General features: G+C 47.0%; 36 protein-coding genes and 1 pseudogene. 22 read left to right on the forward strand and 15 right to left on the reverse strand.

What is annotated here, in order from left to right; translation table 11 throughout:
• Positions 1-1,013 precede the first annotated feature (1,013 nt).
• The 6 genes from QUA42_RS21405 (at position 1,014) to QUA42_RS21430 (ending at position 14,977) form a co-directional block, all read left to right on the forward strand.
• A complete protein-coding gene (locus QUA42_RS21405) occupies positions 1,014-9,251 on the forward strand; it encodes a PAS domain S-box protein (RefSeq protein ID WP_333139869.1) in 8,238 nt (2,745 codons plus the stop codon).
• A 9-nt stretch (positions 9,252-9,260) separates the two neighbouring features.
• Positions 9,261-10,337: a hybrid sensor histidine kinase/response regulator gene (locus tag QUA42_RS21410; protein ID WP_333139872.1), complete on the forward strand. Its 1,077-nt coding sequence runs from the start codon at positions 9,261-9,263 to the stop codon at positions 10,335-10,337.
• Positions 10,338-10,394: 57 nt separating this feature from the next.
• A complete protein-coding gene (locus tag QUA42_RS21415) occupies positions 10,395-11,528 on the forward strand; it encodes a hybrid sensor histidine kinase/response regulator (RefSeq protein WP_333139874.1) in 1,134 nt (377 codons plus the stop codon).
• A gap of 431 nt (positions 11,529-11,959) precedes the next feature.
• Entirely contained in the window at positions 11,960-12,124 is a 165-nt protein-coding gene (locus tag QUA42_RS21420; protein WP_333139875.1) for a hypothetical protein, read from the forward strand.
• A gap of 37 nt (positions 12,125-12,161) precedes the next feature.
• The gene (locus tag QUA42_RS21425) at positions 12,162-13,805 is read left to right on the forward strand and encodes a GTP-binding protein (RefSeq protein WP_333139877.1); all 1,644 of its coding nucleotides are present in this window, start codon (positions 12,162-12,164) and stop codon (positions 13,803-13,805) included.
• Positions 13,806-14,047: 242 nt separating this feature from the next.
• Positions 14,048-14,977: a phosphoribulokinase gene (locus tag QUA42_RS21430; protein WP_333139879.1), complete on the forward strand. Its 930-nt coding sequence runs from the start codon at positions 14,048-14,050 to the stop codon at positions 14,975-14,977.
• 89 nt (positions 14,978-15,066) lie between these two features.
• Here the strand turns inward: QUA42_RS21430 and QUA42_RS21435 are convergent, their stop codons facing one another.
• Entirely contained in the window at positions 15,067-15,255 is a 189-nt protein-coding gene (locus tag QUA42_RS21435) for a hypothetical protein (protein WP_190661348.1), read from the reverse strand.
• Between the two features lie 110 nt (positions 15,256-15,365).
• On the opposite strand from QUA42_RS21435, the gene QUA42_RS21440 reads away from it, so the two are divergent.
• Positions 15,366-16,346, forward strand: a complete 981-nt coding sequence (locus QUA42_RS21440) for an ABC transporter ATP-binding protein (protein WP_333139881.1) — start codon at positions 15,366-15,368, stop codon at positions 16,344-16,346.
• A gap of 589 nt (positions 16,347-16,935) precedes the next feature.
• Positions 16,936-20,901, forward strand: coding sequence for a S8 family serine peptidase (locus QUA42_RS21445; RefSeq protein ID WP_333139883.1), 3,966 nt, complete (start codon positions 16,936-16,938; stop codon positions 20,899-20,901).
• A gap of 117 nt (positions 20,902-21,018) precedes the next feature.
• On the opposite strand, the gene QUA42_RS21450 is transcribed toward QUA42_RS21445, so the two are convergent.
• The 3 genes from QUA42_RS21450 to QUA42_RS21460 all read right to left on the reverse strand — a co-directional run bounded on the left by QUA42_RS21450 (position 21,019) and on the right by QUA42_RS21460 (position 22,892).
• Positions 21,019-21,177, reverse strand: a complete 159-nt coding sequence (locus QUA42_RS21450) for a hypothetical protein (protein WP_333139885.1) — start codon at positions 21,175-21,177, stop codon at positions 21,019-21,021.
• Between the two features lie 129 nt (positions 21,178-21,306).
• The gene (locus QUA42_RS21455; RefSeq protein WP_333139887.1) at positions 21,307-21,453 is read right to left on the reverse strand and encodes a hypothetical protein; all 147 of its coding nucleotides are present in this window, start codon (positions 21,451-21,453) and stop codon (positions 21,307-21,309) included.
• Between the two features lie 422 nt (positions 21,454-21,875).
• A complete protein-coding gene (locus QUA42_RS21460; protein ID WP_333139889.1) occupies positions 21,876-22,892 on the reverse strand; it encodes an adenosine kinase in 1,017 nt (338 codons plus the stop codon).
• 138 nt (positions 22,893-23,030) lie between these two features.
• Here QUA42_RS21460 and QUA42_RS21465 point away from each other — a divergent pair, with 138 nt between their 5' ends.
• The 5 genes from QUA42_RS21465 to QUA42_RS21485 all read left to right on the forward strand — a co-directional run bounded on the left by QUA42_RS21465 (position 23,031) and on the right by QUA42_RS21485 (position 29,772).
• Entirely contained in the window at positions 23,031-24,596 is a 1,566-nt protein-coding gene (locus QUA42_RS21465) for an AAA family ATPase (RefSeq protein WP_333139891.1), read from the forward strand.
• Positions 24,597-24,625: 29 nt separating this feature from the next.
• Positions 24,626-25,009, forward strand: coding sequence for a hypothetical protein (locus tag QUA42_RS21470; RefSeq protein ID WP_333139892.1), 384 nt, complete (start codon positions 24,626-24,628; stop codon positions 25,007-25,009).
• A gap of 181 nt (positions 25,010-25,190) precedes the next feature.
• Positions 25,191-25,985 carry a YdcF family protein gene (locus QUA42_RS21475; protein ID WP_333139894.1) on the forward strand — a complete coding sequence of 265 codons (795 nt, stop codon included), beginning with the start codon at positions 25,191-25,193 and terminating at the stop codon, positions 25,983-25,985.
• Between the two features lie 375 nt (positions 25,986-26,360).
• Positions 26,361-29,495: a poly(A) polymerase gene (locus tag QUA42_RS21480; protein WP_333139896.1), complete on the forward strand. Its 3,135-nt coding sequence runs from the start codon at positions 26,361-26,363 to the stop codon at positions 29,493-29,495.
• A gap of 43 nt (positions 29,496-29,538) precedes the next feature.
• Entirely contained in the window at positions 29,539-29,772 is a 234-nt protein-coding gene (locus tag QUA42_RS21485) for a hypothetical protein (RefSeq protein WP_172186607.1), read from the forward strand.
• Positions 29,773-30,056: 284 nt separating this feature from the next.
• On the opposite strand, the gene QUA42_RS21490 is transcribed toward QUA42_RS21485, so the two are convergent.
• Both QUA42_RS21490 and QUA42_RS21495 read right to left on the reverse strand, forming a co-directional pair.
• The gene (locus QUA42_RS21490; RefSeq protein ID WP_333139898.1) at positions 30,057-30,290 is read right to left on the reverse strand and encodes a ferredoxin-thioredoxin reductase variable chain; all 234 of its coding nucleotides are present in this window, start codon (positions 30,288-30,290) and stop codon (positions 30,057-30,059) included.
• A gap of 272 nt (positions 30,291-30,562) precedes the next feature.
• Positions 30,563-33,334 carry a DUF3536 domain-containing protein gene (locus tag QUA42_RS21495; RefSeq protein WP_333139900.1) on the reverse strand — a complete coding sequence of 924 codons (2,772 nt, stop codon included), beginning with the start codon at positions 33,332-33,334 and terminating at the stop codon, positions 30,563-30,565.
• A gap of 1,044 nt (positions 33,335-34,378) precedes the next feature.
• On the opposite strand from QUA42_RS21495, the pseudogene QUA42_RS21500 reads away from it, so the two are divergent.
• The 3 genes and pseudogenes from QUA42_RS21500 to QUA42_RS21510 all read left to right on the forward strand — a co-directional run bounded on the left by QUA42_RS21500 (position 34,379) and on the right by QUA42_RS21510 (position 36,340).
• Positions 34,379-35,248: pseudogene (locus QUA42_RS21500) on the forward strand (PD-(D/E)XK nuclease domain-containing protein).
• A gap of 49 nt (positions 35,249-35,297) precedes the next feature.
• Positions 35,298-35,801, forward strand: a complete 504-nt coding sequence (locus QUA42_RS21505) for a DUF4365 domain-containing protein (protein WP_333139902.1) — start codon at positions 35,298-35,300, stop codon at positions 35,799-35,801.
• Complete coding sequence (locus QUA42_RS21510; protein ID WP_333139904.1) at positions 35,798-36,340, forward strand: hypothetical protein; 543 nt, start codon at positions 35,798-35,800, stop codon at positions 36,338-36,340. Before QUA42_RS21505 ends, QUA42_RS21510 begins: the two co-directional genes overlap by 4 nt.
• A gap of 27 nt (positions 36,341-36,367) precedes the next feature.
• Here QUA42_RS21510 and QUA42_RS21515 read toward each other — a convergent pair whose 3' ends face one another.
• From QUA42_RS21515 to QUA42_RS21535, 5 genes are all read right to left on the reverse strand, one after another.
• A complete protein-coding gene (locus tag QUA42_RS21515) occupies positions 36,368-37,183 on the reverse strand; it encodes an alpha/beta hydrolase (RefSeq protein ID WP_333139906.1) in 816 nt (271 codons plus the stop codon).
• 32 nt (positions 37,184-37,215) lie between these two features.
• On the reverse strand, positions 37,216-38,415 hold the full coding sequence (locus tag QUA42_RS21520) for an FAD-dependent monooxygenase (RefSeq protein WP_333139907.1): 1,200 nt from the start codon (positions 38,413-38,415) through the stop codon (positions 37,216-37,218).
• 79 nt (positions 38,416-38,494) lie between these two features.
• Positions 38,495-38,911: a VOC family protein gene (locus QUA42_RS21525; RefSeq protein WP_333139909.1), complete on the reverse strand. Its 417-nt coding sequence runs from the start codon at positions 38,909-38,911 to the stop codon at positions 38,495-38,497.
• Positions 38,912-38,975: 64 nt separating this feature from the next.
• The gene (locus tag QUA42_RS21530; protein ID WP_333139911.1) at positions 38,976-39,515 is read right to left on the reverse strand and encodes a GrpB family protein; all 540 of its coding nucleotides are present in this window, start codon (positions 39,513-39,515) and stop codon (positions 38,976-38,978) included.
• Positions 39,516-39,594: 79 nt separating this feature from the next.
• A complete protein-coding gene (locus QUA42_RS21535; protein ID WP_333139913.1) occupies positions 39,595-40,065 on the reverse strand; it encodes a GNAT family N-acetyltransferase in 471 nt (156 codons plus the stop codon).
• 77 nt (positions 40,066-40,142) lie between these two features.
• Here QUA42_RS21535 and QUA42_RS21540 point away from each other — a divergent pair, with 77 nt between their 5' ends.
• The 3 genes from QUA42_RS21540 to QUA42_RS21550 all read left to right on the forward strand — a co-directional run bounded on the left by QUA42_RS21540 (position 40,143) and on the right by QUA42_RS21550 (position 44,634).
• The gene (locus QUA42_RS21540) at positions 40,143-40,322 is read left to right on the forward strand and encodes a hypothetical protein (protein ID WP_333139915.1); all 180 of its coding nucleotides are present in this window, start codon (positions 40,143-40,145) and stop codon (positions 40,320-40,322) included.
• A complete protein-coding gene (gene cax, locus QUA42_RS21545) occupies positions 40,323-41,444 on the forward strand; it encodes a calcium/proton exchanger (protein ID WP_333139917.1) in 1,122 nt (373 codons plus the stop codon).
• 1,117 nt (positions 41,445-42,561) lie between these two features.
• Positions 42,562-44,634 (forward strand): serine/threonine-protein kinase, encoded by a 2,073-nt coding sequence (locus QUA42_RS21550; RefSeq protein ID WP_333139919.1) that lies wholly within the window; start codon positions 42,562-42,564, stop codon positions 44,632-44,634.
• 105 nt (positions 44,635-44,739) lie between these two features.
• Here QUA42_RS21550 and QUA42_RS21555 read toward each other — a convergent pair whose 3' ends face one another.
• The 3 genes from QUA42_RS21555 to QUA42_RS21565 form a co-directional block, all read right to left on the reverse strand.
• On the reverse strand, positions 44,740-45,291 hold the full coding sequence (locus QUA42_RS21555) for a GUN4 domain-containing protein (RefSeq protein WP_333139921.1): 552 nt from the start codon (positions 45,289-45,291) through the stop codon (positions 44,740-44,742).
• 53 nt (positions 45,292-45,344) lie between these two features.
• A complete protein-coding gene (locus QUA42_RS21560) occupies positions 45,345-47,009 on the reverse strand; it encodes a calcium-binding protein (protein WP_333139923.1) in 1,665 nt (554 codons plus the stop codon).
• A 71-nt stretch (positions 47,010-47,080) separates the two neighbouring features.
• The gene (locus QUA42_RS21565) at positions 47,081-47,713 is read right to left on the reverse strand and encodes a transaldolase family protein (RefSeq protein WP_333139925.1); all 633 of its coding nucleotides are present in this window, start codon (positions 47,711-47,713) and stop codon (positions 47,081-47,083) included.
• Between the two features lie 437 nt (positions 47,714-48,150).
• Between QUA42_RS21565 and QUA42_RS21570 the strand changes: the two genes are divergently transcribed.
• The gene (locus tag QUA42_RS21570) at positions 48,151-48,378 is read left to right on the forward strand and encodes a hypothetical protein (RefSeq protein ID WP_006635810.1); all 228 of its coding nucleotides are present in this window, start codon (positions 48,151-48,153) and stop codon (positions 48,376-48,378) included.
• A gap of 176 nt (positions 48,379-48,554) precedes the next feature.
• Here QUA42_RS21570 and QUA42_RS21575 read toward each other — a convergent pair whose 3' ends face one another.
• Positions 48,555-49,223, reverse strand: coding sequence for an ElyC/SanA/YdcF family protein (locus QUA42_RS21575; RefSeq protein WP_333139928.1), 669 nt, complete (start codon positions 49,221-49,223; stop codon positions 48,555-48,557).
• Positions 49,224-49,319: 96 nt separating this feature from the next.
• Between QUA42_RS21575 and QUA42_RS21580 the strand changes: the two genes are divergently transcribed.
• Both QUA42_RS21580 and QUA42_RS21585 read left to right on the forward strand, forming a co-directional pair.
• Entirely contained in the window at positions 49,320-49,991 is a 672-nt protein-coding gene (locus QUA42_RS21580; RefSeq protein WP_333139930.1) for an aminotransferase class IV, read from the forward strand.
• A gap of 117 nt (positions 49,992-50,108) precedes the next feature.
• Complete coding sequence (locus QUA42_RS21585) at positions 50,109-51,560, forward strand: anthranilate synthase component I (RefSeq protein WP_333139932.1); 1,452 nt, start codon at positions 50,109-50,111, stop codon at positions 51,558-51,560.
• Positions 51,561-51,879 lie beyond the last annotated feature (319 nt).

Raw genomic sequence — 51,879 nt, forward strand, 5'->3', positions numbered from 1 at the left:
TACGTCAATATACTTACACACAGAAAATTATTTAGGATTGTTTATAAATATAGAAAATCATTTAGGATTGCTATAGATGCTAACCTGTGAATAATTCACGCACTGACAATTCAGTCTAACTTAACTCGCGGCTGCTTTGAGAGTACCGCATTGATATTCAATGTGATAATTTTTGTAAATTACGATGCTCTTACCTTGGCTAAGAAACCCGGTTTCTCGTTTCTACTTTCGGAGCTTCTAGGAGGCACTGGTGTTAAAAAACCGGGTTTCTGTTAATATAGCGCCCATATATTGAGTTGGCTCAGTAGAAACATTCTCTGTATTCACTTGTTTTTTTAAGATAATTCGTTTTTTTCACGCCGACTTACTTAAACTCTATTTGATTGGTGAACTCGTTTTAGATAATCCGTTGTATTCCCTTTCTTTTAATCTCCTACTTTATCACTAATAACTATAAAAATTTATTGTCCTGGTAGTTCTTGTATAATAAGGTTTAATCTAGCTCTCTCAAGCCTTCTAATTTTCAAGTAATTCGCTTAGAAAATACCCGAGTTTTTGTTCATTGCTTAATCCCAATACACGAGATATTGCTGGTAGTGTTTTACGCTTCATATCAGAAAATCCCCACATGAAAGTAATTAAAAGCCTCACAAATTCTCACTTTGGGGAATAGTGTTCTGTATGCTCTGTATAATTCACAGTAATCGTCAATCGTTAACAAATTTTATCGTTACGGCGGGTTCTCCGATCTTCAACATAGTCGTAAAGGGTTTACGGCACTTTCGGTTTTTATTATCTCATGAAATTGATAAGAAATCGTTACCTTAGAGTAGCCGAATTTCCATAACTCCTTTCATGCAGAAGCGAACTGTAAGTAAATATAATATTTAGAGAATGTCGTGCAGCTAAGTAACTCTTCTCGTTACTATGGCTGACCCCAGGCTACGCTATCAGCTCATGTGTTTAAGGCGAAGTGTTTAAAAAAATAATCAGCAATAAAACCCTATAAACTCATGTTCATGCGTACTACGGCTCTCACTCCAATAGAACTCAAGACTGCGATCGTCCGGGAACCCTTGGTGGTTTCGCCCGATACAACGGTGATGGATGCGATCGCCCAAATGAGCGGCGTGCGATCGCTCTGCAACACCGCTAGAACGGCGGATGGTCAACTTGACGACCTCCACCTAGAGGCGCGATCAAGCTGCGTGTTTGTAGTGGAAAACGAGCAATTGGTCGGCGTACTGACCGAGCGAGACGTGGTGTGGCTGAGTGCCCAGCAGCGTTCCTTGGAGAATTTGGCGCTCCGGGAGGTGATGACATATCCAGTCGTCACCCTCCGCGAGTCCGCCTTCACCGATTTATTTTTTGCGATAAATCTGCTCCAGCAGCACCACATTCGCCATTTGCCCATCTTGGACGAACTCGATCGCCTAGTGGGTCTAGTGACTCACGAAAGTCTGCGCCAAACCTCTCGACCGATCGACCTGCTGCGGTTGCGTATGGTAGCAGAAGTGATGACCCGCGAAGTGATTTGTGCAGCGCCAGATTCTTCCCTACTGGCGATCGCTCAACTTATGGCAGAGCATCGCGTCAGTTCCGTGATGATCGTGCACCCAGGCGGAATCTCTACTGAACCGCTACAAATTCCAGTAGGGATTCTCACCGAGCGGGATATTGTGCAATTTCAGACATTGGGCTTGCACCTGGAAACCTGTCTGGCTGAGGCGGTAATGAGTACGCCGATTTTTGCCGTTAGACCCGACGATTCGCTCTGGACTGTGCAGGAGATCGTGGAGCAGCGATCGATCCGTCGGTTGGCGGTGACAGGGGAGCTAGGAGAACTATTAGGCATCGTCACCCAGACCAGTTTGCTGCAAGCCCTCAACCCGCTGGAGCTATACAAACTGGTCCAGAAGTGGGAAGAGAAGGTGGTGCGCCTAGAGGCGGAAAAGGTGGCGCTGCTGGCAAATCGCAACCTTGAGCTTGAGCAGCAGGTGGAAGCTCGGACAGCGGCCCTCAAAGCAAAAGCCGATCGAGAGCAACTTCTCAATACCATTGCCGAGCAGATCCGCTCGTCCCTGAATTTGTCAGATATTCTGCAGACTACGGTGCAGGAAATTCACTCGCTTCTGGGGTGTGATCGCGTCATCATTTACCAGTTTCGGCCTGACTTTAGCGGCACAGTGATTGCGGAAGCGATTAGTGACACTGGGCGATCGGTGCTCCATAGGGAAGCCCGCGATCCTTGCATGAGCCCAGAATGGCTTGAACCGTATCGCCAGGGCAGAATTCGCGTCATCAACGACATCTACGGCGAAGAAATGACCCAGTGCCATCAGGAAATGTTAGTGGGGTTTGATATTCGTGCCAAGCTGATGGTGCCGATCGTGATTGAGGAACAACTGCGCGGATTAATGATCGCCAGTTATCGAGCCACCGCGCACTCTTGGACGACTGACGAGATCGAACTCCTGCGACAAGTTTGTCTACAGGTGGCGATCGCCCTTGGGCAATCCCTGATCCAGCAAAAATTGCAGAATGAACTGGTAAAGCGACAGCGGATCGAAGCCACCCTGATCGAGAGCGAACAACGCTACGCCGCCCTTGCCGCTGCTGCTCCGGTGGGGATTTTTCGCACCGATGCTACGGGGCTATGCACCTATGTCAACGATCGCTACTTTCAGATCAGCGGACTCAGACCAGGAGCCACTATCGCACAGGGATGGCAACAAGGAGTACACGCCGACGATCGCGATTTGGTTATCGCCCAATGGGAGCAATTCATCCAAGGTAACGACTCTTTTGAACTCGAATATCGCTTTCAACGTCCCGACGGTACGGTAACGTGGGTTTATGGGCAGTGCGTCGCCGAACTCGATGCCAATGGACATCGGAGCGGCTATATAGGCACCATTACCGACATTAGCGATCGCAAACGAACTGAAGTCCGCCTGCAAGAAAGCGAAGAACGCTACGCCAGCCTAGTGGAAGCCGTACCCGTGGGGATTTTCCGCGCTGATGCTGCGGGCAAGTGCATCTATGTTAACGATTGGTGGTGTCTGATCAGCGGACTCACCCCAAAAACCGCCATCGGGAAAGGATGGCAACAAGGGCTACACCCCGACGATCGCGATTGGGTCATCGCCGAATGGAAGCAATCTCTCCAAGAAAAGGGCTCTTTCCAACTCGAATATCGCTTTCAACATCCCGACGGTGCTGTGGCTTGGGTATATGGGCAGTCCGTTCCCGAACTGGATGCAGACGGGCAAGTAGTCGGGTATGTAGGAACTACTACAGACATTAACGATTGCAAACTTGCCGAACAACAACTCCAGCAACTCAACCAACAGCTAGAAACCAAAGTAGCAGAACGCACCCAAGAGCTTTCGCAAGTCAACAGCCTGCAACGCGCCATCCTCGATGGTGCTGATTACTCCATCATCTCCACTGACCCAACTGGCATCATCCAGACCTTTAATGCTGGAGCCGAAAGGATGCTGGGTTACAGTGCTCAAGAAATCATCGGCAAAGCCTCCCCCGCACTCTTCCACGATGCAAATGAGATAATTGACCGGGCAGCATCACTATCTGCCGAACTAGGGCAAAATATTCCCCCCGGCTTTGAGGTTCTTGTTGCCAAAGCACGCCAAGGTATTGTCAGCGAAGAAGAGTGGAGCTATATCCGCAAAGATGGTTGTCGATTTCCTATGTCACTATCTGTCAGCGCGCTCAAGGATGTCAATCAGCAAATTATCGGCTTTTTAGGCATCGCCAAAGATATTAGCGATCGCAAACGTGCAGAAGTGGAACTAAAGAAAGTATCGGATCGCCTCGCTTTGTCTCTCAAATCAGGGGCGATCGGCTGTTGGGACTTCGATATTGTACAGAACACCATCTTTTGGGATGAGCGGATGTACGAACTGTACGGTGTCACAAAACAATTTGATTCCCCTCTGCCTTACGACATTTGGGCAAACCGGCTACATCCCGAAGACCGCACCGCCACCGAAACCTTGCTCCAGCAAGCCATCTTAGGACAGGCAGAATTTAATACCGAGTTTCGAGTGTTGCATCCCGATGGCAGCCTCCACTTTATTAAAACCTTTGGTATGGTCCTGCGAGATGCCCAAGGCAATCCCCAGAGCATGATTGGGGTCAACTTGGATATTAGCAGACGCAAACAGGCTGAACTCCAACGACAGCAGTTAATTCAAGAATTATCAGCCTTTAAACAGGCCTTGGATCAGTCTGCCATTGTGGTCATCACCGATCGCGAAGGGGTGATATCCTACGTCAACGATCGCTTCTGTGTAGTCTCTGGCTACTCCCACGATGAACTGATCGGACAAACCCATCGCATTGTCAACTCTGGCTATCATCCCCCTGCTTTTTTCCAAGACTTGTGGCGCACCATTAACAGCAGTCAGATTTGGCGCGGTGAAATTTGCAATCGGGCAAAAAACGGTAGGCTGTACTGGGTTGCCACCACCATCGTCCCCTTTGTGGACGAACAAGGGCGACCTTTTCAGTATCTAGCGATTCGCTTCGACATTACCGATCGCAAGTTGGCCGAAGCAACGCTTCGGCAGGAAAATACTTTCCGTCAACAAATTGTAGAAAACATGGCAGAAGGGCTGTGCGTTTTCCATCAAGTTGAGGAGTTTCCCTTTGTCCGCTTCACAGTCTGGAATCAGCAAATGCAAGTGATTACGGGTTACACCTTAGAAGAAATTAACCGTCTGGGGTGGTATCAAACCTGGTACCCGAATCTAGAAGATCCAGAACAGGCGATCGCCAACTGTAGACAGATGCACCCGATCGCCGTGGAAAGGGAAATCCAGCGTCAAGATGGACAGCGGCGCACTATCTCCCTTTCCACCTCTGTCCTATCGGGTGATGATGGACATCTCTATTCGCTGGCCCTGATCCAAGACATTACCGATCGCCAACAGACAGAGCGAGAAAATCGCCTGTTGAAAGAACGCCTAGAATTTCTTCTGGCATCCAGTCCCGCGATGATCTATAGCTCTAAGCCCTATCGCGACTATGACTCAACTTTCATCAGCAAAAATATCGAAACCATTTTGGGCTACAAGCCAAAAGAAGTTGTATCGACCCCCAGCTTCTGGACTCACCATCTTCACCCAGAAGATGCCCCTAGAGTTTTGGCTGATCTATCGGCTCTCTTTGAGTACGACACTCATCAGCATGAATATCGATTTTTGCATCGCGAGGGTTACTACGTTTGGATACGGGATGCAATGCGCCTGGTGCGAGATGAACAAGGTCGCCCAACCGAGATTGTTGGCTATTTTGCCGATATTAGCGATATCAAACAAACCGAAGAAACCCTAAAAATACAACTGGCGGCAATTGAGGCGGCGATCGACGGCATTGCGATTATGCAAGGAGATACCTACCTCTATTTGAATCAAGCCCATCTAGGATTGTTTGGCTACGAACGCCCTGAAGAAATCTTGGGCAAATCTTGGAAACTTTTGTATTCCCAACAGGAGTTAGAACGGTTTGAGCGGGAAGTCTTTCCGGTGCTGGGGCGCGACCGCGCTTGGCAGGGAGAGGCGATCGCCACCCGCAAAGATGGCTCTACTTTTGCCGAAGAGCTATCCCTGACCCTCACAGACGATGGAGTATTGATTTGTGTATGCCGCGATATCAGCGATCGCAAACAGATCGAAGCCGAATTAGCAGAGAGTGAAGCTAAATTCCGGCGGCTGGTAGAAGGGGCTAATGATTTGATCTGGTCATGTGAACCCGATGGCATACTCACTTATGTGTCACCCCAATTCAAGACCCTGTTTGGCTGGGACGAGAGTGCATGGATTGGTAAGTCGTTTATATATCTGGTGCATCCAGACGATCGCCCTTTGGTGGTTACTGGTTATCGGGAGAATATCAAATTTGGTAAAAAGTCAAGTGATTATGAGTTCCGACACCGCCACCGAGATGGCAATTATGTCTGGGTGAGAAGCAGTGCCACACCCGTTATAAATGCTGAAGGGGAATTGATTAGCATCCAGGGAATTTTATCGGATATCAGCGATCGCAAACAAGCTGAACTCGCCAGAGAAAGCAGTGAAATGCGCTTCCGCCGGGTGTTTGATTCCAGTGTGAGCGGCATGATGTTTGCCGATTTTCAGGGGAACATTACCGAGGCCAACGATCGCTTCTTACAGATGGTTGGCTACACTAGGGAGGAACTAAATGCTGGGATGATTCATTGGGATGCCATGACCCCCCCCGAATATCTCCCCGCTGATTTTTTAGCGCTCGAGCGCCTGACACAGGATGGCGAGATCGAGTCCTTGGAAAAGGAATACTACCGTAAGGATGGCAGCCGGATTTCTGTCCTGCTCGGAGCCGCACTTCTTCCAGGCTCAGAGGATCAAACTATTTGTGTATTAGTAGACATCAGCGATCGCAAACAGGCGCAGAAAGCTTTGCAGGAATCTCAGCAGTTTCTGCAAACGGTACTCGATACCATCCCGCTCGCCGTGTTTTGGAAGAATCGAGAGTCTGTTTTTTTAGGATGCAATCAGCAGTTTGCCAAAACTCTAGGCTTGCCATCTACGACCGAAAGTATAGGTAAAAGAGATTTAGATATTTGCCACGAAGAAGTCGAGGCGAACGAGTATTGTGCGATGGATCGGCGGTTAATGGAAACGGGTGAACCTATATTAGGGATCGAAGAAACGCTAACCCTACCCAATGGTAAACCCATATTTATCGAAACCCACAAGGCTCCCCTGCGAGACTGCTCAGATAATGTTATTGGTCTGGTAGGCACGTTTCAGGATATCACCGATCGCAAAGAAGCCGAACTGAGATTCCAACAACAAGCAAAACAGGAAAGTTTGCTGGGAGCGATTACTCAACGGATGCGGTCATCTCTGCATCTCGACGAGATTCTCAATAGCACTGTTGAGGAAATCCATCAGGTTTTGCAATCAGACCGAACGCTGGTTTATCGGGTTTTTCCTGAAGGCACGGGGGCGGCCATTGCTGAATCTGTTTCGCCCAATAGGCTTAAGCTCCTGGATATCCTCTTCCCAGAAGAGGTTTTCCCCGAAGAGAACTACGAGCGCTATATCCAAGGAAGAGTTTATGCCCTCAACGATACCGAAGATGAAAACGAGTCAATCTTACCCTGCTTGGTTGAATTCCTCGCAGACATCGAGGTCAGAGCCAAACTCGTAGTTCCAATTATTCAGAATCAAACCCTTTGGGGGTTGCTGATTATTCATCAATGCGATCGTCCGCGCCAATGGCAAGACTGGGAAATCAATTTACTTAAACAAATTGCTAACCAATTAGCGATCGCAATTCAGCAATCTTATCTCTACGAACAGGTACAATCAGAACTGGCTATCCGCAAGCAAACAGAAAATGCGATCGCTTTACAACTGCAACGGCAGCGAACTTTGGGAGCGATTGCCCAGCAAATTCGCGAATCGTTGGATATTAACGAAATTTTGGCGGCTGTGACACAGCAAGTCAAAGAAATCTTGCAAGGCGATCGGATCATCGTGTTCCGGTTATTTGGGGATGGCAGAAGTCAAATTGTTGAAGAAGCTGTGTCTAGCGAGTTCCCCGCGCTCAAAGAGCATCACTGGGAGGACGAACTGTGGTCGCAAGAAATCCTCAACTGGTACTGGCAGGGCAAGCCCCGCATCGTCCCCGATGTAATGACCGATATCTGGACTGATTGCTTGGTGGGATACGCAAGGGTTGGTCAAATCCAGTCCAAAATCGTTGCACCTATCCTGCAAGAAGTCCGAAGCAGCGAAAGCCATAGATGGGTTGCCCCAGGGCAAACCAAGAAGCTCTGGGGGGTTTTAGTCGTCCATGCCTGTCGAGAACAACGAGTGTGGCAAGAGTCTGAAGCGCAACTCCTGCAACAAATTGCCAACCAGTTGGCGATCGCAATTCAACAAGCTAGCCTATTTAAGCAGTTGCAGCAAGAACTCACCGAACGACAACAAGCCCAGCAGCAACTAACCGAGCGCAACCAACAACTGGGAGCCTCTAACGAAGAACTCGCCCGTGCTACCCGTCTCAAAGACGAATTCCTTGCCAACATGAGCCACGAACTCCGCACCCCCCTTAACGCCATTCTGGGCATGAGCGAGGGGCTACAAGAGCAAGTCTTTGGCACCGTCAACGAACAACAAATCAAAGCTTTACAAACCATCGAGCGCAGTAGCTCTCACTTGCTAGAGTTAATCAACGACATTTTGGATGTCGCCAAAATTGAATCGGGTCAAATGGAGCTCGATTGCACCCCAGTTTCAATCAATCATCTCTGTCAATCCAGTCTGGCATTTATCAAACAACAAGCCCTGCAAAAACGCATCCAGCTAGAGATTCAAATGCCACTCAATCTGCCCGACTTATTGATTGATGAACGGCGGATGCGCCAAGTCTTGATCAACCTGCTCAACAACGCGGTAAAATTCACTCCTAACGGAGGACGCATCACCCTAGAAGTCAGCGGTCAACTGCACCGGGCCGACCCAGATTCTGCCGATTCCCCACCCCATTTTTTGGTCAAAGAGACTCTGCGAATTGCCGTCATCGATACAGGTATTGGTATTGCCCCAAAACATATAAACAAACTGTTTCAGCCTTTTATCCAAATCGATGGCGCGCTGAATCGTCAATATACAGGCACTGGCTTGGGGCTTGCCCTGGTAAAACGCATTGTCGAACTCCACGGCGGGCAGGTGGGGCTCACCAGCACTGTGGGTGTAGGAAGTTGCTTCACGATCGACCTTCCCTGCACGGGTTGTGCGCCCTCCTCTGTTGACCTGGAATCCCAAACAGAGCCCAGCATCGAACCCAGCCAGCCCGAACAGGGAGGTTCTCCCTTAATATTGCTGGCGGAAGACAACGAAGCCAATATCAGTACGATTTCGAGCTACCTGAGAGCTAAAGGCTATCGCATTCTCTTGGCTAAGAATGGAGAGGAGGCGATCGCCCTGGCAAAATCTGAAAACCCCAATCTAATTTTGATGGATATTCAAATGCCTGGTATGGATGGTCTAGAAGCTATGCAGCGTATTCGCTGCGATCCAAACTTAGTTGATATGCCGATCGTTGCCCTAACTGCCTTAGCCATGACGGGCGATCGCGAGCGTTGCCTTGTCGCGGGAGCCAATGATTACCTCACCAAACCCGTCAAGCTGAAGCAATTGGCAAGCACTATTCAACAACTTTTAGCTTCTAAGTAAAGATAACCCGTGAACAGACCATCCGTTTTAATCATTGACGACGATCCCAATAATTTTGATGTAATTGAAACCCTCTTGACCGACCAAGACTATCAATTGCATTACGCTGCCAGCGGGCAAGAAGCGATCGCATCCCTCGACATATTTGATCCGGATCTTATTTTGCTGGATGTGATGATGCCAGGAATAGATGGCATCGAAGTTTGTCGGCAAATCAAAGCCATGCCAAAATGGCAAGCCGTTCCAATCATTATGGTGACAGCATTAAACTCAAAATCCGACCTTGCCCATTGTCTCACTGCCGGCGCTGACGACTTCATTAGTAAACCTGTAAATGCTATTGAACTCGGTGCCAGAGTTCACTGTATGCTGCGAATTAAGCACCAGTATGACGACCTGCAAAGCTTACTCAAATTGCGGGAAGATATGGTTAAAATGGTAGTTCACGATTTACGCAATCCCCTGGCTGGTATCTTGCTTGGCTTGGAACTCCTACAAAGCGTAGAGTATCCTAGAGAAAAACAACAAACACAACTGGCTCGACTTTACTCTTCAGCACAAGCGATACAGCTATTAATTGATGATTTATTGCAAATTGCTTTACTAGAATCCGGCAAAAATCGTCTCAATTACACAGAGGTTTATCTGTGCGATCTCGTAAAGTCTGCCATATCAAACTTTGAAGCTATCGCTGCTAAAAAAAATCAGTCGCTGGTCGCTCAATTACCAGAAGAAACCAGTAGGAAAGTCTCCGTTGATGCTACCATGATACATCGAACGCTGGATAATCTCCTCTCGAATGCCATTAAGTTTTCCCCACCCAATAGTCAAATCATACTGAATGTAGAATTCCCCACATCGGGCAACGCCAAAATCCAGGTTATAGACTCTGGGCCGGGTGTTCCTGATACATTGCGATACAAGATTTTTGAGAAATACGAGATTGGAAATCTGATGTCGGATGTCTCTCAAATAGGGTTGGGTTTAGCTTTCTGCAAAATGGTAGTTGAGGCACATGGAGGTGACATTTGTGTAAGAAGTAATCAACCACAAGGAGCCATTTTTGAAATCAGTTTGGCAGCCTAGCTGATGGCTATCACGTGAAGTCATAAAACTTTTTACATTGTTGAACGGGTGACAATTATGTCTCAATTCTCTATCTTAATTGTTGATGATGAGCCGGATAACTTTGATGTGATTGAAACCCTGTTATCAGAGCAGGATTATCAATTGCATTACGCTGCCAGCGGGCAAGAGGCGATCGCATCCCTCGACATATTTGATCCGGATCTTATTTTGCTGGATGTGATGATGCCGGGAATAGACGGCATCGAGATTTGTCGGCAAATCAAAGCCATGTCAAAATGGCAAGCCGTTCCCATCATTATGGTGACAGCATTAAGCTCAAAATCAGACCTTGCCAACTGTCTAACTGCCGGAGCAGACGACTTCATCAGTAAACCTGTAAATGCTATTGAACTGCGTGCTCGCGTGCATTCAATGCTCAGAATCAAGCAACAGTATGATAATATCCAGAACTTATACCACATCCAAGAAAATACCACCAATCTCTTAGAAAGCACCCTCAATGAGCTGCGTGGCAACTTAGCTTCTACTCTATCCCACGAACTGAATACGCCCCTCAATGGCATCTTAGGCACGATCGCGTGGCTCAAGGACGAGCTCGAAGACATGGAGATCGCCCAAATCCGTGAGATCTTAGGCTGGGCACATGACTCTGCCCGTCGCCTAGAAACATTAACGAAAAAATTCCTGATTTATTTAGGATTAGAACTATCCGCCAGTCAACAGCACAAGATCGAATCTGCGCGGACTGAATTTTCTGCTTCCGCCATTGAAACCGAGTTGAAATACCAGGCTCAGAAGGTCAACCGTAGCAACGATCTGTTGTTCACTCTTGAGGAAGCGGAGATCGCTCTATCAGAGCGATATCTATCAACGATGCTCCGTGAATTAATTGATAATGCACTGAAATTCTCCGCACCAGAGACAACCATTAAAGTTAGCAGTCAAGTCGTAGGGGAGATGCTGCATTTATATGTACAAGACTCGGGGCAGGGCATGACAGAAGAGCAAATTACTAAAATTGGTGCCTTCATGCAGTTTGAGCGCAAGAAGTATGAGCAACAGGGTACTGGTATCGGCTTAAAAATTGTCCAGAAAATAGTCGAACTGGCAGGAGGAGAGTTCTCAATTACCAGTATCTATCAAAAGGAAACAACGGTACATCTCACTCTGCCGATTGTCGGCAATTAGCATGAGTTTTTCTATCAAGTCTGGTGGCATCGTTATGGAGAATGAGAAGGAATAAATTTGCTTTGTATCGGAGCGGCAACCGATAAAAAAAGATGAAGTAGCAGGATAAATATTTGACTCCGAATTAGAGCTTGCTTCTGCAGTAATTCATGGGATAGAAGGTAAAGAAAAAACCGTACACAACCTTACACAACCTATTAAATTTAACTCGAATCACCCTACTTAATCTTTTGTTACCAGAAAGAATTGGTTTAAAGCCGGGACCCTGATCGGGAGAAATTAAAAGAAGACTATAAATTACTCCAATCCTCTTCCTTCCAGGTAGAGGTCGCCCCGCGTGCGGTCAACTGTCAACTGTCAACTGTCAACTGTCAACTGTCAACTGTCAACTGAAATACTGGCGAATTTTCCCACCGACTTACTAAGTTCTCGTGCAAGCTACAATTGCAGACTCCGGCGCGATCGCACTTGTCCATCTGCACCCGCTACCACTAAAACCCCGCAAATCGCGCCCGCAGTCGGACAGAATCGGGATTAGCGGGTTCGCGCAGTACGCTCGGGCGCTTCATCAGTTCGGAATTCTCAGGAGAATGTAAAAATCAAAGCATAACCCTTTTATTTGCCACTCCCCTCATGCCTTTGCCGCGCCTGTTAACCTTAATTGCTGCTTTCTGCCTCGCCCTGGGGCTGATTATTGGGCTGGTGAGTTCCTTAACAGGGCTTTACAGTCAAGTTGCGTGGTCTGCCTCTCCGCTGCTGGCTAATTTGCTGATTTTCCTGATAATTGTACTTTTGGGAACCCTAATTTTTGCGCTAGTTTACTATTTTAGGCTGCTGCAACGCCCTCAGAAAGTTAAGGGAAAACGGCCGATTACTCCGAAGGTTCCTGTTGTCAAAAGTGAAGCTGCTTCGGAAAATCTCAAAGCAATCAGGCAACAAGTCGATCGCATTCAAGATGAAGTAGCGCGGCAAGCTTTGCTGTTGAGAGCCCGCGAAATTGAAGCTAGCATGGCTAGGGGCAGCGTTCGAGTGGTTGTTTTCGGCACCGGTTCTGCAGGCAAAACTTCCGCTGTGAATGCGCTGGTGGGGCGGATGGCGGGACAGGTGGGTGCGCCGATGGGAACTACCGAAGTTGGGGAAACTTACACTCTGAAATTGAAAGGAATCGATCGAGAATTAGCAATTACTGATACCCCAGGCATCTTGGAAGCGGGAGTGGCGGGGACTTACAGAGAAGAATTGGCGAGGCAGTTGGCGGCGAGGGCAGATTTGATCTTATTTGTTTTGGACGGCGATTTGCGAAAATCCGAGTACGAACCGCTGCGGACTTTGGCGGAAATTGGCAAAAGGTCGATCGTGGTTTTTAATAAAGTTGACCTTTATCCCGACACCGACAGAGATGAAATTCTCGATCGACTGCGGCAGCGAGTCAAAGGTTTTGTAGCAGCAATGGATGTAGTAGCCATTAGCGCCAATCCGCAAAAAGTTGTACTAGAAGACGGCACAATTTTTCAGCCAGGCCGCGATATTATGCCATTAATTCGGCGCGTCGCTGCGATTTTGCGAGCTGAAGGCGAAGACTTAATTGCGGACAATATTTTGCTGCAATCTCAGCACTTGGGCGACCAAGCGCGCAAGTTAATTGATGCTCAAAGAAGGCGGCAAGCTGATAAGGCAGTAGAGCGATTTCAGTGGATCGGAGCCGGAGTAATTGCCGTAACGCCTTTGCCAGTTGTGGATTTGTTAGCGACAGCAGCAGTTAACGCTCAAATGGTAGTAGAAATTGCTAAGATTTACGGCTGCGAATTAAATATCGATCGCGCGAAAGAATTGGCATTGTCTCTAGCAAAAACCCTAGCAAGTTTGGGAATAGTTGAAGGCGTAATTCAAGTAGTATCAAGGGCGCTGCAGTTAAGCGTAGCTGGGTTTGTACTTGGCAAAGCAATTCAAGCAGTCAGTGCCGCTTATTTAACCAGAATTGCCGGTAAAAGTTTTATTGAATATTTCCGCCATGACCAAGATTGGGGCGACGGTGGCATCACCGAAGTTGTGCAAAGGCAGTTTCAGTTAAATCGGAAAGACGAGTTTGTCAAAGCATTTGTCAAAGATGCGATCGCCCGCGTTGTCGAACCTCTGAACATTTATCAGCAGGAATCGGAACCAGAATTAGAAATGTCAGCGGAATTGGAACCCGAAATAGAACCCGAACCCTTGTATCAGCCACCCCAACAAGACGATTGGGAAACTTACAGCAACAAACGAAACGATGAATGGTAATGGGGCATTGGCCAAACATGGAATTGGCCAAACAGGGAAGTGAGAATTGGGTAATTACGATCATTCAATGAGATGTTCCCTGAGTATGATTTGTTGAATTTTATTAAGAAATTTTACAATAATTTTACACATAGGGGAGACTCTGGGGGAAGCAAGTCAAACCGAGCGATCGGATCGAACACAATTTTGATAAAATTGAAGATTCACAACAACATTTGCTATTGTGCGTCCGGGTAAAAACAATGAGCGATCGACCAATTATTCTCGGTATTGTCGGAGATAGCGCAGCGGGCAAAACCACCCTGACGCGGGGAATTGCCCAAGTATTGGGGCCAGAAAATGTCACGGTGATTTGCACTGACGACTATCACCGCTACGACAGAAAGCAGCGGGCAGAAATCGGAATCACAGCATTGCATCCCGACTGCAATTACCTAGACATCATGCAGCAGCACCTCAGTCTGCTTCGTACCGGACAAGCAATTCTCAAACCCATCTACAACCACACGACAGGTACATTCGACCCACCGGAATACATCAAGCCCAGCAAATTTGTCATAGTTGAAGGTTTGCTGGGTTACGCAACTCGAACAATCCGCGATTCTTACGACGTAAAAGTGTATCTTGCTCCTCCCGAAGAGTTGCGAACTCAGTGGAAAGTTAAGCGCGATATTATGAAGCGCGGCTATACTGAAGAACAGGTGCTTGCAGAAATAAAAAAACGGGAACCGGACTCTGAAGACTTCATTCGCCCTCAGCGCAAATCGGCCGACGTTGTAGTTAGTTTTTACCCGCCAGAAGCGGACAATCAATCCGATTTGAGCGTCCGTTTAGTGCTCAGACCGACAATTCCTCACCCTGATTTTACTGAAATTTTAGGTCGAGGCAGCGAGAGTTTTCAACCTGCAATTCGCTTGGGACTCGATCGGGATATGGGCAAACCTGTTGACGTTTTGGAAGTAGACTCCCACGCTACCAGCGAGCAAGTAAACGAACTGGAAATGCTCTTGTGCAGCGAGTTGCCACACCTGCGGGGATTTTGCACCGCCCAAGGCAACCCGGAAATTGGCAAACTGATCGGCACAACTGGCGAAGTTTTGCAAAGTTACCCGCTCGCTTTGACACAGTTGCTAGTTGCATATCACATGATGAAAGCAATTCATGTTTATTAGTTAGTTGTTAGTTGTTAGTTGGCAGTTCTTGGTTGTTAATTGTTAGTTGTTATTGCAATGATTAATAACCAATAACCAATAACCAATAACTAATGTACTCGCAAAGTCGGGTTGGCAGTGCCTAATTGCTGAATTGGCATGGAGACTGGCAACTGGCTTTGAGGTGCGGGTACCATTTCGCCTCGGAAGTCGAGGAGGGTGACGAGCAGCAGGTAGGCAACTGCTAAAATTATAGAAATCACCCCAGTGATAATAGCAATAATTTTTGAACGATCCATATTCAGCAAATTTTAAGTACAGCTAATATTAGTTTAACATTAAAAACAGCAATTATTACTTAACTTATGCAATAGAATATAATCAGGTGCTAGTTATTTCTCTGACAAAAATGGAACCTCTTATAGATGCGCCAACTTCCACCGAGATGCCCGGAGCTACCCCAGTGGTGGAAACATTTAATCTGGGGAAGTTCTACCGTACCGGCTTCTGGATGAATGAAAAAATTGAATCGCTCAAAAATTGCACTCTGACTGTCTCTGAAGGGGAAACTTTCGGGTTATTAGGGCAAAATGGAGCGGGGAAAACTACGCTGCTGAAAACTTTGCTGGGTATAGTGCGCCCCACTTCTGGCAGGGCGCTGCTGTTGGGGAGGCCTTTGGGCGATCGCACCGTGAAGCAGCGAGTCGGCTACTTGCCAGAAAATCCCTATTTTTACGATTATCTCACCGGCTGGGAATTCTTGCAATTTGCGGCGGGCTTGTTTGAAATTCCCCCCTCTATTCAGCGACAGCGAATTCCGAATTTGCTAGACTTAGTTGGGCTATCTCAATCGGCGGCAATTAAAAAACAGTTGCGCCAGTATTCTAAGGGAATGCTGCAACGGATCGGCATGGCTCAAGCTTTGATTAACAATCCAGATGTGGTATTTTTGGATGAGCCGATGTCGGGTTTAGATCCGATGGGACGCTATCAGATGCGGGAGATAATTTTATCGCTGAAAAATCAAGGAAAAACAATTTTTTTTAATTCGCATATATTGTCTGATGTGGAGAAGATTTGCGATCGAGTGGCTATTTTGGCGAAGGGTGAGTTAATCTGCATTGGTGCAATCGACGAAATCCTCGGCACTACTGAAACTTACCGGGTTGAAGGTAGGGGCGGTCACTTGAATATCCTAAAAAAATGGATACCGGATATGGAAGTTGATAATGATTTGTGGTACGGTCATTTGCAGGGCGATCCGAAGGAGTTTCTTTCTAGTCTGAGCGGTACGGGAGGGCAGCTAATTGCGATGAATTTGGCTAAGCCTAGTTTGGAAGAGTTTTTTATGCAGCAACTGCAAGAAAGAGGCATTTATTCTAGTGGTTGAAGTCCCTAAAATCGGCTGCTGAAACTCAGCGGTTAAAACCCGGCAGTTGAAAGCAATACTACACAAACGAAGCCCCTCTTTAAGAGACTCAGAAAACGGGATCTTCGGCCCGTTCCACAACACATAAAGCAGGACTTACGCGCCATATCCAGATGTAGGGACTCTTCATCCGCAGGGGGATTGCCCTACAAAACCTTATATTTAGAGGCTGTGCGTAAATCCTGTCTCATTGACTGACATCTAAATTAGCCAAGCTAGTAATCGTTCAGATTGCTTGTCAATTTTGCACACATAAAGTACCCTCAACAGATAGGAGGTAGTAACGAGCTTTCTTTCAAAAAATCTTTAACCAAAACTAATACTATATTCGGCCTACAAAGTAATGTCTGGAAAGTTTGCTTGCAGCGAAAAAAGTAAGACTTAATTCCGAGAGATAGGTAGCAGCTTACAATCGTAGATTTTTGAAGGGGCGGATATCTGTGTTGTGAGGAGAGACCGGATCTGGGAAGCAGCCCAGATGTCTTGAAACTCGATCGCTCAATTATGCCGACTGATTAAAATACAAGTAAGTTTGTTGGCAGGGTGCAAAATGTCTAACATTCAACTCGGCAGTCTTAAGGATAACTATTTCAATATCGATTTCGTTGGTAAGCTCGATTCCACAGACATTTATCGTTTCAATCGTCCTGCTGCAGGCAGTTTCCAAGTCTTGGCTGAAGGTTTTAGCGGCGGTCTGAAAATGGAACTGCTCGACAGCCAAGGAAAGCCGATCGAAACTATCTCAACTAGCGGCAAAAATCCCGGAACTCTCAGTACCGAGAATTTGGGCGCAGGAGACTATACTCTCAAAGTTTCTCCCATCTCCTCCGACACAAACTATCAGATTAGTCTGGCCGTAAATGAAAAAGTTGACCCGCTCACGGGTTTGAAGGTTGACTCCGGTTTTTTTACACCCGATGGCACTGGTGAAGTAGGCTTTGATTTCCTGTATGATGGCGGCGGATTCAAAGGACAATTAGCCATATTTAGTTTGCAGGGTATGGAGAAATTTACTCCAGGCTCTGAGGAGTTTATCAAAGAAGCTGCCAGAAGGGCTCTGAGTAAATCGGTATTGGGTCACGTAGTGATTTCTGATATTACAGAAGGCACAGATCCTCAATTCAGGGGCACTTTAGGAAAGGTAAATCTGAACACCGGTTCCTACAAAGGTGTGAAGAAGTTTGCGATGAACCCAGGAGAAGCATTTGCTGTGATGCTGGTGCCAGATGGCACGGTTAAGGAAGTATTTGATAAGCCTGATATTGGCGGCAACAAAAGTCCGCTGTTTTCGCTATCTAGCAGTGACGAGGATGATGCTTGGCTGTTGGGCCAGGTGGCAGATATTACTGGCGATGGTAAGGCATTTTCGATCGAGGATCGATCGATTACTCCCCTATCAGATTACGACTACGATGATGTGATTTTCCGTGTGACGGGTGCGACTGGAAAAGCGGTGGAGGTGAAAGAACTTATCCCTCCGGCTAAGGATTGGACTAAATCTGAAGGCGGTAAGAAATTGATTGATTATGTCACCTCAAAACTGCCTGATGAGCGCAAACCGCCTGGGGATACAGAACCGCCTCCACCCGCACCAACACCTGCACCTGTACCTGCGCCAACACCTGCACCTGCGCCAACACCTGCACCTGCGCCAACACCTGCGCCAACACCTGCACCTGCGCCCACACCTGCATCAACACCGCCTGTAGCCCCACTGCCACCTGCGGAGCAGCCAACACCGCCTGTAGCCCCACTGCCACCTGTGGAGCCAACACCGCCTGTAGCCTCACCGCCACCTGCGGAGCAGCCAACACCGCCTGTAGCCTCACCGCCACCTGCAGAGCCAACACCGCCTGTAGAGCCAAAACCGCCTGTGGATCCACCGCCACCTGTAGCCCCAACGCCACCTGCGGAGCCAAAACCGCCTGTGACTCCACCGTCACCTGTAGCCCCAACGCCACCTGTAGAGCCAACACCGCCTGTAGCCCCAACGCCACCTGTAGAGCCAACACCGCCTGTAGCCCCAACGCCACCTGTAGAGCCAAAACCGCCTGTAGAGCCAACACCGCCTGTTGATGATACCCAGTTACCGACTGACACTCAACCGCCCGCTGAGCAGGAACCGCCTGTGGCACCAGAGAAGCCCAGCCTGCCTTTGATTGGGATTATCGATACTGGGTTTGCTGTCAACAATCCCGATCTCGATTATTCTAAAGCGACACTGGGGCGCGATCGCATTGACGGTGACAACAACCCTTTAGTGTCGTCTGATGCAGAAAACGAACACGGCACGGCTGTTTGGAGTTTGATTGGCGCTCGCGCAGGTAATAATATTGGCATTGACGGTATTAACGATCGCGCTCGTGTTTGGCTGGGACGCGCTAGCGGTTCCGGGCAGTGGGACTTGTCGCTGACAGATTTTGTGCATGAAGCCAAGGCACAAGGGCAGCAGAATGCTATTGTCAACCTCAGCCTAGACTTAACTCAAGTTAACGGCGAGGGCAACGTGACGACGCGCTACGAGTTGACGCCCAGAGAGCGGGCTGCTTTAGAATATGCTCGTCAGAATAGAGTGCTGCTGGTGGTTGCTGCTGGCAACGATGGCGGTGTGATGTCGGTTTTGGGTCAAGCTTCTCAAGAGTTTGACAATATTATGACTGTTGGGGCGTTTGACGGAGTGCGCCGATCGTACTATTCGAGTTACGGCTATGGTTTGGATGCTGTAGTTGCCGAGGGGGAGAACGATCTAGATGCGCTTACGGGAACTTCTTTTGCAGCAGCGAAAGCGACTGGTATGGCCTCTGTTGTGTGGGAAAGCAATCCAGAGTTGAGCGATCGCCAAGTAATTGATATTCTCAAACAAAGTGCGATCGATGTAAATTTACCCGGCTGGGATCGGAAAACAGGTTTTGGAGTGCTGGATTTAGATAAAGCCGTGCAGTTAGCGAAGGACACAGCACCGCAAGAAAGCACTCGCGCAGAATTCGCAACACCTGAAACTTGGGGTTACGAAGGGCTCGTAAAACCGATGGAACGAGCTACGGCAGATCGATTTAATGGCAAATCTTATGAGTGGCAACCTTACACGATTCAAGCCGGAGATAGTCTCAGCGAAATTGCCAGAGAAACAATGGGCAGCGCTGCTCCCGATTACTACAAATTTATTGCCAAACACAACAACATTTCCAATCCCAACGTAATTTCTGAAGGTCAAAAAATAGAGGTTCCTGTAGAATTAGCGGCATCTAATGGCGGTGATAATTCGATCGAAACGCCAGAGCAACAGTCACCTAATTCAACCTCTATCAACGGTCACAATATTGCTGGTCAATTCTATCCGGTTTACGACAAGTATCAAAGTGCGATCGGCAAACCTGTTTCAGATGTTGCCAACTATTCAGGTAATGTCAGGTATCAACTATTTGAGCGCGGTTCGATTGTCAGCAGTCCCAAAGGAACTTTTCCGATTTACGGCACTATCCGCCAAGAATACTTGAAAACAGGCGGATTGGATGGTAGGTTAGGAGTTCCCAAGAGTGGGGAGATCGATCGGGGCAACGGTAACAAGATTCAATACTTTGAAGGCGGTCACATTTACTGGAATGGCAACAAAGCAACTGCTTACCAAGAGCAGGCTAAACCTTCCGCTCCTGACACTACTCAAGGCGATACAAAACCTGAAAAACCGCGAACTATTCCCAATGGCTTCCAGCGCGAGAATGGTACAATAAGTGTTGATTTGTATAAAAAAGACTCCGACTACGTACAAATTGTAGATCTGAGCAAAGGAGCCTCTGTCAAGTTACTGCATGGAGAGATTACTAAAGAGGGAGATAGTCCTGATTTTAAAAATCAAACGATTGAAGAGGCGTGGTCTGATTTTTCAGGAAAAAATTCTCGGGGTTTCTCTGTTACAAATGGTCAGTTCTTTGGTACAGGCTCACTACCAAACAAAATAAATAATTTCGGAACAAGGCTAAATTTGTTTGGATTCCAGCCATTTGCTGCATTCAATCCAGTCTCTCACCCTCTAAAAATTGATGGAAAACTAATAAGCCAAGGCTTTAACACTCAAGAGGAGGCAGACAGTCTACTAATGTTAGAGCTGTTCGGCGATCGGGCAACTATTAAGGATTACGATCGTAACTCTTTCGATTCATCTTCAGCGAGAAATATTCTTGTCAGCTACGATCCTATTGAGTATGGAGCAGACCGCAATGAGGAACAGGGAAGAACTTTCATCGGTATTGGCGATCTTCATGGTTCTGATGGCATTAATGAGAGTGTTTTACTGTTTAGTTCTGACAAATCCACTCAAAAGAATGCTGGTGATACTCTCATAAATTTTGGAGCTAATCAGGTAATGATGCTAGATGGCTCTGGTTCGTCTCAATTAAATGTGAAAGGTAAAACTCTTTTGGAAGGAGACAGCAGAAAGATACCACAAACAATAGGTGTAGTAGGTGGGATATTCGGTCGGTATTGGCCTCCGAAACCGGGATTAATGGGTATTTGAAATTATGCCATCGCTTCTAGTCGATCGCCTCAAACTCACGTTTCGGTCGTTGATGCGTAGGGGTAAGGTTCGCACTACGCACCCTACATATAGTCTCTGCGCGTAAGTCCCGATCGCTCAATATTCTGATCGCTCTAACGGCTGGATTTCAATATCTGGAGAAATCTCAATGGCTGCAATTCTGGCATTCTCAACTATCGTATTTCCCATCATTGTATTGTGTACTGCCTCAAACTTAGATTCTGCTTCCGCAATTTCTTCGTAGTGTACAATCACATGATAATATTTATTAATTGGTTCTTCAGAATCTGAAATTTCCACGGCGAGCGAATCTATATTCTGAGACTCTTCTGCTTTCTCGCGATACTCTTCGGCTAAATGTTCTAAGGCGATCGCGATCGCGTGTTATTTCGTTTGTCCGTAAAAATTCATGCGCTCGTCGGGGCGATCGCTTAGAGACGATGAAATCTGACAAACATACTGCCCGTTTGATTGAGCGCAAACGTCGATCGCAATTGTACCAGTAGTGCGATCGGGATTTATTTGGGTCATCTCAACCTCCCTATCTGATGAAATAAGGTTTAGGAATTACGTACTAACTCTATCTGTAGAAGGCGCACGGTACACCTTACACATACTTAGGGCTTGTTTAATAAGTTGGAAAAGTAAACACTCTATGGATTGTCTGACCCACAAAAGGTTGTCAGGTGCAAAAAAAAAACAGCTAAAATAGGTCTGGCTGAATAATTTATTGGCAATCATAAGAGCAATTGATTGGTAATTCAAGCCCTCTTTACTATCTCCGTGAACGATGTAGTTGTTAGCATTTCAAGTGCGGTTAATTAAGCTTTCACTGATTTTAACACCATCGCCCTTGCTCCATCTGCGTTCATCCCCGTTCATCGGCCTTTATCTGCGGTTCAAAAAAGAGCGATCGCCCTTAATCCAAAAAGTGCGATCGCCCCTTTCAATTCCTAACCAGAAATCACCTCACTCAAAAGATGAGCCTGAGAACCCTCAAGCCGAGGCCCGTGAATCTGCACCACCCTAGAAGCCAAATAATTGCCCCAACGAGCCGCTTGTACAGAACTCAAACCGTTAGTAATTCCAAACAAAACACCGCCCGCAAAAGCATCCCCAGCACCCACAGTATCGATCGCCTTTACCGGAAATCCCGCCACATCAACAATCTGTTTGTTCTCCACCACCATGCAGCCTTTATCGCCATTAGTGATAAAAGCCAAATCCGAAATCTCGCTCATTTTCCGAGCGCACTCTTCCAAAGATTCTTCCTTAAAAAAGCTCCGAACTTCATCAGCATTGCAAAAAATTACATCGCAATATTCCGAAACCACCTTGTGAAAATCATCAGCAAATCGATCAACTAAAAAGCCATCCGAAAAAGTAAAAGCCACCTTCACACCCAGACGCTTAGACTGTTCCATCGTCTCAATGCTAGCCTTTCTCGGATCGGGAGCATCCCAAAGATAACCCTCAACATAACTGTACTTGCAGTGACTCAGGCGATCGACATCAATATCACTCGCCGCCAGAGTAGTAGAAACCCCCAGATTAGTACACATCGTGCGTTCCGCATCCGGCGTAGTCAGCACTACACAAGTACCCGTGGGTTCCTTCGACTCAGCAGCAGGATGCACGTTAAAATCAATCCCCGCCGCCAGCAAATCTTGCCGGTAAAATTCCCCGTTAGTATCCTTAGCAACCTTCCCCGAATAATACGCTTTACCGCCACTCTGAGCCAAACCAATCATCGTATTTGCCGCCGAACCGCCCGATCGCATTTGCAGCGAATTGTGTTCTAAATCGTGCAAAATCCCCCCCTGCGTTTCCGAATTCATCAGCGTCATCCCGCCGCGAGCCAGCCCGTGAGCGAGTACAAATTCATCTTCTACCAATGCTAGGATGTCTACCAGGGCATTTCCCACGCCAAACACATCCACGGAGCGGGAATCTTGATTGTTTTCTGTCATCAGTAATTTTTGGTTTACACTAATTATCAACTTTATAATAAATCGACTTCAACTCAACCTCTATTTTCTTTAAGTTATCTTTATCTAAATTTCTAAGCCCAAATCGATCTCAGCTAAAATCCAAAACCTAAAATTGATATGACTGATATTTGTCTCCCACCTCTGATTCAGCAAATGTTGCAGCCCGGGTTTTACCCACATGGGGTGACAGAACCAGTGCAGCTAATTCAGACTCATGCTTCCTTTGTTTTGCTGACAGGAGATTATACTTACAAATTAAAGAAACCAGTTAACTTTGGCTTTTTGGACTATTCAACTTTGGAGAAAAGGCAGCATTTTTGCAACGAAGAATTGCTGCTGAACCGACGCACGGCTCCGGAAATTTATCTAGAAGTTTTGCCAATTATTCAAATTGGGGATTCGTTGCAATTGGGCAGCAACTTACCAGCACTAAAATCTACAGAAAATGCTGTAGAATATGTGCTAAAAATGCGGGAGTTTCCTCAAAATACGCTATTGCTTAGTTTGTTGGAACGCGGACTGTTAACAGAGCAACTTATGGCAGACTTAGGGCGCGAAGTTGCCAACTTTCACAGCAGGGCAATTAGTAACAGCTACATTCGCACATTTGGCGAAGTCAGTCAGATTCGCACAGCAATAGATAACAATTACCGGATTTCGCAAAAATATATCGGCGGGCCGCAGAATCAGAGACAATATCAGGAAACTAAAGATTATACTGATGCGTCTTTTGTGACCAATCAAGAGTTATTTAACCTGCGGATTGCCAATAATAAAATTCGCGAGTGCCACGGAGATTTGCACTTGCGGAATATAGCATTCTGGCAAGATAAAATATTGCTGTTTGACTGCATTGAATTTAACGAGCCTTTTCGCTTTGTTGATGTCATGTACGATGTGGCTTTTACCGTAATGGATTTGGAATCGCGGGGGCGCAGAGACTTGGGCAATGCTTTTCTCAATACTTACATCGAACAAACAGGGGATTGGGAAGGACTGCAACTATTGCCTTTGTATTTGAGCCGTCAAGCTTATGTTAGAGCGAAAGTAACTTCGTTAATGTTGGACGATGCCGCTATTTCAACTGCTCAAAAAGCAGAGATTTCACAGACAGCAGCTCATTACTATAAACTGGCTTGGCAATACACGCAACCGCGCCAAGGCAAGTTAACTTTGATGTCGGGTTTGTCGGGTTCTGGCAAGAGTACAGCAGCTCGATATTTGGCTCGCCGCACGGGCGCAATTCACATTCGATCCGATGCTGTTCGCAAACATTTAGGCGAAATTCCTTTAAATGAACGCGGCGGGCAAGATTTGTACTCGGATGAAATGACGGCACAGACTTATGGTAGATTGTTAGAGTTGGGGATAGTGCTGGCTGACCGAGGTTGGAATGTGATTTTAGATGCAAAGTTCGATCGCCAAAACTGGAGAACCGATGCAATTAATCAGGCTCAATCCCACGGCTTGCCCCTGCAAATTATTTACTGCACCGCACCAATTGAAGTATTGCGAGAACGCCTGCAACAGCGCAGGGGCGATATTGCCGACGCGACAGCCGAACTATTGAGTTCGCAGCAAGCAGCTTTTGAACCTTTTACAGAATTAGAGCAAATTTCTGTAAAGATTTTAGATACCGCCCAAGACTTAGAGGTACAATTAAACTTGATTTGTGGAGAGTAGTTGCAGAGCGATCGCCCTCCCCAATTTGATTGTCTGCTAATATTGTCAATATCTTTCTGTGTTATTACAAACAAAACTTACAGCTCATGCCAAAATTTACTGGAGACTCCAAGGGGTTTAGCCCCGCGCTGATATGGTTTGTTTTGTTTACCGTTGGGTTTCGCTTAGTAGGATGTACGCTGCTCCTGAGTCTCGGCTTGGGTGTCATCGGTGGCGTGGCAGCAGGTTTAATTGTCGCCTGGTGGCACAACGAATTACTACTCAACCCGAATATAAATTCTAAGGACAAAACCTCGGATGCTATCGTCAATAAAGAAGTAGTGCAAAGGGAGGCCCATAAATATAGCAAAACCTCTAGGGGTGATGCTGCTACATTGTTTGGCTGGTTATCTGGACCAGAGGATCGTCGCTAGCACCGAAAATAGTTTTGAGTATTGAGTTGTAAGCTTTAAGTTAAAAAGTTCATAATTCACAACTCTATACTAAAAATTAACCACTCCCGCCACTTAAATTACTAATTACAGATTAGCGACTAACCCTCGTTCATTTCCAATTACCCATTACCGCTAACGAGCAATTTGAATTACTTGCTTAATGTTTGTATTTCTATCGAAACTCCTGCCGCTGTTTATTTATCCTTTGGGATTGAGTTGCCTGTTAATGATGGCGGCTTTAATCACACTTTGGAAGCGTCCGAAATGGGGGGCGGTGCCAATTGCTGCCGCTCTAATTATTTTACTGCTCGGAAGTAGCGGTTGGGTTTCGAAATCATTAGTTCGATCGCTCGAATGGCAAAATTTACCAACCGCCGAACTCCCCCAAGCTGAAGCGATTATCGTCTTGGGTGGCGGTGTGAAAGCAGCTTTACCTCCCCGTCCTTGGGTAGAATTAGCGGAAGCGGGCGATCGCATAATCTACGGTTCCCGACTTTATCGGCAAAGCAAAGCTTCTGTGCTAATTCTCAGCGGCGGTAGAGTAGATTGGAAAGGCGGCGGGGCTCCCGAATCGGCAGACATGGCAGAAATTGCCCAAACAATGGGTGTACCGGCATCAGCAATTCTGCAAGACCCCGATTCACACAACACTTATCAAAATGCCGTAAACGTGCGGAAAATTTTAGATGCTAAAGGCATAAAAGGGCCGGTTTTGCTAGTGACATCGGCGATGCACATGACTCGATCGCTCTTAATTTTTCAGCGTCAGGGAATAAAAGCAATTCCCGCACCAACAGACTTCCAGATAACGCAGCAGGATATCGCAGCATCCCAAAACAATTGGCAAGCAGTCGCCTTGGATTTATTGCCGGATACCTATCAGTTAAACCAGTCAACTAAAGCCTTAAAAGAATACATCGGTTTGTTTGTCTACCGATTGCGGGGATGGCTTTGAGAGAATTTTAGATTTTGGATTTTGGATTTTGGATTCAATCTAGGACTTATAGCCGTCGCCCGTACACAAGTTCAGGACTTATACCAATCCGGGTTAAAAAACCCTTCCCAAGCGCGAGGGGGAGAGGGGGAGATTTCAATCGCCTCCTTCATCAAGGGGATGACAAACCCGGACTTAGTATTGCCCCTCAAGACTGAGAAACCGGGTTTTTTACCAAAATAAAAGGCCTTGATGCACTATTTCTGTAAAAAAACCCGGTTTCTGCCTCCAGGACTAAAGTTGTGCCAATATTGAGCGCACCCTACACGATCGCTCTTTGTGTAGTACAATAGAGTTACGCTTGTCATACAACTGTAACTATAACAAAATAATATAATGTCAAAGCCAAAGTCTCCAAAACAAAAAATGGCGACAATCCGCGAGGTTTACGATCGCATTTTATGGGATAGTCGTTTAGACCATCGCGCCTTTAGTCTGGGTTTTAGCGATCGCATTTCTGGCAATATCCGGGAAAAACCCCTGTCAGAATGGCAAGTAGACGGAGATATTCCCTGGCATCGGATTCGTTATGTTAAATGCGGGGAAACAATTGTTTGGGATCGCGATCGGCTGCTAGACTTGTTTGCTACTGGAGAATTACCAGTCACAGCATGGGTGATGGCAGCGGGAAACGAGGAATCAGAAAACCAGAAACAGCAAATTTTTCCTCACCTGCTACCTTCGATCTCTGTTACTGACTTCCACACTACACCTATTTACCGATACGAGCGAGAAAATTGGCAAGCCATCGATTATTCCTTAGAGTCGGTAACAGTAACAACATTAAAAATTGCCAGTTTTAACGTATTATCAGATCGCTACGAATCCGAGCATACGCAGACAGCCAAGCGAATTCCCATAATTATAGAACATCTGCGTCAGTGTGATGCCGATATTATCGCCCTCCAAGAAGTAACGCCGCGCCTGTTAGAAATACTGTTAGCTGAAGATTGGGTGCACGGTTATAATATCTCCGAATCTCCCGAAGGCGAGACGCTGGAATGGCACGGTTTATTGCTGCTATCCAGATTGCGGTTTAACTTAGTAGAATATCGCTACTCGCAGCGGAAGCGGGTATTAGTAGGAAAGTGGCTGCTTAACGGAAAAACTCTAAATGTCGCCGCCGTACATTTCACCAGCGATTACAATAAAAATGCTCTCCAAGTGAGATTGAAGCAACTTAATATCTTGCTAGAATATCTGAACTCACAGCCCGGAGATGGCCTCATTGTTGGCGATTTTAATGCTAGAGGCAACGAACAAGCAGAGATATTAACCCAAAACAATTTTATCGATATTTGGCAAACACTCCATCCAGACGATCCGGGATACACTTTCAATCCCCAGGGTAATCCCTTGGCAGAATTAATGAGTCTAACTAAACTTGCGGCACGGTTAGATAGGATGGTGTTGCGGAGTCACGATCGAGATTGGATATCTCGTAAAATTGAATTATTTGCCTGCAATCCCGTACCAGATACAGAAGGAAAAATCTATCCCTCCGATCATTTTGGTATCCTTACCCAGCTAGAATCTACAGCCTTTTTGCAAACCATCCCACCTGTCTATCGAAGCGCAGTTGTCATAATTCCGCCGGATGAAATTTTACCCGCAATTCAAACAATTCGCCGCCGCTGCGATCGCCAATTTCACCGCTGGATGCCGCATATCAATCTACTCTATGGTTTTGTGCCAGAGGCATATTTTCCAGAAGCAGCAGCAGCCATCGCCCAAGCACTGAAACAACTAGAACCATTTACCATCACTCTATCAAACTTTGAAATTTTTACCCACTCTTCTAGCTGTACTGCATGGTTAAATCCTATTCCCGAACCTGCTGATTCACTAAATCGATTGCAAACCGTACTCCAACAAATATTTCCCCAATGTAACGAACAAAGTACCAGATCGGCTAACGGATTCACACCCCATTTAACCGCCGGTCAATTTGCCACAGCCCAAGCCGCCAAACCCGAACTTTCCCAATGGCATCCCGTACAATTTCAAGTAGACTCGATCGCCCTAATTAGCCGCCGGGATAACGAACCATTCCAGGTTAGATACCGCATACCTTTAAAAGCAGAAAATCCGCCAGAAATTTCCAGCGCAAAAACAGGAGAAGATGGATCTAACCTATCGCTAATAGAAATAATCAACCAACTCGATCCCAAACTAACCCAAACACAGCTACAGCATCGAGAAGCAATTCAATCGATCGTAGCCCAAGCTTGTCGAGAATGTTTAGGCTACCCACCATTGTTGCAGCAAATCGGATCGGGACGTATAGGCATACAAAGCAGCCACAGCGATTTAGACTTAATTTGTATAATTCCCGTCCCTTTAACAGGGGAAACATTTCTCAAACAGGTACAAAATAGACTAGCAGGATTGTGCGATCGCTCCCAACTGGTAAAATCCGCAAGAGTGCCAGTATTGAGAATGGAAATTGAAGGAGTCGCCGTCGATTTACTCTCTGCTACAACCCTGGGACAATCCCAGATAATTGAACCGTTATCTGAAGCGGCCAGACCCTTTTTCGCTCCCGTCAGTTGGAGTGCCGCAGTCGGTATTTTGGAAGCGGACTTAATAGTGGATACAGTCAGCCAACATCTGTCCTGGGATATATTTACAAACTTGTTAAGGGCGGTGCGAACCTGGGCGAAAGCACGTCAAATTCACGGTAATGCTTGGGGATTTCTGGGTAATTTTTCTTGGGCGTTACTGACAGCTTGGACTTCCACTCAATCTGGAGATATAACCCCCGATTCCCCTAGGCTGTTTCATTCTCAGGAAAACGATGGTTTTGTAGGGGCGGTGTCCCCGTGCCCGCCCTGCCCCAGAGACGATAAATTACTGGACATATTACTTGCCCATTTTTTCCAAAGCCTCAGCCAACACGATTGGACTCAACCAATAGCATTAACTGAAGCTGGAAAACAGTATCCTGTGCGAAAATCGCGGGAATGGTTTCCTGTAATAACATCGATCGAACCTTGTCAAAATAGTACCCGAAATGTCACGAGATCGACCGCCGAAATATTGCGCCGCGAATTGGGGCGCGGTGCAGAAATTGCCGAGGAAGTATTGGCGGGAAATACCGCTTGGACAACTCTATTTGAGCCAGCCGATTTACCAGAACAATCGAATGCGTTTTTAGTATTGACGGTAAGTAGTGCAGAAGTTGGCGAGTTAGAAAAATGCGGCGGCTGGCTTGAAGGTAACACGATCGGATTAGCGATTAATTTAGAGCAAAAACTTAATATCCATGTCAGACCGCGACCGGGAATTATCAGAAGACAAAATCTAGTTAGTGCAGTGCTAGGTACGAGCTGTAATATAGATGAAGATGCTGCTGCGATCGCACAAATTAGCAATGAGTTTATTGACCAGTTCAATACTGTTAACGATCGCAGCAATATCTTGAAGGTAGAGTTGTGCGATCGCGCCTCACTTAGAAATGTGTTAGCTTAAAGTCATTACAGCCAAGATTTGCCCCAGTCGCCCCCAAATAATCATGCTGCCCCACGAGTTGCAAAACATTGCCCCAGAACCGACTCCCGCGGCCGAAATTTTTCAGAGACACCAAATTGTCCGCGAGTTTTACGACGAAATTAAGTACCGTCAAGAACTAGAACTTCACTGCCAGTGGTATTACGCTACAGCCAAGCAGCATCAGCAGGAATTGCAGAAAATGCAGGGAGATTTGAATATCTTCGGCTGGTTCAGCCGGGGACGGTCGAAAAATTAAGGAGTGAACAAAAAAGGTGGTTTGTAGTAAGGGCTTTAGTCCCGCCCATCGACTAAAAGCTACAGAAAAAACTGAACTCCTCACTACAAACTCTACAACATTTATAGGGCCCCCGCCCAAAAACCGATAATTGCTTTCCGACAGGAGTAGTCATCAGCCCAAAATTTTAGACTATAGTTCAAGTTTCCAGATTCATCTGTGGAGTAAATCTAAAATCTAAAATCTAAAATCGACTGACCGGATTGGATATTGTCTTTGACCTCCGGCTTCTACTTTGGAGACAGCTATACTTCCGAAGATATCAATTCGACCTCATCCTCTTTCAGGTGAGCTCGAAATTTTTTGTCAAACTGAACTAGCACCGGCCAATTGGCACTGACAGGTCGGCCGTGCCATTCGTGAACGATCGCCACGACTTCTCCTTCCATACCCTTAATATCAAATGGTTTACTGCGATTTTCAGGGTGGTGGTAGACAACAACAGAGTTTTTAATGCAAACGCGATCGCCAACTTTCATAGACTTATATTTAGTGTTCTCTCTTCAAAACTCTGCAAAGCCTACGGGTGCTTAACACTTGTAGGCTTTGCCGACAGTCTTCTTATCTTCCCACAAGTAGAGCGAAAACTTAAACAAAGTTGGCGGTTCCCTGTCGCTGCTTCGATTCCCAGCCGCGATCCACGTCAGCCGAAATGTTGATGATTCTCGGTTGAACCCGCAGGCCCGATCGAGCTTTAAAGCTCGATCGGGCGGATTTTCAAGGGCGGGAATTGATTTGGCTAATCGGCAAACTATTTACTTAACTGATTTAACCAACACTCAACATCAACGGCCAAGGTTTGACCCAACTCCAGCAACTGCCGGATCGAAGACAAGTCCCAGCCGGCGCCGGAACCTGCAATCCCCAAGGCAACGGCAGCGACCACACTGTCGCCCGCCGAGACATCTTGCAGTTGCAGCCAGCCCAAACACAGAGGCACAATTTGAGTGTACAGAGAATTGAAATACAGTTCCTGCGATCGATCCAGACACAAACCCAGACTCAGCCGATCGCCCACCGCAATCAAACGCTCGATCGTGCGGATATCAGCTTCTAAGGTGACCGGCGAGCGATCCTCCATGCCCGATCCTGCTTGCAGCAGCGCCTCAAGCGATCGCCAAACCATCTTTTCCAAAATTTCCTTGACTTCGGGAACGTTCAACCGACAGCGGAGATGGCCGGCTTCAGTGGCGATCGCCTCAATTTCGGCCAGCAGCGGTTCCACATCCTCCGTTTCCACTTCCAGGGCCTTGGCCGCCGTCAAACAGCGGTGTCCCAAAGCCACCTCAGCAGCCACCTGCAACTCTACGGGCACCTGCAAATCGTCTCGGTGGAACGCCATCATCACCCCGTAATTTTCGCGGTAAACCTGAGTGTAAAGCTGATCCAACCGAGTCAAATTTTCCTGACTCAGCAACTGCACGATCCGGTGGCGTTCCTCCGCAAACAAATCCCGCAAGCTAAAGGACTGATCCCCAAACAGCCGCACCATTTCCAGAATCGCGTGGGACGCCGAAGCTTCTTGCATAACTCCAAACAACCGCTCTTTCAGCATAGTGTAAGACCGGCGGCTGCCAAAAGGCTGAATGCAGCAGTGGAAGTCCCAGCCGCCCAGGTGCAACGCAGCAAACACAAAAACCTCTGTTTCCCACGTAATTTCCGAGGTTAACTGCAATTGACCCACAGCCAGAGTCATCGAGCCCATGCGCTGAATTTGGAAATCTTGCTGCTCCGCCTGATAGCAGTAAACTCGCTCTTCGCGGGGAAATTTGGCAAACAGAGAACTGATTGCGTAGTGGGCGGCCACTTGTCTGAGACTAATTTGGGCTGTCACCACCAGTTGCCGGTAAACTTCTGCCCCTGTTTTAAAACACTCAACGTTGCTGGGTACGAGGGCTAGTTGAGCGACAAAATCCTTTTCTAGCTGCACGCCGGTAACTTCCCCCGCCAATTCCAGCGCCCGGGCCGCGTAGCGCAGAATTTGCACGCCTTCTGGCCGCGAGATTTCTTCAAAAAACCAGCCGCAGCTAGTGAACATTAACAGGGTGTGGCGCTGCATTTCCAGCAGTCGCAGGGCGTCCACCTGTTCGGCGTCGTCGAGTTGGCGCACTTGATGGCGTTGGAGGAACCTGTCCACGTTAGCGGGCGATCGATCGCGGATGACCTCAATATATTCATCTCTGGTCTTCCAGGGATCGCTCAACAGCTTGCGCCCCGCTTCTTCATAAATCGGAATCAGCCGATCGCGCAGCCAATTCAGAGTATCCCGCAGAGGGCGACGCCATTTGAGGTGCCATCCGCCGCCGCCACCGCAGCCGCAATCATCTTGCCAGCGATCGACCCCGTGAGAGCAACTCCAGGCCGTCACGGGTTTGAGTTCCACTTCCCAAGCGCTCGGATTTTGACTTAAATAATGAGCAAAATTCGTCACCGTCCAGCCTCGGCGGGGAAACTCTTCTGTGAAGGCGTAGGCGAGGCATTTTTCGGTACTGTGTTTGTGGTGGCCGAAAGTTTCGCCGTCCGTCGCCACGCAGATTAATTGAGCCGGTCGGTGGTCTCCCCGTACTGCTTGACCCAAGCGCCCGGCCAAGTGGTGGCTGCTGCTGAGAACGTCATTGAAGCCCATATCCCGCGAGATCGGGCCGTCGTAGAAAAAGATATCAATGTAGGGAGTGTTGGCAGGTGGGGTAGCAGAATTTTGGGAGTGCTGGCGGCCAAAATAGTGAGTGCTCAGCGGCGAGAGTTGGTGGTCAGCCATCAACCGCATTTCTGGTTTCAAATAGCAGCGGTACGGGCGAGTCGGATCGATTTGACCCCCGCCGACTTCGTGCCATTCGGAATTTTGCCCTGGTTCCCCTTCGTGGTTTTGCCCGATTAGCGGGCGGCAGCGTTCGGCTTGGGAGGGGGCTAAGACAATGAAGCGGATGCCTTCAGCGACTAAAACTTCGAGGGTAGGGTAGTCTACTGCGGTTTCAGCGAGCCACATTCCTTCGGGATCGCGATTGAATCGGGAGCGAAAATCTGCGATCCCCCAGCGAATTTGGGTGTATTTGTCTCGCTCGTTAGCGAGCGGCATGATGATGTGATTGTATACTTGGGCGATCGCGTTGCCGTGACCGTTGAGTCGCTGACAGCTTTTGCGATCGGCCTCCAGAATCCGCTGATAAACTTCCGCGTCGTAGCGTTCGAGCCAGCTCATCAGGGTCGGCCCGATGTTGAAGCTCATATACTCGTAGTTGTTGACGATCCCCGTGACTTCGCCGCGATCGTTGAGTATGCGGGCAAAGGCGTTCGGGCGGTAGCACTCGATGTCAATGCGTTCGTTCCAGTCGTGGGCGGGAGAGGCGCTGGCTTGGCGTTCGATCGCGTCCAGGTAAGGGTTTTCCCGGGGTGGCTGGTAAAAGTGACCGTGAACCGTCACGCACACCCCAGTTGCAGCAGTCGCACTGTTTTGGGTTGCAGCCGTTACGGTTGGCGAAGGCAAAGGTAGCACATCGGATTGAGTAGTAGAAATCGAAATCATGCGAGCAAATCCTCACTCAAGTAGTTAAAGACAATAAAACGAGCCTAATTAGAAACTGAAACCTTACGCAGCAAGAGTTACAGCTAGGCATCTGTTAGGACTAAATTTGGCTGACAAGTTTTGATACATTTGTAGTATTGCGAGCAAAGCATTCGTTCCAAGATGCCAACCGTCGATCCCTGGTTTTTTTGCCAATGCTTTGCTGTTGAAAGAGTTAAAAAATGTAGCTTTTGCTGCTTTTTGGCACTTGCGACCCATTTCGGGTTAGTGCTTGCAGCACTGCTCATTGAGAGTTTCATTTACCTTGCTGGATTGTAAAGTCTTATTCATTAAATAGCAACTTTTCGCCGGAAAGATTTAATTTTTGGCACTAAATCTTGGCGGTTGTGGATATCGGTTTAATGCCCGATCGATTTATAGAATAAGAGTTTTGCCCGAGTTTCGCATCATACTTTAGGTGCTTTTTATCTAATTTCTGGAGAAGTTAGGCCAGTTGGGTTCGGGCGGGGCAGATTGGCTGCAAATGTACTTTCCAGAAGAGTTGTAACAATTGTGCCGAGTCAAAAGGCAACAAAAAAGCAAAACGGTAAGTGTTAGGTTTTAACTCCTGAGAGGTATGTGGGGGCGGAGGCGGAGGAGGAGGAGGGTTTGGACGAGAAGATGCTGCATTTGACGGCGAAGTTCGAGAGGCCATTTGCCAAGAGTGGCAAGTTAGAGGCGATGATTCGGGAAAATCGGCAGAGGGGGGGTTCTGGCGGATAGTTCGTCAATTGCTGAAGATTATCATGATTTTTTGCGATAACTTAAGGAACGTATTGTGCAATATCAAGTGCGGGCCGTACTTTTTAGGTCTAGAAGCGCAATAGGGAGAATTAGAGAAAGCTTTAATCGATCGCATCCGCGATTTTTTGCTAGAGTTGAGTGTGGGATTTCCCTTAAATCAAGAAATTAATTAATGGAAGCAGAAACCTAATTATGTTAACTTCAAACAATTTTAAGAGATACCTTGCTCAGTTTAATGAACTTATAGCTGAGGGAGAGGCCATGTACAAAGCAATAAAAGTCATACCTGGAGAATTTTCTCAACCCAGATCTCCCAGTTTCGATCAACCACCTGGCATATTTGTCATCAGTTTCGATGATTCACCTATACAAGGGCCTGACAGATATGTCTTGGATGGAAATTATGATTGGGAAAAGTGGCAGACTAACTACAAGTTACTTCTAGAGCAAGTTATCCCATTAACTAGCAGTCAGCGAACCTCATTAATTGAAGTATCCTCGGGCTCGAATCTTAAAACGAATTTAGAGACTCATCTGTCAAAGTTGAAGGCAGTTAAAGAAAATTACGAAAAAGGGTGGCTCATTTCTTCTCAATCTGCTTTAGGCTCCTTTAGCTTGGAAGATGTTAGCAAATTATTAACACAAGTTCCAGCGGGGCTTCGACGTTGGACATGGGAAGAAAAGCCACGCACAAAGGGCGGTACACCTCGGCAATGGTACATAGAAAATGAATATCACGTGCAAAATTTGCTATATTTTTTATTAGCTGCCGTGTTCGCCGATATCCGAGAAGAAGAATATACTAGATCGGTAGGGCCGAAAAAACCAAGAGTAGACCTAGAAATTCCCTCGCTTAAATTGGTTATTGAAATCAAGTTCTGGTATCGCAAAGACAAGCCCCAAAAAATTATTGAAGAAATTGCCGCAGATACGTCTTTATACCTAGCTTAAGGCTCCCCCCACGAACAAATAATTGCTTTTATCTGGGATGACTCTCGCAGGACAGAAGAACACGACTTATTAAAGAGTGGACTCAAAAATTTGAAGGGTATTTTTGACGTAGTTATAGTTTCTCGTCCAGGGCGTATGCCAGACAATACATCAGTAATCAATGAAGAAGATAATGAATGATTAGCTATTTGGTAAATACCTGTTTAAAATTATCGAGGTTAAAATAAGCGTGGTTCTGAACACCCAAAAAGAGGAATTTAGCTATGCTTATGTCTATGCGGTAACAGCCGCGGCAAGCTACTCATTCCAAATAGCCCCGCGTCCCTTAGATGCAGAAGGAGTTGACGTAATTCTTACAGGTTTGGGACCATCACAATCAACGCGCCGCCCTCGCCTAGATGTCCAAATAAAATGCACCTCCAGAAAATTACTGGATAATGAAATTATCCGATATCCCCTAGAAGTTAAAAACTATGAAGAATTAAGGCTAGAAAACCCTTTCGTCCCCCGCATTCTGATTATCGTTTTAGTACCCGACAGCCAAGAGGATTGGTTGCGCCAATCTCAGCAAGAACTCTGCCTTCGCTATTGTGGCTACTGGGCATCATTGCGAGGGCTACCGCCCACCCAAAATCAAAACACTGTCACTGTTCAAATACCCATACAAAACATTTTCAACACAGACGCTTTAAAAACTCTCATGCAGCGCATTGAATCCGGAGAACTCCTATGATAGTAACAGTCCGCGACCCCGATATTCTCAAAACCTTAGAACCGCCTCAAGTCGCTGCTTATTTACAAAAACACGGATGGCACGAACAAAGCCGAGACAATGACAAATCATCGCTCTGGACTCGCAAGAATGAAGCAGGCGAAGACTACGAAATTTTGTTAGCTCTCAAACCCGAAGTCAGCGGTTTTGCTCTGCGGATGTACGAAGTCATGGAAACCCTAGAAATTGTCGAAAATCGCTCTCAAATTGAAATATTAGCAGACTTGATCACCTCACTCCCCAATATGACCTTACAGGGAATTGTCATGCAAATTTACACCCCCAACACCGACAAATTAAGTGGCGAGATAACCTTAATAGGCGTCATTGCTGACAAATTGCGGAAAATTCAAACTTCACTCGCCGACAAAGATTATATCCTGGCGATTAAAGCTTATCAAGAACGCTTACCGATTCTCTGTAGCGGTGACTTAATCAAAGACAACAACGCCTTCATCCTCAAAAATCCCCACAACTTAACCCTCGATGAATTGTGGTAAAACTAACAGATTTTATCGAAATCTATATTAAACACCTTCCAAACAGATATCAAGTTGCCTAGCAAAGGCCTCTGGCGCATCCAGCATCAGCCAGTGTCCAGTATCGGGTAGCGTAGCTGTCGTCAGCGTGGGACGGAGGATGTGGAGGCTGAACGGAAAAGTGTTTGAGGGAGCAATAATGGCGTGGGCCCGTGTTCCAGGGGCTGCTAGGTAGCGATCGAGAGCATCAACAGCTTCAAAGGCAAACATCGCGCGATACATTCCACACAGACAATCCTGTGGAGTCGCCGCCAACCAAGCGAGAATCCGATCGCGCGTAAGGGCCGCGCTTCCTGTCAGTGCCTCATTGAAGCTCATTTGCACAGCAGCCCGCCAATCCTCCGTCTCCAGAGCCCTCTGGTAGGGGACGATCCGTGCCTCGTACATCTGTGCAGGCACCTTGGTAAAATCTCCAGGTGGATCTGCCAGGATCAACTGCGCGATGCGGTGCGGTGCGGCGGCTGCTGTGGCGAGGGCAATACAAGCACCGAAACTGTGCCCGACGATCGCCACTCGATCGAGTCCCAGCCCATCCAGTACCGTGAAAACATCCGCTGCACAGGAGGCGGGCGCATAGTTGCCGTCCTCCGGCGGTGTGGAATCACCGTGTCCCCGCATATCAAGGGCGATCGCGCGTCGGGTACGGGCGACACGGGCAAGCTGGGCATCCCAGATGCTCGCGGACACCGCCATACCGTGCACAAATACCATCGGCAGCCGCTCGGATTCCGCAGCGCTGACAGGGGGGCTGGCTTCGATGATGTGAATAGTGCCGATCGGTCCTTTGATATTTGTCGATCGCATACAATTTTCTCCTAATTGTGAATTTCCTCTTTTCACACAACCAATTTTACCTGCGTTACTCCTTGGCGCAATTCATACTGTCCTTTTACCCAAAATTGTTTAATTTTTTCACCCAAAAACGGAGCCGCTTGCATCATCAACAAACGCAATAATCCATTTTTTCGGAGTTGTTCGCCTTTCCACGCTTCTTGTGCTTGAAGTTGTTGGGCGCGAATAATTTCCGGTTCGCGTTCTGCCTGAATCCGCGATAATGCTAAGTCAATATCCTCGCAATTAGCCCCTGCTTTCAATAAAGGTACAAGGTGATTGGCCGCAACAATAACATCGCGTAACGCCATATTAATTCCTTGAGCGCGAACCGGAGACATGGGATGTGCAGCATCCCCCAAAAGTATGATTCCTGGTCGATGCCAGCGCGGACAGCGACCAACCACAACAGATAATCGCATCGGAGATTCGATCGTATCGGCACAGTTGCGGAAATGTTCTGCCATCCACGCAGGAGATAGCGATGCGAAAGTTTCTGCCCAGTCTGCGTGTTTCCGATCGGTTTTGTCATCGGCAGATAGCACCCAAGCCAGATGAAGTTTTCCTGATTCTGCCCCATGAAAGACACTGAATCCGCTACCGCCATTCAGGATCGAATAAAATACATTATCCGCCACAAACCGAGGATGAGCGGCAAGTTTAAACCACAGAACATCTATACTATTCTGCTGTTTTACTAACTCTAATTCTGCACGCTGTCGTACAACTGAGTTTCTACCATCGGTACCAATCACAAGTGCAGCAGGAATCTCTCGCCCATCTCCTAGCTTTACACCCGCAATGCGATCGTTGCTGTACAGTAAATCTTTTACGGGAACACCTGATATAAATTCAAACTCTGGATGCAACTGAGCTTCTGAAATTAGTGTTTCTAGCAAAGGCGGTTGCGATACCAGCGTACAAGGTCGATTTGACCCCATTGGCTCATCAACTCGAAATAGTTGCCGATCGCCCACAACAAACTCCCAGGCATCAATTTGTCGGTGTGGAACACCTTCTAGCATAGTGGATAAGCCCATTTGGGCGATCGCATCCAATCCGCTGGGCATTAACCCTTCACCGCGAAACACTCGGTAGGAATCTTTTGCCGCCTCAATCAAGGTTACAGCAATACCTCGTTTCACCAGCAGTAAGGCAAGTGCCGCACCAGTTGGCCCCGATCCTACAATTACAACTTGCCTCATTGCCATTCCCCATTGCTTTTTAATGTATTTCCCAGCTTAATTTCCATCGTAAGAGATAAAGCACTGCCGCAGCTCTTCATCAAGTAGCTTTCTCCACTGTAAATCCGATTTCTTGCCCGTAGGATAGTTCCAGCGTGTGACCGTCCGGGTCTCGCAAAAAAGCCCAGTAGCCGATCGGATAACCAGAATCTTTTGGTTCATCAAGCAGTACACCTTCTTGCCGAGCCAAGTCGCACAGAGAATCCATATATTCCCGACTTTTGCAGCCAACTCCCAGATGCGCCAAGGGAGACAGAACGGGATGTACCGAGTTTGTTTGAATTAGCACCATTACAAAAGGGCGAGTGCGATCGGAAAGCCAGACCACAGCAACACCAGCTTCTGCATCAATGCGGCGGTGAACTGCTTGCATTCCAGCATACTTGGAATAGAATTCAATACTGCGATCGACATCGGAAACGGGCAGTGCGATGTGTGTGAGACCGATATCAATCATATGTTATGTTGCTCCAGTCATATTAGGCTTAACCTCAAGAATTGCCACTTCCAATATCATAATTTTAATGAGACGGTCGCCACTTTGCCGCTTTCATATCCATTGCTTTAATGAACCCATCTTTTCCGTCCATGTAGCCTTGAATATTATCAAAGTATTTGTTTGCGAGTTCTCGTTTGAGTTCGCTGTATTGCTGCGCGTTTTCAGGATGGGAAATCATATAATCTCGAAACGCTAAGTGGCGCTCTATTTGCGGTGCAGCCACTTCAAATGTGTGAATGTGGTGTGTTCTAATCCCTGCTTCATTACCCTTGCGAAAAAAACGACGGCCCGATATCCCAAACTGACCCATTGCTTCATAGCCTAAAGCCTCCATTGCTGAAGTCTGTGTATCGACTTTCGTAATATCTTTAACCTCAACTAACATATCAATAATCGGCTTTGCATGAATTTGTGGAATCGCTGTGCTACCAATGTGATGTATCGCAACCACATTTTCGGTAAGTGCAAGTGCAATCAGTTTCGACTCAGTTTCAAAGGCGCTGCGCCAATTTGGATCGTGCGGGACGACTTCTACTTTGAAAAAATCTAGTTTTCTTGACATGGCTGATAATTATTTGCTTTTTTTTCATGTCATTGATTTACAATCGCATTTAACCGACACTGATTTTACCGTTACTCATTTACGGGCTGCGCGCCAAGCTCTTAAACATACGGACAACTGGGAGAAACTGACTGTTTGGGAGAGGAATTTCAAACCGCTCGATCGCCTGATAGCCAAATTTTGTGTAAAATGGCTCTCCCGCCAGCGTCGCAATCATCTCAACTTCCTTAAATCCAGCACGCTCAGCAGCCAGTTCACATACTCGCACAATCTGACTTCCAATTCCTCGACGTGCCCATGCTGGATGAACAAAGAATGCACGAATCTTTGCCGAGTCGCTGTCTGGGTTGAGCAGGCTGTCTTCTGGATTATTTTTGCCTGAATCACCTCCATAAAGCGTTTTACGCTTACTCCAACCACCGCAACCAACAATTTGGTGATTGTTCTCAGCAACAAAGTATGTTTGGTCTAAAATCAGTTGAGTATCAACCCCAAAAACTGTGCCCAGTGCGCCTTCAATCTGCTCTGAACTATAGTAGCTTGCTTGCAAAGCTCTAGCAGAATCAGGAATTAAAGTTGTCAGCTTAGAAATGTCTTCTAAGGAAGCTAATCGAATACAAAAATCCATTGAACCGATCGGCTAAACAAATCGCTCTCTTAGTTTGTCACATCCGTGAAAGCGGCAATGCAGCGATCGCCCGATCGCCCACCCCCAGCTTTAAGCCAACACCCAAATCCCTCGCCCTCCCCCTTTTTTTCATTTGGCCACAGGCTATGATTGACGGTTGGCAGCTTTTGAGAATCTAAATGCTAAACACAAATACAATTATTTCCAGCCTGCTGTTATTTATCCCCGTTTCCATCGCCGGACACTTTCTCGGCTGGGAATCCTCCACAATCTTCATCACCTCAGCTTTAGCCATCATCCCTCTAGCCGCGTGGATGGGGACGGCCACCGAAGAAATCGCCGTCGTCCTCGGTGCCAACTTGGGGGGTTTGCTGAACGCTACCTTCGGAAATGCCACGGAACTGATTATCGGCATCGTCGCCCTCAACGCCGGACTAATAGATGTTGTCAAGGCCAGCATCACCGGTTCAATTATGAGCAACCTGCTGCTGGTGATGGGATTGGCGATGCTGCTGGGCGGCTTGCGCTACAAAGAACAAGATTTTCAGCCGACAGTCGCCCGCTTGAATGCTTCAGCGATGAACTTAGCTGTGATTGCCATTTTGGTGCCAACTGCAGTTAATGCCACCTCTATTGGCATCCCTCCCGAAACTATGCAGAACCTCTCTAGCGCTGTTGCTGTAGTGCTGATTGTCGTCTACGTGCTGACGCTGCTGTTTTCGATGAAAACCCACAGTTATCTGTACGATGCAGGGGTGGCAGAAATAGAAATGCTGGAAGAATTAGCCGAAAGTAACTTAGCACCAGACAGTCCAGACCACAAAGTCAATCTGCCACTGTGGATTTCGGTGCTGTTGGCCTGTACCCTGATGGTAGCTGTGGAGTCAGAACTGTTGGTGGGTACTCTCGAAGAAGCGACAGCGCGTTTGGGGCTGACATCACTGTTTACCGGGGTGATTTTAGTGCCGATTATTGGCAATGCGGCCGAACATACGACGGCGGTGACGGTGGCGATGAAAAATAAAATGGATTTATCGGTTTCTGTGGCCGTGGGTTCGAGTTTACAAATTGCTTTGTTTGTTGCCCCGGTGTTGGTTTTGGCAGGTTTTGTCTTAGGCAAACCGATGGACTTGAATTTCAACCCGTTTGAACTTGTAGCGGTTGCGGTGTCGGTGCTGATCGCCAATTCTATCAGTTCTGACGGCAACTCTAACTGGCTCGAAGGTACTTTGCTGTTGGCAGCTTATACGGTTTTGGCGCTGGCGTTCTACTTCCATCCGGTAATTGAGGGACTTGTTTAACAGGCTTTCTTCTGTTGAAGGAAGAGGGAAGAGGGAAGAGGGAAGAAGGCAGATTTTTTCACTGCCCCACTCCCCCACTTCCCTACTCTCACTTCTTTCTTCGAGAGTGGTGGTTGCGATCGTACAATTGAAATGTGGCTGCTCTCTCGTTATTAGTTCTGGTGTGTTTGTACATTATTGGCTGTCATCAGGGATTTGTGACCTCGATCGGCTGTGACAAACAACAAAACCTTTGGCATCAACCCGATCATCGTTAGAGCGCACTGCCAAAGGTTATACAAAAACACGGGATGCTGAAGTCAAGCGAGACTAAAGCCTCCCTTGACTTCAGAGAAGCTGCAAGATTTCAATCAAGGGTGCTCATGAGTCTTTTACTAGGTGTGCTACGATCGTCATAAGTTGAAAATTGAGTCTGACTAGACAACGTAAAACCTCGTACTCTTATTGTTGAGTACGTCGTCCCACAAACACGGTGTTGCCGTCTAGGAAAACTCATATTTGAACAAAAACCGAACTAGATAAAGAGGATTAATCAAATACGGTATGCCATACCGCAATTAACGATTTTACAGAAGACACCTCTAATTCGGCTTGAGTAATCTTGTCAAGGCAAGTAACGCAAGCTGAATCAAAAATCTCACTCACCAAGAGTGCACAGAGGTTAATCTAATCGCTTAATACTTGATTAAACTTCCTCCGAGCTGCCGATCACAAGCATATTGACAGAGGCGCATTTTTGTGCAACATTCTCAGAATAATGCCCAAAATCTGCAGGAAAAATTTTCTGGAAGAGTAAACGACGGTCGATTTAAAACTGACCAGCCTATAAAAAGGTCGAACGGGATACCACGATTCGTTAAATTGGTTGAAAATAATGGTTAAACAATGGCTAAAAGCTTCCACAATAATAAATAGTTGTAGAGACTTCAAAAATAGGGTGCTGCTCCACCCGAATTTACGCCTGTGGACAAGTAAGAGCCGACTCTCTTGGCAGAAGCAGGAATCAGACCCTCTAGAAAATACTTCTAGTTGAATGGTGAAGCTTAGATAAGTTTAGCCAAGTTTTGTATAGCAGTGTCAAAGTAAAACTTGATAGAGCAACCTCAATCAGGGTTATGTGGCTTCTGTGAGTTATTGCCTCAATCCCAAATGCCCGAATCCCTCCGATCCAGCCAACTCTGGTAAATCCGTGTGTATCCACTGCGGGTCAGAACTTTTGTTGCAAGGTCGATATCGGTTAGTCGCGCCTCTCGGAGGCGGCGGCTTTGGCAGAACATTTGAAGTGGACGACAACGGCGCCCGAAGAGTGCTCAAAGTCCTGCTCAAAGAACATCCCAAAGCTGTAGAACTGTTTAAGCAAGAAGCCGACGTGTTGGTCAGGCTAAGACATCCAGGTATTCCAAAAGTCGATCGCGACGGTTATTTTACATTTACGCCCGCTCACAGCACAGAGTCTTTTCACTGTCTGGTGATGGAGAAAATTGCTGGGGCCAATTTGCAAGACTGGCTGAAACATCGGGGCCGCCCCATCAGTCAAGAACAAGCAGTGAACTGGCTCAAACAACTGTCGGAAATTTTAGACCAAGTTCACCGCCTCAACTATTTCCATCGGGATATCAAGCCGCACAATATTATGTGCAAGCCAAACGGGCAGTTAGTGCTGATTGACTTCGGGACTGCTCGGGAAGTGTCGGCGACTTATTTCGCTAAGGTGGGCCAGGGGCAAAATGTGACTGGTATTGTTTCCCCGGGCTACACGCCGCCGGAACAAACTAATGGCAAGGCTGTTCCGCAGTCAGATTTTTTTGCTCTGGGCCGCACTTTTGTTTATTTGCTGACTGGAAAGCCACCGACTGCGTTTCCAGAGAACCCGCGCACGGGCAGATTAATGTGGCGCAAAGGAGCTCCTCAGGTTTCCGACGCCGTGGCTAATGTCATCGATTATCTGATGGCGCCTTTTCCGGGAAATCGACCTCAAAGCCCGCAGATGGTTTTGCAGTGCTTGGAGGAAATTAATCTCGACGGCGCGGAAAGTCAGTTGCCTACTCAGTTGCCGACGACGGGGCAAACTAAACTTCGCGCAACTTCCGGGACGCCTGAGGTGAAGAAGCAGACTTCTGTAAACCGCCTCAGACCTCTGAATTCGGGATTGAAAAAGGCCGAGAAAGATGTTTTTGATTGGAAAAAGAGGTTGCTGGCGGGCACGGCTGTTTTGATGGTGAGCATTGGGGCGTCTCAAATTTACGGTTCGCTGCGTTACCGGGTGTTTCCGGCAAACCCGGTGTGGCTGCTTTCTACCTTACCTAGCACTCAGTTTTTGCAAGGAAGTTTGGATAATGTCGAGAGTGTAAATGCGATCGCCCTGTCGCCTGACGGTCAAACTTTGGTGAGCGCAAGCCTTGGGACGATTAGAATTTGGAATGTGAGGACGGAACGCCTCCGGGTGCAGCCTCTCGATTTGGTGCATTCTAAAAAATCGGTCAATACCGTGGCGGTGAGTCCGGACGGCTCTATTTTGGCCAGCGGCGGCGGCGACAATAATGTGATTCTCTGGGATTTGAAGACGGGGCGACGGATGCGGACGATTCCCGCTCACAAAGCCCCCGTCAACGCGATCGCTTTTAGCAGGGACGGTCAAACTCTCGCTAGCGGCAGCGATGACAAAACTATTCGCTTGTGGAATGTCAGAACCGGCAGCAGGTTGCGGACTTTGAGCGGCCACGCCGGAGGAGTAAACGCCATCGCTTTGAGCAGGGACGGTAAAACTCTCGCTAGCGGCAGCAAGGACAAGACTGTGCGTTTGTGGAATCTCAGCACCGGAGAAGTCAGAAGAATTATCACAGGGCACGGGGGGCCGGTTACTGCTGTGGCTTTTAGCCCGAACGGGAAAATTGTGGCTAGTGCTAGCACCGACAATAAGATCCGTTTGTCGAACGTGCAAGACGGGAAGCAGACTCGCACTTTTAAAGGGGCTTCGAGCTCGGTGAGGACGATCGCCTTTAGCCCGGACAGCCGGACTTTGATCAGCGGGGGCGGAGATATTATAGTTTGGGATTTGAAGACGGGAAAAGAAAGAAGCACTCTTTCTGGTCACACTCAGTTTGTGAGTTCTGTTGCTATTGCCAGAGATAACAAGACTTTTGTGACCGGCAGTCCCGATCGCACTATTAAGATTTGGCGAATGCCATAGTCCTACTATTTTAGATTTTAGATTTTAGATTGAAGAGTCGAGGCGATCGAGAAATCCCATCCCGACTCCGACGTGGAAGTCTGGGCATTGCCCGTCCTACAACTGTTACTTGCCGCAATTGGCAAAAGTAGAAAACAGGTTAAATTCTGTAACTCTCCACGCTTGCCATGTCTGCGCGCCCGCAAAAAGACTGTACCTAGTTATGCTTTTATCGCTGTCAACATAACTTTGCCAACTTAATGAAGCAACAGTTGGATACTGGGCTGGAAACTCCCCTGGTATAGGACTTACTTGAGAGCTCATGTTCCATCCTACTTGCTTGCTAAATTCTTTAATTTGACCTTCGCAAGTTCGACAGTTAGAACCGCCGACTTTCTGCCAAATCTCTAACTGCGGAGTCAATCCATATTTGCCATTGCTCGATCGCATCCACATCCCATCGATCGCGCGGAGGTTCGGACAAGACAGATTGGCGGAGTTGTTGCGGATCAGAGAGACTGTTTCTTGATCGGCTTCGTACCATTTTTTGGCTTCTAATAAGGATTGAAGTTTGCTAAATTCGCTGTTGCTTTCTTGTGAATGAGCGGTAAATGCTGGTTGCAAAACTGCAAGAAATGTGCCTATTAACGCGAGTGATGGTTTGCCAAGTTTAATCATAATGTTCCTCTGAGCAAAAGTGATTTAACAAATGACCAGTTTACCATCTATCTCTAGACAGAGATGAAATTTTCAGAGCCGATGAGGTTTGGAGCAACGCCTGTCAAAGAAGCTAACACTTCACCGCTGCTGGCTACTCTAATTAATGTGCCGTTAGTTCCAGCAGAAATTGATAGTTGTCCGAAAGTCAAGCCATTGATTAATTGAAGGGTATCTTGACCGTTGGCGAAATCAGAGATTGTATCGACTCCCAATCCCGCACCTAAAACAAATACATCGTTGCCCGCGCCGCCGACAAGATAATCGTTTCCCAAACCGCCGTTGAGGGTGTCAAAACCTTTGCCGCCATAAAGGATATCGTTGCCGTCGCCGCCATTTAAGACATCATTAACCCGCAAACCGATCAGCACGTCATCACCTTCCAAACCGTTGATGATATCGTTGCCACTGGTGCCAGTCAGGTTGTCGTTGCCGTCCGTGCCGTTGATGACGTTTGGAGTGCTGCTGGTGTCCACAACAAAAATGTCGTCTGTATTGTTAGTATCCCCCGGCACTATGTTGGAGGCATTAGAAGAAAACGCCACAAACCGCCCGTTGGCTGAGATGGAGGGGCTGCTGGATAAAATGTTCCCCTGATTGCCTGCTGAGTCTACAGAGACGCGAGTGGTGGTATTCGTGAGCGTGTCCCGCACGAAGATGTCTCGGCTAATGTTAGTATCCCCCGGTACAAGGTTGGAGGCATTAGAAGAAAACGCCACAAACCGCCCGTCGGCTGAGATGGAGGGGCTGCCGGACTGAAGGTTCCCCGGATTGCCTGCTGAATCTACTGACACGCCGGTGGTGGTATTGGTTACCGTGTCCCGCACGAAGATGTCGAAGCTATTGTTAGTATCCCTCGGCACTATGTTGGAGGCAACAGAAGAAAACGCCACAAACCGGCCGTCGGCTGAAATGGAGGGGTTGTAGTAGAAACGATCCGCCTGATTGCCTGCTGAGTCTACAGAGAGGCGGGTGGTGGTATTGGTGAGCCTGTCCCGCACGAAGATGTGTGACTCACTGTTAGTATCCCCCAGCACTATGTTGGAGGCAAAAGAAGAAAACGCCACAAACCGCCCGTCGGCTGAGATGGAGGGGCTGCCGGAGCCACTGTTCCCCTGATTGTTTGCTGAGTCAAAAGAGACGCGGGTGGTGGTATTGGTGAGCGTGTCCCGCACGAAGATGTTGTAGCTACTGTTAGTATCCCCCGGCACTATGTTGGAGGCAACAGAAGAAAACGCCACAAACCGGCCGTCGGCTGAGATGGAGGGGGTTGTGGAGTTACTATTCCCCTGATTGCCTGCTGAGTCTACAGAGACGCGGGTGGTGGTATTGGTGAGCCTGTCCCGCACGAAAATGTCGTAGGTATTGTTAGTATCCCCCGGCACTATGTTGGAGGCATCAGAATTAAACGCCACAAACCGCCCGTCGGCTGAGATGGACGGGCTGCCGGAGTTACGGTCCGCCTGATTGCCTGCTGAGTCTACAGAGACGCGGGTGGTGGTATTGGTAAGCGTGTCCCGCACGAAGATGTCGAAGCTATTGTTAGTATCCCCCAGCACTATGTTGGAGGCAAGAGAAGAAAACGCCACAAACCGCCCGTCGGCTGAGATGGAGGGGTTATAGGAGCCACGGTTCCCCAGATTGCCTGCTGAGTCTACAGAGACGGGAGTAATGGTCATAAGCCCTCACATTTAAGAGTACAAGTTTGGAGATTTCCTAATGTTACCCACAGCAGACAAGATAGCCAAGCTCATATTCCCCGGCCGTTTTTGGCAAATTCATCAACTGTTTGCTGCGATAATTCATGAAATGCGATCGCCTGCAATACATCAAAAGGCAATGTCAAATGATGTGCGCCAGCTAATAAAGTCTTTACCGCTTCTTCCGGCGATTTAATGCTAGCTGCCAAAATCTCAGTATTAGTTTTATTCAACACATTTGCCATATCCCGCACTAAGGCAAAACCGTCTCCTAACAATCTGGTGGCGCGATTCACGTAGGCGATCGCATATTTAGCCCCCGCTTCTGCTGAGACAACTGCTTGTGATGCGCTGTATATCGCCGTCACCGCACAAGGAATTTCCGGTGACAAATGCGCGACTGCTTGGAAACCCGCAGCCGTTGCTGGAACTTTCAAAACTGTTTGCTGTCCAATTAATTCAAAAGCCGCTTTTCCTTCTGCTACCATGCCATCAACATCAGATGCCATTAGCTGATAGTACACTTCCCCAGGAATCAGTTGTGCCAGTTGTTTAAGGGTTTGCTCAGGAGATAACTCGCTTTTTGCCAAAAGTGTCGGATTAGTAGTAATTCCCGCTATCCATCCGAACTTGCTCGCCCGTGCGGCTTCCGCTACAATTGCAGTATCAACATAAATTGCCATCGGCTCTACACCTTCAGTTTGTTAATATTTCCCAGACGGTTGCTTGCAGATTGATATAAATCCGAGCGAAATTAATTGTTAATCTTTAACACTATCAGAATCTCGGAAATATTACTGTTAAGTAAATATAACACTTCAGTGATGTGCATCATCGGTAGTAGTGCGTGAGTTTTGAATTTAACAGGACTTAGGCTCGGAAAGCCCGTTTATTACAAAAAATTGGTAGAGGACGACCTATCTGTGAATAAATCGGCTTTCTGAGGAAAATTGGCTAAGTGCTATTTAAGATAGCTAACAACTGAAATCAAAACTTTTAAGTCAGTTGGTAACTGCGATTCTCGGGTAAGAAAAACTTGACTCCCAAAAACCCGGATACAAAGAAATTACATTTGTAGTAAGGGTTATGTATGCAATAACTCCAGGAGGTGACTCAGAAAATGACCGAAGAAAAAAATCAGCAGCCACAAGTCAGCCTTGAGACATCTTCTGAACAACCTCAGTTGGAAAAGTCAGCAGAAACCGCTGAAGAATTCTCGATAAATCTTAAGTCTGAAACTCTGTCTCAAACGGTTGAAAATAACGCCGAGGACCGTTTGAAGGCTCTAGGTCGCTTAATGATGGTGAGCTTAACTTGGTCGCTGGCGGGGCTTTCCAAACGCGAGTAAGTTATGGAACACTACCGCAACGGGCGAGTTATGATTTGTGAGTTGTGTTGTAAGTTTTGTTTAACTCAAAACTTACAACTCCCGGACTTAGATGATGTCCGGTTAGTTGTAATAAAACCCGTTTTTAGCGAAGACTTTAGTCCTTAAAGCAAGGACTAAAGTTTTCAACAAAGCACTCATAACTTTTCCTGAATTCCTTCAAACGGCCCCAAAAAAGTCGGTTCTGGACGGGTAACGCGCACTTCCCAAAGCGCTTTGAGGACGGCCAAGAATTCGCGGAAACTGTAGCGAATCATGCCCTTTTGGCGAAATTTGCCCCAATCGGGCGTTCCTAAACCGATCGCCTCTACGCCCAACTGGCGGCAGGTATAAACAGCGCGGGCTAAGTGAAAGTTTTGGGTAACTAAAACAGCCTGGGTTATGCCAAAAATCTCTTTCGCCCGGTAGCAACTTTCATAGGTGCTAAATCCGGCATAATCGAGAATAATATTATTAGTCGGTACGCCCTGGGCTGCGGCGTAGTCCTGCATTGCTTGGACTTCGTTGTAATCGACGCTGCTATTGTCTCCTGTCATCAAAAGTTTGTCCACTCGCCCCGCTTTGTACAACTCGACGCCTGCTTGGACTCGATCGGCTAACATGGGACTTGGAGTGCCGTCTTCCCAAAGTCCGGCACCAAAAACTATAGCAATCGGTTCTGCCGGCACGTTAGCTATATTGTTGTAGCGGTAGTTGCTGGTAACAAGCCTGACGTAGTAGTTGAGTGCTAGGGGTGTGAGCACTGAGGTTAATATTAACAGCCCGATGGCAAGGCGCCATTGAAATATAAAGGATTTAGGCAACATAAATTCAAGTTATCTTCCTATATAATTACACGAACAGGCATCTTCGCGGGTCGAAAAATTGTCAAGTTACCTCATTTACATTATAGTGACAAAAATATGATTCAACAACAGCAAAAATTTGAATTGCTGGAATCACTTTTATGGGAACCCAAAAACGGCTATTTTTTGCTAGACAGACATCTTCAAAGATTAGAGCGATCGGCTGATTATTTTAATTTCCCCCTATCGCTAACAGAAGCAAGCAAAGCTTTACAAGCATTAAGTATGACTTGCGGGTCAGTCAAACAAAAAATACGGTTAACAATATCTTGTGAGGGAAACATAACATTACAAGCTCAGACACTAGATAGCGGTATTTTAAAAATCGGTGCATCTGTGGGAATTTCCCGCAAACCGATCGATTCTCAAAACCCATTTCTTTACCACAAGACAACTTACCGATTGCCTTATACAATGGCTTTGGAGTCGCAGCCCGAATATCAGGATGTCTTGCTGTGGAATCAAGATGGAGTTATTACCGAATCCACGATTGCCAATATCGCGATCGATACACCTGCAGGTCTAATCACACCTCCCGTCAAGTGCGGTTTATTACCGGGGACGTTTCGTTCTCAACTTTTAGAGGAGGGAAAAATCAGAGAAAAATTAATTACCTTAGATGATTTGCACAGTACCCAAACTCTATTTCTCATTAACTCCGTTAGAGGTTGGATACGCCTCAAAAAAGAAGCCAACCGAGATGTTTGGAAAGTTGTCAGTAATCGCTGATATAACGCTTTCAATCGATTTTAGTAGGGTGCGATCTCTGCACCTTACTACTACAGATAGTGTCAAAATTGACTCGTAGCGTAAGTCCTGAAAGTGTTAACCATAGTGCAATCTATTATGAAACAAATACAACCTTGGCATTGGCGAAAGCTTCCCCTAAATCAGCGCAGCGGATCTGAGATTTTTCAAACTTTATTTCTCGGTCAAAATGCCGACAGTGCAAGCTCAATATCTGATTGTTTCCCCCGCGATATGGCGGTTTTACTAGAAAGTCCAGTTACATCTTCTACTAACTTGGCACGATATTCTATTTGTGCAGGTGCTCCCCGGATAATTGACGGTCAATCTCAGCTATGGACACCGGCAGTCGGTGAAATTTTACCTTTTTTGCGCGCTCTTTTAAACTCTCAAAAGCAAAATTTAGCAGTGAATGTACCGCCGGAAATTCCTTTTACTGGGGGTTGGTTGGGATGGCTAGGTTATGATTTAGCATGGGAAATCGAACACCTGCCCCAACTCAATACCGATCCGCTTCCTTTCCCGGTTAGCTGTTGGTACGAACCAGAATCTTTTGCGGTTTTAGACGGTCAAACGCAAATTCTATGGTTGGCTGCGAGTCAACCTTCTCACCTCGATGTTATGCAGCATCAATTAGAGCAAACCCAGCGAGAAATAACCCAGAATAATTTACCGGAAAATGATCGACTAAATTCCGCTACTCCTATTTTCCAATTATCTCAGAGTCAGTATAAAGAAATAGTGCAAAAAGCTCAGAAGTATATTCATGCGGGCGATATTTTTCAGACTAATTTATCTTTGCGGTTTGAAGCCCGTACAGATTGCAGTAGTTGGTCAATTTACCGCGCTTTGCAAAGGATCAATCCTTCGCCTTTTGCAAGTTATTGGCAAACTCCGTGGGGGGCGATAGTTAGTTGTTCGCCGGAAAGACTCGTTCAATTGTTAGGAAAAAAAGTGGATACTAGACCGATCGCGGGAACGAGACCGCGAGGTTTAACCTGCATTCAAGATGAGCAGTTAGCACAGGAATTAATAGAGAATATCAAAGAAAGAGCCGAACATATTATGTTAGTTGACTTAGAGCGTAACGATATCGGCAGGGTCTGTGAATGGGGCTCGGTAAAAGTCAACGAATTTCTGACGATTGAACGCTACAGCCACGTGATGCACCTCGTCAGTAATGTTATCGGTACATTAAGAGGAGATTGCGACGCGATCGACTTAATTCGAGGGGTATTTCCGGGCGGTACGATTACAGGTTGTCCGAAAGTGCGCTGTCTGGAAATCATCGAAGAATTGGAACCCGTGAAGCGTAACTTATTTTACGGTTCCTGCGGTTATTTGGACTGGCGCGGCAACCTGGATTTAAATATTTTGATTCGCACCCTTTTATATACACCAAAAAGTGACGGTAGGACGGGGGGAGTTGTTTGGGGACAAGTGGGTGCGGGGATTGTTGCTGATAGCGATCCAGAAAGGGAATGGCAGGAGTCGCTGCAGAAAGCTCAAGCTCAACTTAATGCTTTAAAATTAGCGGAAATATTTGATTAGATGCGTGTTAAATAAATCAAATTATTACGATTGTTGAAAATTTATATTGCCAATTTACTTTTGATGTAATACTCTTTGAAATCGATATAAAACAAAAGATTTAGTGTATTATTAATGTTAGGAAAATGTGGGTATAGTATTGCCTGATAGTTTTTTTAGCGAGCGCACTGTGAGTCAGATTCTGGGTGAACTCATGGATATTAGACGAGACTGCCAAAGCTGGTTAGCTGTTGGATAAGCTCACTATAGCAATCCTAAATGATTTTCTATACCTAGAGCAATCCTAATTAATTTTATCCGTGCAATTATATTGATGTAT

This window comes from Microcoleus sp. Pol11C2, from assembly GCF_036701505.1.
Taxonomy (GTDB): Bacteria; Cyanobacteriota; Cyanobacteriia; order Cyanobacteriales; family Microcoleaceae; genus Microcoleus.

Excerpts from the sequence above, each read along its gene's own strand:
- QUA42_RS21425 (WP_333139877.1), top strand. The coding sequence starts at position 12,162 with ATGCCTTTGCCGCGCCTGTTAACCTTAATTGCTGCTTTCTGCCTCGCC.
- QUA42_RS21495 (WP_333139900.1), bottom strand. The coding sequence starts at position 33,334 with ATGATTTCGATTTCTACTACTCAATCCGATGTGCTACCTTTGCCTTCG.
- QUA42_RS21580 (WP_333139930.1), top strand. The coding sequence starts at position 49,320 with ATGATTCAACAACAGCAAAAATTTGAATTGCTGGAATCACTTTTATGG.
- QUA42_RS21480 (WP_333139896.1), top strand. The coding sequence starts at position 26,361 with ATGTCAAAGCCAAAGTCTCCAAAACAAAAAATGGCGACAATCCGCGAG.
- QUA42_RS21575 (WP_333139928.1), bottom strand. The coding sequence starts at position 49,223 with ATGTTGCCTAAATCCTTTATATTTCAATGGCGCCTTGCCATCGGGCTG.
- QUA42_RS21525 (WP_333139909.1), bottom strand. The coding sequence starts at position 38,911 with ATGATTGATATCGGTCTCACACACATCGCACTGCCCGTTTCCGATGTC.
- QUA42_RS21475 (WP_333139894.1), top strand. The coding sequence starts at position 25,191 with ATGTTTGTATTTCTATCGAAACTCCTGCCGCTGTTTATTTATCCTTTG.
- QUA42_RS21510 (WP_333139904.1), top strand. The coding sequence starts at position 35,798 with ATGATAGTAACAGTCCGCGACCCCGATATTCTCAAAACCTTAGAACCG.
- QUA42_RS21455 (WP_333139887.1), bottom strand. The coding sequence starts at position 21,453 with ATGACCCAAATAAATCCCGATCGCACTACTGGTACAATTGCGATCGAC.
- QUA42_RS21565 (WP_333139925.1), bottom strand. The coding sequence starts at position 47,713 with ATGGCAATTTATGTTGATACTGCAATTGTAGCGGAAGCCGCACGGGCG.
- QUA42_RS21435 (WP_190661348.1), bottom strand. The coding sequence starts at position 15,255 with ATGGATCGTTCAAAAATTATTGCTATTATCACTGGGGTGATTTCTATA.
- QUA42_RS21415 (WP_333139874.1), top strand. The coding sequence starts at position 10,395 with ATGTCTCAATTCTCTATCTTAATTGTTGATGATGAGCCGGATAACTTT.
- QUA42_RS21465 (WP_333139891.1), top strand. The coding sequence starts at position 23,031 with ATGACTGATATTTGTCTCCCACCTCTGATTCAGCAAATGTTGCAGCCC.
- QUA42_RS21555 (WP_333139921.1), bottom strand. The coding sequence starts at position 45,291 with ATGATTAAACTTGGCAAACCATCACTCGCGTTAATAGGCACATTTCTT.
- QUA42_RS21485 (WP_172186607.1), top strand. The coding sequence starts at position 29,539 with ATGCTGCCCCACGAGTTGCAAAACATTGCCCCAGAACCGACTCCCGCG.
- QUA42_RS21445 (WP_333139883.1), top strand. The coding sequence starts at position 16,936 with ATGTCTAACATTCAACTCGGCAGTCTTAAGGATAACTATTTCAATATC.
- QUA42_RS21530 (WP_333139911.1), bottom strand. The coding sequence starts at position 39,515 with ATGTCAAGAAAACTAGATTTTTTCAAAGTAGAAGTCGTCCCGCACGAT.
- QUA42_RS21460 (WP_333139889.1), bottom strand. The coding sequence starts at position 22,892 with ATGACAGAAAACAATCAAGATTCCCGCTCCGTGGATGTGTTTGGCGTG.
- QUA42_RS21520 (WP_333139907.1), bottom strand. The coding sequence starts at position 38,415 with ATGAGGCAAGTTGTAATTGTAGGATCGGGGCCAACTGGTGCGGCACTT.
- QUA42_RS21570 (WP_006635810.1), top strand. The coding sequence starts at position 48,151 with ATGACCGAAGAAAAAAATCAGCAGCCACAAGTCAGCCTTGAGACATCT.
- QUA42_RS21440 (WP_333139881.1), top strand. The coding sequence starts at position 15,366 with ATGGAACCTCTTATAGATGCGCCAACTTCCACCGAGATGCCCGGAGCT.
- QUA42_RS21585 (WP_333139932.1), top strand. The coding sequence starts at position 50,109 with ATGAAACAAATACAACCTTGGCATTGGCGAAAGCTTCCCCTAAATCAG.
- QUA42_RS21515 (WP_333139906.1), bottom strand. The coding sequence starts at position 37,183 with ATGCGATCGACAAATATCAAAGGACCGATCGGCACTATTCACATCATC.
- QUA42_RS21405 (WP_333139869.1), top strand. The coding sequence starts at position 1,014 with ATGTTCATGCGTACTACGGCTCTCACTCCAATAGAACTCAAGACTGCG.
- QUA42_RS21430 (WP_333139879.1), top strand. The coding sequence starts at position 14,048 with ATGAGCGATCGACCAATTATTCTCGGTATTGTCGGAGATAGCGCAGCG.
- QUA42_RS21560 (WP_333139923.1), bottom strand. The coding sequence starts at position 47,009 with ATGACCATTACTCCCGTCTCTGTAGACTCAGCAGGCAATCTGGGGAAC.
- cax (WP_333139917.1), top strand. The coding sequence starts at position 40,323 with ATGCTAAACACAAATACAATTATTTCCAGCCTGCTGTTATTTATCCCC.
- QUA42_RS21490 (WP_333139898.1), bottom strand. The coding sequence starts at position 30,290 with ATGAAAGTTGGCGATCGCGTTTGCATTAAAAACTCTGTTGTTGTCTAC.